Source organism: Nocardia higoensis NBRC 100133 (assembly GCF_000308595.1).
GTDB classification, from domain to species: domain Bacteria; phylum Actinomycetota; class Actinomycetes; order Mycobacteriales; family Mycobacteriaceae; genus Nocardia; species Nocardia higoensis.
The window spans coordinates 1-45,464 of record NZ_BAGA01000119.1 but is presented as its reverse complement, the minus strand read 5'-3'; the positions used below and the strand labels follow the sequence as shown (position 1 = coordinate 45,464).

The following is a 45,464-nucleotide window of genomic DNA, read 5'->3' as shown; positions in this document are numbered from 1 at the left end:
GGGGTGAGCCTCAACGTCGACGAAGCCGCCGTGCTGCTGCAGGCGCGCGGCGACGACCTGCTCGACCTGTGTCGCAGCGCCGCGCGGGTCCGCGACGCCGGGCTCGAATCGGCGGGCCGCTCCGGCGTCCTCACCTATTCCCGCAATGTCTTCATCCCGCTGACCCGGCTCTGCCGCGACCGGTGTCACTACTGCACCTTCGTCACCGTTCCCGGCAAACTGCGCGCCGAGGGCAAGGGCATGTTCCTCGAACCCGACGAGGTGCTCGACATCGCCCGGCGCGGTGCGGAACTCGGGTGCAAGGAGGCCCTGTTCACGCTGGGCGACCGCCCGGAGGACCGCTGGCCGGAGGCCGCGCAGTGGCTCGACGAACGCGGTTACGACTCCACGCTGGACTACCTGCGCGCGGTCTCGATCCTGGTGCTCGAGGAGACCGGCCTGCTGCCGCACCTGAATCCCGGGGTGATGAGCTGGGCCGAGATCGCGCGGCTCAAGCCGGTGGCGCAGTCGATGGGCATGATGCTCGAGACCACCTCCACCCGGCTGTTCACCGACAAGGGCGAATGCCATCACGGCAGCCCCGACAAGGACCCCGCGGTGCGGCTGCGCGCCATCACCGATGCGGGCAGGCTCTCGGTGCCCTACACCACCGGCATCCTGGTCGGCATCGGCGAGACCGTCACCGAGCGGGCCGAATCGATCATGGCGATCCGCAAGTTGCACAAGGAATTCCGCCATATCCAGGAAGTGATCGTGCAGAACTTCCTGGCCAAGGACGACACCGCCATGCGCGACCGGCCCGACGCCGGACTCGAGGAGTTCCGCGCGGCCATCGCGGTGACCCGCCTGCTGATGGGCCCGGATGTGACGGTGCAGGCGCCGCCGAACCTGGTTTCGGCGCGGGAATGCCGCGATCTGGTCGATGCGGGCATCGACGACTGGGGCGGGGTGTCCCCGGTGACGCCCGATCACGTCAATCCGGAGCGGCCGTGGCCGAATCTGGACACGCTGCGCGAGCTCACCGAGGCCGCCGGATTCACCCTGGCCGAGCGTACTTCCGCGCATCCGAAGTACGTCCGCGCCGGCAACCCGTGGATCGACCCGCGCATCGGCGCGCACGTCGCCGCGCTCACCGATCCCGCGACGGGTCTGGCGCGTCCCGACGCGATGCCGGTGGGCCTGCCGTGGCAGGAGCCCGACGAGTCGTGGGAGTCGGCGGGCCGGGTCGACCTGGAAACCGCCATCGACACCGAGGGCCGCAACACCGAGACCCGCAGCGATGCCGGGCTCGGCGGCTCCGACGAGGCGTTCGGCGCGTTCGGCGACTGGGACACCATCCGCGAGCACGCCCGCGGCCTTTCCGAGGGCGCGCCGCAGCGACTGGACTCCGATGTCGCCGCCGCGTTGCGGGCCGCCGAACGCGACCCGGCGGGGTTGTCGGACGGGCAGTACCTGGCGCTGGCCACCGCCGAGGGCGTCGACCTGGACGCGGTGACCGCACTGGCCGACCGGCTGCGCCGCGACACCGTCGGCGACGACGTGACCTACGTCGTCAACAGGAACATCAACTTCACCAACATCTGCTACACCGGCTGCCGGTTCTGCGCGTTCGCCCAGCGCAAGGGCGACGCCGACGCCTTCACCCTCAGCGCGCAGGAAGTCGCCGACCGCGCCTGGGAGGCCCATGTCGACGGCGCCACCGAGGTCTGCATGCAGGGCGGCATCGACCCGGAACTGCCGGTGACCGGCTACGCCGACCTGGTCCGGGCGGTCAAGGCCCGCGTCCCGTCCATGCACGTGCACGCCTTCAGCCCGATGGAGATCGTCAACGGCGCCTCGCGCGGCGGCCAGAGCATCGCCGACTGGCTCACCGCGCTCCGGGAAGCCGGCCTGGACACCATCCCCGGAACCGCCGCGGAGATCCTCGACGACGAGGTGCGCTGGGTGCTCACCAAGGGCAAGCTGCCCAGCTCGGCGTGGATCGAGGTGGTGACCACCGCGCACAAGGTGGGCCTGCGGTCGAGCTCGACCATGATGTACGGGCACGTGGACACCCCGAAGCACTGGGTCGGGCATCTGCGCGTGCTGCGCGGAATCCAGGACGAGACAGGCGGATTCACCGAATTCGTGCTGTTGCCGTTCGTACACCAGAGTTCGCCGTTGTACCTGGCGGGCGCGGCGCGTCCCGGCCCGACCATCCGGGACAACCGGGCGGCGCACGCGCTGGCGCGGATCATGCTGCACGGCCGCATCGACAACATCCAGACCAGCTGGGTCAAGCTCGGCGTCGCCGGTACCAGGGTGATGTTGCAGGGTGGCGCCAACGATCTGGGCGGCACGCTGATGGAGGAGACCATCTCCCGGATGGCGGGCTCGCAGCACGGATCGGCCAAGACCGTCGCCGAGCTGACCGAGATCGCCGAGGGCATCGGCAGGCCGGTGCGCCAGCGCACCACGAGTTACGGCTCGGTGGACCGGGCGCAGGTGCCGATCGCGACCATGGGATAGCGGTCGCGGCTGTCATCCGACGCGGTACGAGTTAGGGCAGGCTGACCCGGCGCGTCGAGTGCCGCCGGGATAGGGTTTCGCTGGGCGGACCACCCCACAGGTGTGAGGACAGACTAGGAGAACGGCAGTGCCGTACATCATCGCTGAACCGTGCGTTGACGTGAAGGACAAGGCATGCATCGAGGAATGCCCCGTGGACTGCATCTACGAGGGTGGCCGGATGCTGTACATCCATCCCGACGAGTGCGTGGACTGTGGTGCGTGTGAGCCCGTGTGCCCGGTGGAGGCGATCTTCTACGAAGACGACACCCCGGATCAGTGGAGCGGATATATCGCCGCGAACGTCGATTTCTTCGACGATCTCGGTTCCCCGGGCGGCGCGACGAAGGTCGGCAAGGTCGATTTCGACCCGCCGTTCGTCAAGGAACTCCCTCCGATGGGTGAGTGAGACCCGAGTGGCGCAACGTGGCCGGGTCAGCGCGCTGCTACCCGATTTCCCTTGGGACACCATCGCTTCGGTGAAGGCGAAGGCGGCGTCCCATCCCGACGGCATCGTCGATCTCTCGGTGGGCACCCCGGTCGATCCGGTGCCCGAGGTGATCCGCGCGGCGCTGAACTCCGTCGCCGATGTGCCGGGCTACCCGACCACGCACGGCACCCCCGAACTCCGGGCCGCCGCCGTGGACGCGCTGAAGCGCCGCTACGGCGTGACCGGCATCCCGGAGTCTGCGGTGCTGCCGGTGATCGGCACCAAGGAACTGATCGCCGGCCTGCCCCGCCTGCTCGGCATCGGTGCGGGCGACCTGGTGGTCATTCCCGAGATCGCCTACCCGACCTACGAGGTCGGCGCGCTGCTGGCCGGCGCGCAGGTGCTGCGCGCCGACGGGCTCACCCGGCTGGGTCCGCAGTCTCCGGCGCTGATCTACCTCAACTCGCCGTCGAATCCGACCGGCAAGGTGCTCGGCGTCGATCATCTGCGCAAGGTCGTCGACTTCGCCCGCGAGCGCGGCGTGGTCGTCGCCTCCGACGAGTGCTACCTGGGCCTGGCCTGGGACGAGCCCGCGGTGTCCATCCTCGATCCCCGGGTCTGCGACGGCGACCACACCGGCCTGCTCGCCGTGCACTCGCTGTCGAAGACCTCGAACCTGGCCAGCTACCGTGCCGGATTCGTGACCGGCGATCCGGAACTGGTGGCCGAACTGCTCGAGGTGCGCAAGCACTCGGGCATGATGGTGCCCTTCCCGATCCAGGCCGCCATGACCGCCGCCCTCGCCGACGATGCCCACGAGCAGCGCCAGCGCGAGATCTACCGGGCCAGGCGCGAGGTGCTGCGCGCGGCGCTGGTCGAGGCGGGGTTCACCGTCGACCATTCGGCGGCCGGGCTGTATCTGTGGTCGACGCGCGGCGAGCCCGCGCGCGCCACCCTGGACTGGCTGGCCGAGCGCGGCATCCTCGCCGCTCCCGGCGACTTCTACGGGCCGGGCTCCGGCGAGCACGTGCGCATCGCCCTCACCGCGACCGACGAGCGCATCGCCGCCGCCGTGGCGAGGCTGAAGACCGCGCGGTCCTGACAAACGTCGCCGGCCGGGGCCGAGCGCCCCGTCCGGCCGCGCGCTGTCGGCCGGCTGTCGCCGGGATCGACCGCCACCGGGAATCGTCGGGCCGGATGTCGGCCTCGGTGGCGGCGCTGAGCGGCAATCGGAAGGCCGCCGCGCCGGCCGGTGCGCGCGGCGGTGACCGTCACCCCGCGAGCGGCGGCAATCGACGCGCCGCGACTCGCGGGCCGCGGAATCGTCGCCAGGCGCCCAGCAGCCGGGCTAGCCTTGGTTATGGACGCTGCCACAGTGGTCCCGACGCCTGTCAACGAGCCGGTGCACGCCTACGCCCCCGGAAGCGGGGAGCGGGAGCTGCTGCTGGCGCGACTCGCGGAGATCTCCGCCGAAACCGTCGATGTGCCGCTGGTGGTGGGCGGCAAGCATCGGCCGGGGACCGGGGAGCGGCACGCGATTCTCGCGCCACACCGGCGTGAGCTGATACTGGGGACCTACACCGACACCACCCACGCCGAAGCCGAGACCGCGATCGCGACGGCGGTCGCCGCCGGTCCCGGCTGGCGCGCGCTGCCCTTCGACGAGCGCGCCGCCGTGTTCCTGCGCGCGGCCGAACTCCTCGCCGGCCCGTGGCGCGAGACGCTGGCCGCCGCGACCATGCTCGGGCAGTCGAAATCGGTGCACCAGGCCGAGATCGACGCGCCCTGCGAGCTGGTCGACTTCTGGCGGTTCAATGTCTGCTTCGCCCGCGAGATCCTGGCCATGCAGCCGCAGTCCTCGCCCGGGGTGTGGAACCGGATGGAGTACCGCCCGCTGGAGGGCTTCGTCTACGCGATCACCCCGTTCAACTTCACCGCCATCGCGGGCAATCTGCCCACCGCGCCCGCGCTGATGGGCAATACCGTCGTGTGGAAACCCGCTCCGACACAGACGCTTTCGGCCTACTACACGATTCGCCTGCTGGAGGCCGCCGGCCTGCCGCCCGGCGTGATCAACATGGTCACCGGCGACGGCGTGCACCTGTCCGAGGTGGCCCTGGCCGATCCGCGCCTGGCCGGCATCCACTTCACCGGCTCCACCGCCACCTTCCAGTACCTGTGGCGCGAGGTGGGCGCGAATATCGGCCGCTACCACAGCTATCCGCGGCTGGTGGGGGAGACCGGCGGCAAGGATTTCGTTCTCGCGCACCCCTCAGCCGACCCGAAGGCCTTGACCGCCGCGCTGATTCGCGGGGCGTTCGAATACCAGGGCCAGAAGTGCTCGGCCGCCTCGCGCGCCTACATTCCGCGCTCGGTCTGGCGGGAGATGGGCGACCGGTTCCTCGGTACCGTCGCGGACCTGCGCTACGGCGATATCGCCGATCTGCGGAATTTCGGCGGGGCGCTGATCGATCAGCGCGCCTACGACAAGAATGTGGCCGCACTGGCCAGGGCGCGCGAGGCCGGTCTGACCGTGGCGGCGGGCGGCGGCCACGACGATTCGCGGGGCTGGTTCGTCGATCCCACCGTGCTGCTCTGTGACGACCCGGCCGACGAGTCGCTGTGCACGGAGTACTTCGGCCCGATCCTGACCGTGCGGGTCTACGACGACGGTCAGCCCGGCGCCTTCGAAGCCGTGCTGGCCGAAGCCGAGAAGTCCGCGCCCTACGCGCTCACCGGGGCGGTCTTCGCGCGCGACCGGGCGGCCATCGAACGGGCCGCGCACGTGCTGCGCTACGCGGCCGGCAATTTCTACATCAACGACAAGCCGACCGGCGCGGTGGTCGGTCAACAGCCCTTCGGCGGCGCCCGCGCATCGGGCACCGACGACAAGGCGGGCTCACCGTTGAATCTGCTGCGCTGGGTGGCGCCACGCACCCTCAAGGAGACGTTCGCGCCACCCACCGGCCACCGCTATCCCCACATGGAGGGGTAACGGCCGGGGAGTGAGGCTCAGACCAGCGGCCTGCCGCTGCGCAGGCGCTTGCGGAAATCCCACAGGTAGTAGTTCATCGGGAACAACCGGGCCGCCTTGGGCAGCTTGGACTGCACCTTGCCGATCACCAGCAGCAGCAACCGCAGCGTGTGCTCCCTGATGGGCGACCAGGTCATGCCCATCTCGTTGCGCAGATGCTCGGGCAGCAGGCCGGTGACCACGAAGCGGTGGAACCGCGCGCCGAGGATCTGCACCGGCACCGGCATCATCTTCAGGTCGATCATGTCGTCGAAGTAGGCCTTGGTGCGCGCGTCGATCTTCTTCTGGGGCAGCTCGGTGTCCCAGTACTGCTGGAAGGCGGCGCGGTCGGCGGGCCACATCTCCGGGCGCATCTGCAGGCCGGTGCCGAGTTTGACCGAGTACGCGTAGAGCGCATCGGCGGTGGCCTCGTCCAGCTCGCCGTGCAGGCGCTCGTGCAGGTCGAGGATGCCGAAGTACAGGCACGCCGCCACCCACAGCTGCAGCTTGGGATCGAACGCGTTGTACTTGACCGGGCTCTGGGCATCGGAGCGCACGGTGCGGTGCGAGGTGTTCACCGCCTGCCGGTAGGCCTCGCGCTCCTCCTCGGTGCCCATCAGCGCGACCGCGAGGTAGGTCAGCGTGGTGCGCAGACGCTTGATCGGGTGCAGCATGACCTTGCCGGAGTCGACGGTGCTCTCCAGTACGCCGTAGGCCACCGGCGCGTGGCTGAGCTGCATGACGACGTTCGCCGAGCCGCCGAGGAAAGCGGTGATTCCGTACCAGAAGTCTTCCATCCGGAAGTCGTCGGCAGTGCCGTAGCTGCTGCTCGGCACCTGCTCGGGCGTCGTTGCACGAAGGGGCGCGCTCATCTTTCCTCGTCTTTCCGGCTCGCGGCGCCGACCGCTCTGGTCGCAGCGCCGCAGTGACACGATGAGAAGGTTATTGCCTCAGCCTCTCATTCTGGCCCTTGTGTGTCAATGGGACTTTGTGCCCTAATGAGAAGAAGTGTCATGAACCTTCTCATTGCCTGAGGTGGCTGTCAATCGGCGCCGACGGCGACTGGGAGTATGTGACACTGAAAGTGTCATCGTTTCGCAGGACGCGGGTGAGGTGAGGAAGAACATGGCAAGGCTGAACAAGCTTCTCCCGCTGGTCCGCAACAGTGGTCCCGAGGACCGCAACCAGTCGCGCGTGCTCGACGCGGCGCTGCTGGCCTTCCTGGACTTCGGGATCAAGCGCACCAGCATGGTCGAGGTAGCCCGGCGCTGCGGGCTCTCACTGGCCACGCTCTACCGCCGGTTCGCGAGCAAGTCCGATCTCATCGAGGCGGTGGCGCTGCGCCAGTCCAGGGAGTTCATCCAGGGCGTGGACGAGGTGCTGGCCCGCCAGGTCGATCGCGACGCCGGCGCCGAGGATCAGATCGTCGAGCTGTTCGTGGCCTTCATCAACGGGCTGCGCGAGAACCAGCTGATCCACCGGTTGCTGGCCACCGAGCCGGAACTGGTGCTGCCCTTCCTCACCACGCGCGGCGCGCCGATCATCGAGCTGGGCCGCGACTACCTCACCGAGTTCATTCGCAGGCTGCAGTCCGAGGGCAAGCTGCCCGAATACGATCCCGAGCCGCTGGCCGAGATGATCGCCCGCACGGCGGTGTCGATGGCGCTCACCCCGCAGACCGTCATCCCGGTCGGCGACGACCAGCTGGCGCGCGCGTTCGCCCGCGATCACGTGGTGGTGTCCTTCCGCGTGCCGGTGACGCCGAAAGCCGAGCCGGCGCCGGAGCCCGCGGCCGAGGCCGAGGTGGGCGAGTAGCCCGGCCGTCAGACCATCCGCAGACCGAGCCGCCTGCGCAGCCGCATATCCCACAGCAGGACTTCGATCGGCAGTGTCTTGACCACCCGGGGCAGCCGGTCTTCGACCGCGCCGACGGCGCTCAACAGCGCGGCGAGCCTGCGGTCGTCGCGTGGGGTCCAGGTCATCCCCATCTGCTCGCGCAGGCGCTCCGGCAACAGACCCGCGGTCACCCAGCGGTGCAGCGGGGCCAGGGTCAGCTGCACCGGCAGCGGGAACATCTTCAGATTCACCAGATCCCAGAAGAAGTCCCGGACAGGCGGATCGATGCGAGTGGTCGCCAGGTGCTCGCGCCAATAGGCGTCGAAGGCGTCCCGGTCGGCGGGCCACTGAGCGGGATGCATCTGCAGGGTGGTGCCGAGCCGCTCGGCGTTGCGGTAGAAGGCGTCCGCCGCGGCCTTGTTCATGGGGCCGTGCATGCGCTCGTGCAGATCGCGCGCGCCCCAGTACAGACAGGCCGCCACCCACAACTGCAGGCGCCGGTCGAAGGCGTTGTACTTCACCGGGCTGTCGGGGCCGGAGCGCACCTGGCGATGCGCGGTGTCGATGGCCGCCCGATAGGCCAGGCGGTCCTCGTCCGTGCCCACCATGGCCACCGCCAGGTAGGTGAGCGTGGTGCGGGCGCGCTTGATCGGGTGCAGCATGATGTTGCCGCTGTCGACCTTGCTCTCCACCACGCCGTAGCCGACCGGCGGCATGCTCAGTTGCAGGATGACGTTGGTGGCGGCCCCGAAGAACGCGGATGTCGCGTCGACGTGATCGCGGATGTCGAAGCCGATGTCGGCGTCGCCCGGAATGGGTGCGGTCGGGCGCAGGGCGCGCAGTGGGCCGGCCATGTCGATCCCCGTTCTCGTCGTTGAGAAGGATGTGCTTCGACGTTCTCATTCTCTCTGGAATGTGTCAACGGTCACAGACGATCGAGGCCGTGGCGTGATGTCGCGGGGCGGTAGCCGCGGCCGATCGCGCCGCACAGTAGGTTCGAGGTCATGCCGTCCCTGCTGCTCCGTTCCCTGGACCCGGCCGCGGTCGCGGCGGGTGCGGACATCCCCGATGCCGTCACGATCGACGGTGCGACGCTCTCCCGGTCGGATCTGCTCGGCGCGGCGACCTCGGTGGCCGAGCGCGTCGCGCGTGCCGAACGGGTCGCGGTGCTGGCCCGCCCGAATCTGCGCACGGTGCTGGCCGTGGTGGGCAGCCTGATCGCCGGCGTGACCGTGGTACCGGTGCCGCCGGATTCCGGCGCCGCCGAACTCGCGCACATCCTGGCCGATTCCGGCGCCCAGGCCTGGCTGGGCGAAGCGCCCGAAGGTGCCGGTGGTCCGGAAGCCGGTGAGCTGCCGGTGATCCCGGTCCGGCTGCACGCGCGCTCGTGGCACACCTATCCCGAACCGCCATCCCACGCACCGGCTTTCGTGCTCTACACCTCCGGCACCACCGGCCCGCCCAAGGGTGTCGTGCTCACCCGCGGGGCGATCGCCGCCGGCCTGGACGCGCTCGCCGAGGCCTGGGACTGGACCTCGAAAGATCGTCTGGTGCACGGCCTTCCGCTGTTCCACGTGCACGGCCTCGTGCTCGGCGTACTCGGGGCGCTGCGCGTCGGCAGCCCGCTCGTGCACACCGGCAAGCCGACGCCGCAGGCCTACGCGGAGGCCGACGGCAGCCTGTACTTCGGTGTGCCGACGGTGTGGTCGCGCATCGTCGAGGACGAAGCGGCCGCCAAGGCGCTGAGCGGAGCGCGGCTGTTGGTGTCCGGGAGCGCGCCGCTGCCCGTGCCGGTGTTCGAGAAGCTGCGTGAGCTGACCGGTCACGCGCCGGTGGAGCGTTACGGCATGAGCGAAACCATGATCACCCTGTCCACCCGGGCCGACGGGGAACGCAGGCCGGGCTGGGTCGGGTTGCCGGTGCGCGGCGTCGAGACCAGGTTGCGCGACGAGACCGGCGCCCCGGTTCCGCACGACGGGGAGAGCATCGGCGGCCTGCAGGTCCGCGGCCCGATGCTCTTCGCCGGTTATCTGAACCGGCCCGATGCCACCGCGGACAGCTGGACCGAGGACGGCTGGTTCAAGACCGGTGACGTCGCCGCCATCGATGCCGAGGGATTCCATCGCATCGTCGGCCGCGAATCGGTCGACCTCATCAAATCCGGCGGATTCCGCGTCGGCGCGGGCGAAGTCGAGACCGCGCTGCTCGGACATCCCGCCGTGGCCGAAGCCGCCGTGGTCGGACTGCCCGACACGGATCTGGGCCAGCGGATCGTCGCGTTCGTCGTTCCGCGCGCGGGGGCGGACGCCGCCGCGCTGCCGCGGGAACTGATCGATCTGGTGGCCGGACAGCTGTCGGTGCACAAGCGCCCGCGCGAGGTCAGGATCGTGCCGTCGTTGCCGCGCAACGCGATGGGCAAGGTGCAGAAGAAGACGCTCGCAGCCCAGGCCTGAGACAGCAGGATCGGGCCCTGGGCCCCATGGACTTCCGCCGTGCCCCGGCCGAGGCAGCTCGACCGGTGAGGGCCCGAGTCGCCGGAAGACGACGAGCGCACCCCGGGAAATCCGAGGTGCGCTCGAGGCCGGCCCCGCACGCGTCGGCGACGGGAGCCGGGGTGGCTCAGTTGTGGGCGTGCAGGTCTTCGTTGAGCTCGATACCGGTGCCCTTGCGGTGCACGACCTCGACCGCGCCGGTGGTGGAGTTGCGGCGGAAGAGCAGGTTGTCGCGGCCCGCGAGTTCGGCGGCCTTGACGACCTTGCCGTCGGACGTGGTGACCTTGGTGCCCGCGGTCAGGTACAGCCCCGCCTCGAGCACGCAGTCGTTGCCGAGCGGGATGCCGAGACCGGAATTGGCGCCGAGCAGGGAGCGCTCGCCGACAGAGATGACGGTGGTGCCGCCGCCGGAGAGCGTGCCCATGGTGGACGCGCCGCCGCCGATGTCGGAGCCGTCGCCGACGACGACGCCCGCCGAGATGCGGCCCTCGACCATCGAGGTGCCCAGGGTGCCCGCGTTGAAGTTGACGAAGCCCTCGTGCATGACGGTGGTGCCCGCCGCGAGGTGCGCGCCGAGGCGGACCCGGTCGGCGTCGCCGATGCGCACGCCGGACGGGACGACGTAATCGACCATGCGCGGGAACTTGTCGATGCTGTAGACGGTGACCGGGCCGCGGGCGCGCAGCTTCAGGCGGGTCCGCTCGAAGCCGTCGACGGCGGCGGGACCGTGGTTGGTCCACACCACATTGCTGAGCAGGCCGAACTGGCCGTCGAGGTTCACCGAGTGCGGGGTCACCAGGCGGTGCGAGAGCAGGTGCAGGCGCAGGTAGACGTCGTGCGCGTCGACCGGCGCCACGGACAGGTCGGCGATGGTGGTGCGCACGGCGATCACCTCGACGCCGCGGGCCTCGTCCACGCCGAGCAGGTCGGCGAAGCCCTCCGGGGCCTCGTCGAGGCGCTCGGTACCGGTGGTCTCGAAGGAACCGAGTTCCGGGCTCGGGTACCAGGTGTCCAGGACGGTGCCGTCCGCGGTCACATTGGCGATACCGACTGCTGTTGCTCCCTGAATGCTCACGTCGTCAGAGGTTACCCACTCCGGTGGCGCGGCCGGTGAGCTACCTCGTCGTAGGCTGGCCCGGTGAGCATCGACCTGTCCGCCGACCCGATCGCCCTGACCGCCGCCCTCGTCGACATCCCCAGCGTCTCCCTCGACGAGCGCGCGATCGCCGACGTCGTGGAACGCGCCCTGCGCGAGCAGACCACCGGTTTCGAGGTGCTGCGCCACGGCAATGTCGTGTTGGCGCGGACGAACCGCGGCCTGCCGACCCGGGTCATCCTCGCCGGGCATGTGGACACGGTGCCGATCGCCGACAACGTGCCCAGCCGTTTCGGCGAGGGCGCCGGCGGCGAGCAGCTGCTGCACGGCTGCGGCACCGTCGACATGAAGTCCGGCGACGCGGTGTTCCTGCACCTGGCCGCCACCGTCGCCGATCCGGTGCACGACCTGACCCTCATCTTCTACGACGGTGAGGAGATCGCCGCCGAGCACAACGGCCTCGGCCACATCGAACGCGACCTGCCCGACTGGCTCGACGGCGACCTCGCCGTGCTGGGCGAACCCTCCGGCGGCTGGATCGAGGCGGGCTGCCAGGGCACGCTGCGGGTCCGACTGAGCACGAAGGGGGTGCGCGCGCATTCGGCGCGAGCGTGGATGGGCGACAACGCGATCCACCGGCTGGCCCCGGTGCTGGCCCGGCTGGAGGGCTACACCGCGCGCGATGTCGACATCGACGGCTGCGTCTACCGGGAAGGGCTGTCCGCGGTCGCGATCGACGGCGGTGTCGCGGGCAATGTGATCCCCGACGCCGCAACCGTGACGGTCAACTTCCGGTTCGCGCCCGACCGCAGCGTCGAGCAGGCGACGGCGCACGTGCGCGAGGTCTTCGCCGGGCTGGACATCGGCTTCGAGGTCATCGACGCCGCGGCAGGCGCGCTGCCCGGACTCACCGCCCCCGCCGCCAGGGCGCTGATCGATTCGGTGCACGCCCACGGCGGCGGCGGTGTGCGGGCCAAGTACGGCTGGACCGATGTGTCCCGCTTCGCCGCGCGCGGCATTCCCGCGGTGAACTTCGGCCCCGGCGATCCGAACCTGGCGCACAAGCGCGACGAGCACGTGCCGACCGCGCAGATCACCGCGGTCGCCGCCATGTTGCGCGCGTATCTGACCGGCGGCGCGACACCGGTCTGACCGGCGCGCTCGGCGCGGCGCAGGCCGTTCACCACGGCGACGCTGCCCGGTGGCGCCCGCCCGGTAGCGTGTACGCATGTCCACCGACGCCGCCGACCCCACCGACAGCAGGACTTCGGACGCTGGCACCTCCCGGCACGGTGCCGCCGGCCGGGAGGAATCCTCGAAATCGCGGTCCGCCGCGAAGTTCCGCGGCCCGATCATGTTCCGGCGCGACCGCAATCCCGGCATCCGCACCGCCGATCGCAATCTGCTCGACACCCGCGGCGATGCGGACTGGGTGCACTCCGATCCGTGGCGGGTGCTGCGCATCCAGGCCGAATTCGTCGAGGGCTTCGGCGCGCTCGCCGAGGTGCCGCGCGCGGTCACGGTGTTCGGTTCGGCGCGCACGCCGGTCGACCATCCGGAGTACGAGGCCGGATACGCGATCGGCGCGGCCCTGGCGCGGTCCGGCTTCGCGGTCATCACCGGCGGCGGGCCCGGCGCGATGGAGGCCGCCAACCGGGGCGCGTGCGAGGCGGGCGGCTATTCGATCGGCCTGGGCATCGAGCTGCCGTTCGAGCAGAGTCTCAACGACTGGGTCGATCTGGGCATCAACTTCCGCTACTTCTTCGTGCGCAAGACGATGTTCGTCAAGTACTCCCAGGCATTCGTCTGCCTGCCGGGCGGATTCGGCACCCTCGACGAACTGTTCGAGGCGCTGACGCTGGTGCAGACCGGCAAGATCACCCGGTTCCCGATCATCCTGTTCGGCCGGTCCTACTGGTCCGGCCTGGTGGACTGGATCCGCAATTCGCTGGAGGGCTACGGCAAGATCTCGGCCGGCGACCTGGACCTGCTGTACGTCACCGACCATGTCGACGAGGTGGTCGACATCATCGCCCGCGCCGCCGATTCCCGCGCCGAGCTGGACACCTACGGCACCGAGGATCTCTGGTGAGCGCCGACCTCCCGGCGAGCGATCGGTTCGCTGTCTGCGTCTACTGCTCGTCGAGCACCACCGATCCGGAACTGCTGAATCTGGCCGCCCGGGTCGGCACCGAAATCGCCCGCCGCGGATGGCAATTGGTTTCCGGTGGCGGTCACGTCTCGATGATGGGCGCGGTGGCGACCGCGGCCAGGGCGGGCGGTGCCAGGACCATCGGCGTCATCCCGAAGCACCTGGTGCACAAAGAGGTCGCCGACACCGACTCCGACGAGCTGATCGTCACCGACACCATGCGCCAGCGCAAGAAGGTCATGGAGGACCGTGCCGACGCCTTCCTCACCCTGCCCGGCGGCATCGGCACGCTCGAGGAGTTCTTCGAGACCTGGACCGGCGGGTATCTCGGCGAGCACGCCAAACCGGTGGTGCTGCTCGACCACGGCGGCTTCTACCGCGGCCTGTTCGACTGGATCGACGCGCTGGGGGACAAGGGCGTGGTGACCGCGCGGGCCCGCTCCCGGCTCACCGTCGCCACCGACCTGAACACCGCCTTCGTCGCGCTGCGGCCCGAACCGGGCGGTCCGCTGCCCGGCTGATCCCCGACGGTCCCGGCGGTGGTCGGTACAGTCGAGGCATGTTCAGCCCGTCCGTAACGCCGCAGCCGACGCTGTGCGGCAAGCCGGTCGCGACGGACCGGGCGCTGGTGATGGCGATCGTGAACCGCACCCCGGACTCGTTCTACGACCGTGGCGCCACTTTCACCGACGAGGCCGCGATGGCCGCGGTCCATCGTGCTGTCGCCGAGGGCGCCGACCTGGTCGACATCGGCGGGGTCAAAGCCGGGCCGGGCGAGCTGGTCGACGCCGAGGAGGAGACCCGCCGGGTCGTGCCGTTCGTGGCCGCGATCCGCGCCGCCTACCCCGATCTGCTCATCAGCGTCGACACCTGGCGTTCCCAGGTGGCCCGCGACGCGGTGGCCGCGGGCGCCGACCTGATCAACGACACCTGGGCGGGCGCGGATCCCGATCTGGTGCGGGTGGCCGCCGATCTCGGCGTCGGCATCGTCTGCAGCCACACCGGCGGCGCGATCCCGCGCACCAGGCCGCACCGGGTGCGCTACGCCGATGTGGTGGCCGAGGTCACCGACACCGTGGTGCGCGCCGCCGAACAGGCGGCCGCCGCAGGGGTGCGCAAGGATTCGATTCTCATCGACCCGACCCACGATTTCGGCAAGAACACTTATCACGGCCTCGAATTGTTGCGGGGAATCGACGTTCTCGTAAAAAGCGGATGGCCTGTGCTGATGGCACTGAGTAACAAGGATTTCATCGGGGAGACTCTTGGTGTGGGGCTCTCCGAACGACTGGAGGGCACCTTGGCAGCAACGGCGTGGTCGGCCGCCGCGGGCGCCCGCGTCTTCCGTGTCCACGAGGTGGCCCACACCCGTCGCGTGGTGGACATGATCGCCGCAATCCAGGGCTTCCGGCCCCCCGCACGAACCTTGCGAGGTCTGGTATGAAAAACCGACACCATCAGTCCAGCTGGGCGCGGACCAATACCTGGGATTCCCCGGCGTGGACGATCGACGAACTCGTCGAGGCCAAGCAGGGGCGCACCGTCTCCGTGGTGCTGCCCGCGTTGAACGAGGAGAACACCGTCGCCGACGTGGTGGCCAGCATCCGGCCGCTGCTCGGCACCCTGGTCGACGAATTGGTGGTGCTCGATTCCGGCTCGACCGACGCCACCGCCGAACGGGCCCGCGCGGCCGGGGCGGTGGTGGTCAGCAGGGAGGAAGCGGTTCCGGAACTGGAACCGGTGCCGGGCAAGGGGGAAGTGCTGTGGCGCTCGCTGGCCGCCACCGAGGGTGACCTGATCGCGTTCGTCGACTCCGACCTCATCGACCCCGACCCCGCTTTCGTGCCGAAGCTGCTCGGCCCGCTGCTGTGCGTGGAGAGCATGCACCTGGTGAAGGCCTACTATCGCCGTCCGCTCCGGCAGGGCGGCGCGGTGGACGCGCACGGCGGCGGCCGGGTCACCGAACTGGTGGCGCGGCCGCTGCTGGCCGCGCTGCGCCCGGAACTGACGGCGGTACTGCAACCGCTCGGCGGCGAATACGCGGGTACGAGGGAACTGCTGACCTCCGTGCCCTTCGCGCCCGGCTACGGCGTGGAGATCGGCCTGCTGCTCGATACCTACGACCAGTTCGGCCTGCCTGCCATCGGCCAGGTCAACCTGGGCGTGCGCACCCATCGCAACCGGCCGCTGTCCGATCTCGGCGTGATGAGCCGTCAGATCCTCGGCACGGTGCTCGGGCGCAGCGGGATCGCCGATTCCGGCGCGGCGCTGACTCAGTTCCCGGTGATCGACGACGAGTTCACCGCCCAGCACACCGAGGTCTCGCTGGCCGACCGGCCGCCGATGAACACGCTGCGCCCCTCACGCGTCGCCGCCTGAGCGGAATCGCCGGCGCGGAGCAGGGAAACATCCGATGGTCGCGGCGGCGGGGGTGCGAGGTCTGTGCGACGGACTGTCCGGCGGAAGGACTCGCCCGACCGAGCCGACCGGCGAGCAGTTGGTCAGCGGCGGACGCGCCCGTTGGTTCGCGGGTCACCCTGGTGCAGGTACACCGGGGTGAGCAGATCCGCGTCCACCGGTTCACCGCTGGACCGGTCGTAGCGCACCGCGATGAGCACCGAGAACAAGTGGTGCTCGGCGCGTTCGTGCAGTCCGGCGAGCCGGGTGGCCAGCAGCCGCACGGCACCGAGTGAGCCCGGCGGGTGCAGGCCGTCGATGAGCAGGCAGCTGCCGCGTCCGTCGGGGCGCGGCAGCCTGGCCAGATAGGCGATGTCGTGCGGTTCGGGACCGGAGGGCCGGTAGACCCGGCGGGCGGCGCGGTCCTCGATGCCGCGGCGCGAGTCGCCGGGGCGGACCACGGTGCGGCGCAACCGGGGATCTGCTGCGGCGAGCTGGCGCAGGCTCGGTGAGAGTTCCGGACCGCCGAGCACGATAAGCCCGTCGCGGTTCAGATCCACCGGCCTGCCGGGTGCGAAGTATTCCACCGTGGCCGGAAAACCCAAGTCCCGCAACAGGTCGACGAGCTTGGCTGCCGCGCTGGGATCGGGTGCGCCGAGCAGTCTGCCCGCGCGTACCTCCGGCGTGAGGACGGTGATCGCGCTGTGCCCGAAGAACAATCCTTCCGGGGCGGGGCCCTGGGTGCTCACCTGATGGATGCGGGCGCGGGAAAGACCCGCGGCCGCACCTATTCTGGCGAACGTCCACCCCTCCTCGTGCAATTCCCTGATCACTGCGCGACGAATTCTGGTGAGTTCGTTGATCGTCTGCTGCGCAGCCGCCACCCCTTCGGTCGCGGCCTTGAGTCTTTCGACTTTGTCCTCTATCGCGAAGACCCGCGCCACGTCATCGGCCGACATGTCCGAAGTTTAGACAGCTCGACAGCCGTCCGCGTATACCCGACTTGACGGCCGTACTTTCCTACAGCCCAGTCGGTTTGGAAATTCCCCGGCGTTTCGCGCGGGACACGCCGCTTTGTGTTACTCAGGTGGCGTCAGGGTCGATCGGAGGGTGTTCATTGCGCGCCAAAGGTTTTTCCATCGACGGCTTGCTCAGGTTCGGTTTCGACCCGGAATTCCCGTAGGAACCACCGCCGTACAAATCGTCCTTGGTAGGCACGGCCTTCTCCAGATCACGCAGCACCGAGTCGTCGCCGTTGAGCAGGTGCTTGGTGACCAGCGAGCGCGGGGTCATCCCACGCAGCTCGTTGAGGTCGGCCAGCGGCTTGCGCAGGTCGTCGAACTCCGGACCGAGTTCCTCCTTCAGCTGCGCTGTCGCGCCGCTGGCGTAGTCGCGGATCTGACGCAAGGAGCGCGTGGTCCAGCGCACGGCGCCGGGCAGCCGCTCCGGCCCGAGGATCACGAGGGCGGCGACGAGCAGGATCATCATCTCGCCCCAGCCGATGTTGCTGAACACGCATCCAGGCTACCTGGGCTTACCTCGGATGGGTCAGTCGGATTCCAACGTCACAGGCACGTCCACCTGCCTGCCATCGCGAATCAACCGGACCGTCACCGTTTCGCCGATATCGCGCGACTGCACCGCCACCGTCAGCTCGTCGGGCTCGGTGACCTCCCGGTCGCCGACCTTGACGATCACGTCGCCCTCGACGATGCCCGCCTTGGCCGCGGGGCTGCCCTCGGTCACATCGGCCACCGCCGCACCGGTCATGGCATCGTTGGCCACGGTCACGGTGCGAGCGGAGACGCCGATCTGCGGGTGGTGCATGGCACCATCGCGGATCAGGGTCTGCGCGACCTCGGTCATGGTGTCGACCGGGATGGCGAAGCCGAGGCCCACGGAGCCGCCGGTCCCGCTGCGGATGGCGGAGTTGATGCCGATGACCTGCCCGGACATGTTCACCAGCGCACCACCGGAGTTGCCCGGATTGATCGAGGCGTCGGTCTGCACCGCGTCGATCACCGCGTTGGTGTCGGTGCCCTCGCCGCCGAGCTTCACCGGACGGTGCAGCGCGCTGACGATGCCGGAGGTGACCGTCTTGCTCAGGCCGAGCGGGGAGCCGATGGCCAGCACGTCCTCGCCGACCTGCACGTCGGCGGACTTGCCGAGTTCGGCGACGGTGAGGTTCTTCACGTCCACCCGGAGCACGGCCAGGTCGGTCTTGGGGTCGCGCCCGACGATCTCGGCGGGCACCCGGCTGCCGTCGGCGAAGGTCACCCGGATGCTCGCCCGGTTGCTGGTGTCCTGGGCGGCCATCGAGATCACGTGGTTGTTGGTGACGATGTAGCCCTGGCCGTCGATCACGACGCCGGAACCGGTCGAGCCGTTCTCGCCGACGGTGGTGCGGATGGAGACCACCGACGGCAGCACCGCGTTGGCGACCTGGGCGATCTGACCGCGCGGGCTCTCGATGTCCTGGCTCTGCTCCAGGGTCACCTTGCGGGAGGTGAGGTTGGTGCTGGTCTCGGCGGTCAGGCGGCCGACCAGACCGCCGATCACGCCGATCGCGAGGGCCAGCGCGGCCAGCAGGGCGAGCGCCTTGGGCGCCACCCGGGAACCGAAGAGGACCTCACGGGCGCTGAGCTTGCGCCCGAGCGGCAGCGGTTCCGGGCGCGGGGTGGCCACGGCAGGCGCGCCGAGCCGGGCGCCCGCCTCGGGATCACGCCAGGGATCGGCGGGGCCGGCGGGCGCCTCGGTCACGGCGGCGGCGTCCGGATCGCGCTGCAGCAGTTCGTCGGAGCCCTCGGGGCGGCCGAAGGCCTCGGCGAGCACGGCGTCCGGCGGGCGATTCGGGGTCACCTGCGGCGCGACCGCGGCGGCGCCGGCCTGCCCGGGCGGGCGTTCGGCGAACGAGCCGCGCTGACCACTCGGCCTGCGGAAGGCATGCGAGGTATGGGAGTCCACGTGGGGGCGATAGACCGGGCGCGGCCCGAGTGCGGGCGCGTCCGACGGTCGCAAATTCCCCCGGTCGGACGCCGAATCGGATGTGTCGTTCGCGGCGGGTCGCGGCTCCGGCGCCGTGGAGTTGTTCTGCGATTCGGTGGTCACGCGCTGAACTCTACTTGCGCCACCACGCTGCCCACCGGGTCGCGGTGAACGAATCCGGCAGAAAACCGAAAACCGCCTCGTTGCGGGCGTTTCCGCGCCCGGAGGCACCCGCCTCGGACTTCGCGTCGGGGCCGGGAAGCTCGGCCAGCGGAATACGCGAGAGGCTGTCGTGCAGGCCGCGCGGGATCGCGATCGGCCCGGACTGGCGCAGGGCGATACGCGCCTGCTGCTGGGCCTCGACCTCGGCCACGCATTCCGGGCACTGGGACAGATGCTGAGCCGCGCGCAGGTAGGCGTTCATCCGCAGCTCGCCGTCGACGTAGGCGACGACGGCCTCACTGGCCAGATGCTCGGTGGGCGCGAACCGCTGTGGCCTGCCGTGGGTACGGCCGTGCGGCGGACCGCCCTGGGGAGGCCGGCCCGTACCGCGCGCGTTTCCCGGCGTGCTGGACTCGCCACTCATCACAGAGCTCACCTTCCGACCGTCATGCCACTCGACCGGGTCGCCGACCCGGGTGTGGTCGATCACCCGACGTTCACGTCAGCGCTGTACCGCTGCTGCTGCGATCCATTATGCGCAAGGTGTTCGCGCAGTGCCTGACGGCCGCGATGGATCCGGCTGCGGACGGTACCGAGCTTGACGCCGAGGGTGGCGCCGATCTCCTCGTAGGACAGGCCCTCGATGTCGCAGAGCACCACGGCGGCGCGGAACTCCGGGGCCAGCGCGTCCAGGGCGGACTGCAGGTCGGGGTCGAGCCGGGCGTCGTGGTAGACCTGCTCGGGTCCGGGCCCCTCGGCGGGCACCCGGTCGTAGTCCTCGGGCAGCGCCTCCATGCGGATGCGGTTGCGCCTGCGGACCATGTCGAGGAACAGGTTGGTGGTGATGCGGTGCAGCCAGCCCTCGAACGTGCCGGGCTGGTAGTTCGACAGCGAACGGAAGACCCTGATGAAGGTCTCCTGAGTGAGGTCCTCGGCGTCCTGGGCGTCACCGGAGAGGCGGTAGGCCAGGCGGTAGACGCGGTCGGCGTGCTCGCGGACGAGTTCGTCCCAGGAGGGCATGGCCGCCCGGTCGCCGGTGGCGTCGAAGGCCGCGGTGCCGGAGAGTTCCGCGGTGCCGGGAAGTTCTGCGCCGTCCGACAGCTCGGCCTCGGTGAATCCGCCGTCGAACGGCTCTTCACCTGCGCGTTCGGCGGCTGCCGGTTCCGGCGGTACGGTGTAGTCGACGGGAATGGCAGGTACGTCGGCGTCGGCTCGCCGAGCCGCCGTCTGCCCCGGAAGTGTCGCGAACGAACCCTTGACCATGTGGATGGGGCTACCTCCTACTCGGGACCGTAAACGCGCGGTACCCGCTGCGGTCCGGGTCTCGGACCGTTGCGTATCCGGTACAACGAAGCCGAGGTGTCTCGTTGTTCCCGCCGCCGGGGTTTTGTTCCGCGGCTGCCACGCGCTACTGGTCTTGCCTGGACCTACTCTTTCCTGTCCCGATATGCCCTGGATATGGAGATACTGAGGGACACCTGAGAAAAACGACGCCCCTCGTTTGCTGTTGTCGCGGCGCCCATAGCGGGCCCACCCCATTAGCCTCATACCCGTGGCATCGAACCTGGAGCGCAATCTCGCCTACGTGGAGGAATCCGTCGTGGAGGACGAGATCCTCCTCAGCGCGCGCGAACGGGCCGTGGAACTGGGGGCCGCTCCGGTGCCTGCGTCGGTCGGGGCGCTGCTCAGTGTGATGGCCCAGGTGCTCGGCGCGAAGGCCGTCGTCGAGGTGGGCACGGGCGCGGGAATCAGCGGGCTGTGGCTGCTCGACGGCATGCGCGAGGACGGCACGCTCACCACCATCGATTCCGAGCCGGAGCACCAGCGGGCGGCCAAGGAAGCCTTCCGCGCCGCCGACATCCCGCCCGCGCGCACCCGGCTGATCAACGGCCGCGCGCTCGACGTGCTGCCCCGGCTGGCCGACCGCGCCTACGACATGGTCTTCATCGATGCCGCGCCGCTGGAACATCCCGAGTACATCGCGCAGGGCGTGCGGCTGCTGCGGCCGGGCGGGCTGATCATCCTGCACAACGCGCTGCTCTCCGGGCGGGTGCCCGACCCCGACCAGCGCGACGCGGTGACGCACGCGGTGCGCGCGGCCACCCGCGCGGTCGCCGAGGACCCCGAACTCACCAGCGTGCTCATCCCGGTGGGCGACGGGTTGCTCTGCGCCTCCCGCTGCTGAAAGGCCCCACTGTGTTCCTGTTCGACAACGACCGCAACAAGATCGAGTGGGGCGGCGCAACGGTGGTGTTCGGCCTGCTGCTGCTGGCCGCGGTCGGGCTGGCGGTTCTGGTCAACACCGCCGATTTCGGCACCGGCGTCACCGAGAAGGGCTCCACCACCCGCACGCCGGGCCCGTGCGCGCCGTTCTGCCCGGCGCCGACTTCGCCGCCCGGCCCGCCCGACCGGTGACGGGTCAGACCCACACACCCTTGCCGACGGTCACCACGCCGCCATTGCTCACCGCGAAGCGTTCCCGGTCGCGCTCTAGGTCGACGCCGAGGATCTCGCCCTCGCCGACCACCACGTTCTTGTCCAGGATCGCCCGGCGCACCACCGCGCCGCGTCCGATCCGCACGCCGGGCATCAGCACACTGCCCTCGACGGTCGCGCCGTCGTCGATCATGACATTGGAGCTGAGCACCGAGTTGCGCACCGTCGCCGCCGAGAGAATGCTGCCCGCGCCGACGATCGATTCCTGGGCCAGCCCGCCCTTGGCGAACTTGGCGGGAGGCAGGTTCTCGGCGGCGCCGCGGATCGGCCAGTGCTTGTTGTAGAGGTTGAACACCGGGTGCACCGAGACCAGGTCCATGTGCGCCTCGTAGAACGCGTCGATGGTGCCGACGTCGCGCCAGTAGCCGTGGTCGCGTTCGGTCGCGCCGGGCACCTCATTGTCGGCGAAGTCGTAGACGCCCGCCTCGCCCGCGGCGACCAGGGTGGGGATGATGTCGCCGCCCATGTCGTGATCGGAGTCGGAGTTCTCCGCGTCGGCGCGGATCGAATCCACCAGCACCTTCGTGGTGAAGACGTAATTGCCCATCGAGGCGAATGTCACATTCGGATCGTCGGGCGTGCCGGGCGGATGCGCGGGCTTCTCCAGGAATTGGGTGATGCGCCCGGACTCGTCGGAATCGATGCAGCCGAACGCGCTCGCCTCGCTGCGCGGCACCCGGATGCCGGCGACGGTCACCCCGAGGCCGGAGTCGATGTGATGGCGGACCATCTGCTCGGGGTCCATCCGGTACACATGGTCGGCGCCGAAAACCACGATGTAATCGGGATCTTCGTCGTAGATGAGATTCAGCGACTGCATGATCGCGTCGGCGCTGCCGGTGTACCAGCGCGGCCCCAGCCGCTGCTGAGCGGGCACCGGCGTGATGTATTCACCGGCGAATCCGGACAACCGCCAGGTCTGGGAGATATGGCGGTCCAGCGAATGTGATTTGTACTGGGTGAGTACACACAGTCGCAGATATCCCGCGTTGACGAGATTGCTGAGTACGAAATCGATCAGTCGGTACGCACCGCCGAAGGGGACTGCCGGCTTCGCCCTGTCAGCGGTGAGTGGAAAAAGGCGTTTGCCCTCGCCACCGGCGAGCACGATCCCGAGTACGTGCGGCTGGCTCCTCACTCTGCCCAAACTACAGTGTCGGCGGGCCGCGAGTGGCCCCCCGTGGGGTGAGCGTCTAGTTTGGACCGGTGAGTTCAGGCACGGACGACGGGCGCTCGCCGGAGGTCACCGGCGGTTCGGGCGAGATGGGACATCGTTTGCGCGTCGCCATGCTGACCCGTGAATATCCGCCGGAGGTGTACGGCGGCGCGGGTGTCCACGTCACCGAATTGACCGCACGCCTGCGCAATCTGGCCGATGTCGACGTGCACTGCATGGGCGCGCCGCGCTCGGACGCGATCGTGCACGATCCCGATCCGGCGCTGGCCGGGGCGAACCCCGCGATGCGGATGCTCTCGGCGCAGCTGCGCATGGCCGACGCCGTGGGCGGGGTCGACGTGGTGCACTCGCATACCTGGTACACGGGCATGGCCGGGCACCTGGCCGCCACCCTCTACGGCATCCCGCACGTGCTCACCGCGCACTCGCTGGAGCCGCGCAGGCCGTGGAAGGCCGAGCAGCTCGGCGGCGGCTACCGCATCTCGTCGTGGTCGGAGCGCAATGCGATGGAGCACGCCGACGCCGTGATCGCGGTGAGCGAAGGCATGCGCCACGACGTGCTCGACGCCTATCCCGCCATCGACGCCGACCGGGTCCACGTGGTGCACAACGGCATCGACCCCACGCTGTGGCATCCCGGCGCCCCGCCCGCGGGCGAGCGGCCGATCCTCGAGGAACTGGGCGTGCGGTCCGATCTACCGATCGTGGCCTTCGTCGGTCGCATCACCCGGCAGAAGGGCGTCGGCCATCTGCTGGCGGCGGCCAGGGACTTCGACCCCGACATCCAGCTGGTGCTGTGCGCGGGCGCGCCGGACACCCCGGAGCTGGCCGCCGAGACCGCGGCGGCCGTCGACCGGCTGCGGGCCGGGCGCGATCACGTCTTCTGGGTGCGCGAGATGCTGCCGACCGAGAAGATCCGCCAGATCCTCGCCGCCGCCGCGGTGTTCGTCTGTCCCTCGGTCTACGAGCCGCTCGGCATCGTGAATCTGGAGGCGATGGCCTGCGCGACCGCGGTGGTCGCCTCCGACGTGGGCGGTATTCCCGAGGTCGTCGACGGCGGCGTCACCGGCCGCCTGGTGCACTACGACGCGCTCACCGCGGTCGAGTACGAGCGGCAGCTCGCCGAAGCGGTCAACGAGGTGGCGACCGACCCGGCGCTGGCCGCGCGGTACGGCGAGGCCGGGCGGGCCCGTGCCATCGCCGATTTCGACTGGACGCGGATCGCGGCACGCACCGTCGAGGTCTACGACCACGTCCGCAAGCTCTGAGCCGGAGGCGGGATCGCCGTGGGCGCCGGCGAGGCCGCCGGAGGCGCCGCGCTCAGGCGGGCTGGTAGACCGAGACGGCGACCGAGGCGGTGACCTCGATGCGTTCGGGTAGCACGGCCAACCGGGTCTCGGCGGGCACCGTCATGTGATGGGCGGAGGGGCCCATGCCGACCAGGTGCGCGGCCTGATCGCGGGTCAGCTCCATCGGGTATTGCACGATCGTGCGTTCGACCTGTTCCAAGTGCCCGGCCATCGCCTCGGCGACCCGGCGGTCCTTGTCGGGGTCGACGCCGACCATGCCGAGCGGGCCCACCAATTCGGTGAGATGGGTGGCCGTCGGGGTCACCACGATGTAGCGCCCACCCGGCGCGAGCACCCGGGCCGCCTCGGCCGGATTGCGCGGCGCGAACACCGTGAGCACGTGACCGAGCACGCTGTCGCGCACCGGGAATCCACGCCAGGCGTCGGCGAGCACGGCCGCGGCCCGCGGATGCGCCCGGGCGCACCGGCGTGCGGCGGGTTTGGCCACATCCAGTGCGATGCCCCAGGCGTCGGGGCGGGCGTCGAGGGCGCGCGAGAGGTAGTAACCGGTGCCTGCGCCGACTTCGAGGAGCGCTGGTGGCACCGGCGCACCCGCGACGACGGCCTCGGCCACCGCATCCGCGATGGGCGCGAAGCCGCCGCCGCGTTGAAAAGCGGCGCGGGCGTCGAGCATGTCCGCGCTGTCACCGGTCATCTTGGTGGACGCGCCGGTCAGCAGACCGACATAGCCTTGACGGGCGATGTCGAAAGTGTGCCCACGGACGCAGTGCAGTGCCCGTGGCGTATCGATACCGGTCGGCTCCGTCCGCATCGCCTGCCCGCATTCCGGGCAGGCCAGCAGGCCGGCAACCTCGGCCAGCGCCGACCTAGCTGGTGACACTCTTCAGTTCGTCACCGAGCGCAGCGGCTTCATCCGGCGTGAGCTCTACGACCAGCCGCCCGCCACCCTCGAGTGGAACCCGCATCACGATTCCACGCCCTTCTTTGGTTGCCTCGAGGGGACCGTCCCCGGTGCGGGGCTTCATGGCCGCCATCCTCTGCTCCCTCCAGATCTGCGCGGTATTCTGCGCACTTTCTTGGAACTACAGTTGTCACCAACCAGGTAGCTCGCCGGTATTCGGCGAGCTACACCGGACCTATTCTTCCCTATCGCCGATCATGGCGGATACCTGAGTTCGAAATGTGATCGCGGCGGCGGCTCGGTGCGCCTCGCCGCCGACCCAGCAATCGACCAGATGATCGTCGACCATTCCGGTGGCCTGCATCAGCGCGTACGCGGTGGTCGGCCCGACGAAACGGAATCCGCGCCGCTTCAATTCTTTTGCCAGAGCGATGGATTCGGTGCTGGTCGCGGGTATTTCCGCGCTGTTACGCGGGCGTGGCCGGGCCGGCGGCGCGAAGGACCACACCAGTTCGTCGAGGGCCGTGTCGAGCTCGGCGGCGACCCGGGCATTGCCGATGGCCGCCTCGATTTTCGCGCGATTGCGCACGATGCCGGAATCTGCCAGCAACCGCTCCACATCCGCCGACCCGAAGGCGGCGACCCGCTCGATGCGGAACCCGTCGAAGGCGCGGCGGAAGCTCTCCCGCTTGCGCAGGATGGTGATCCAGGACAGCCCCGACTGGAATGCCTCCAGGCACACCCGCTCGAACATGGCATCCGCGCCGCGCAACGGCACGCCCCACTCGTAATCGTGGTAATCGCGGTAGAGCAGAGCCGACGGTGAATCCTGGGCGAACCGCGCCCAGGAACAACGCATGTGGCCGTCGCCCTCGACGGAATCGGTCACGGCTTCGTCCTGCCGTTGGCCACGGGCGGATCGGACCGCACCCCGTCGGCGGGCCGCGCGGCGCTGCCGGTCGGCCCGGAGCCGGTGGCCTCGACGGTGCGGGGCCGCGGGATTTCGCCGGGCGCGGCGGCGGGTGACCTGCCGGGTGTGCCCACGGGCGGTGCGGCGGCTGCCGAGGCCGGGGTGTCGCCCATGGCCGGGACGGCTGCCCGCTGCGTCGGATCCGGTGCGGGGGCGGCCGCGGCGCGGGCGTGCGCGAGTTCGGCCTGCAGCTCGTCGATGCGCGCGGCCAGACGGGCCAGCGCCCAGTCCACCTCGCCCGCCTTGTAGCCGCGCACGACCTGCTGGAAACGCAGGGCCCGCACGTCGGCGCCGGTGATGGATTCGGCGGGCAGCACCGTCGCGGTGGTGCCCTCGGGCAGCGGGCCCAGTTCCTCGCCACGCCCGAATACCATGCTCGCCAGCAGGAACAGCACGCCGGCGACCACGCCGACGATGAGCAGGTACCCCAGCAGTGTCAGCACGGCGGCCTCAGAGGTGCCTGGTGGTGTCGATGCCCAGCGACATGCCCGCCAGCCCGCGCCTGCGTACGGCCAGCTTGTCGGCGACCTCGCGCAGCGCCTTGGCGGCCGGGCTGTCCGGATCGCGCAGCACGATCGGGGTGCCCTCGTCGCCTGCTTCGCGCAGCGCCTGTTCGAGCGGGATCTGGCCCAGCAGCGGGACGCTCGCGCCGACCGCGCGGGTCAGGCTGTCGGCCACGGTCTGTCCGCCGCCGGAGCCGTAGAGTTCCATCCGGCTGCCGTCGGGCAGATCCAGCCAGGACATGTTCTCCACGACGCCCGCGATGCGCTGGCGGGTCTGCAGGGCGATCGATCCGGCGCGCTCGGCCACCTCGGCCGCCGCGGCCTGCGGGGTGGTGACCACCAGGATCTCCGCGTTCGGGATCAGCTGCGCGATGGAGATCGCGACATCGCCGGTGCCGGGCGGCAGGTCGAGCAGCAGCACATCCAGATCGCCCCAGAACACATCGGCCAGGAACTGCTGCAGCGCCCGGTGCAGCATCGGGCCGCGCCACACCACGGGCGTATTGCCCTTCGTGAACATGGCGATCGAGATGACCTTCACGTCGTGCGCGATCGGCGGCATGATCATCCGCTCCACCTGGGTGGGGCGGGCGTCGGTGCCGAGCATCCGGGGCACCGAGTGGCCGTAGATGTCGGCGTCGAGCACGCCGACCGAGAGCCCGCGCTCGGCCATCGCCGCGGCCAGGTTCACGGTGACGCTGGACTTGCCGACACCGCCCTTGCCGGAGGCGACGGCGTACACGCGGGTGAGCGAGTTGGGCTGGGCGAACGGGATCACCGGTTCGGCGGAGTCGCCGCGCAGTTGCTTGCGCAGTTCGGTGCGCTGCTCGTCGTTCATCACATCGAGCTCGACGGTGACCGCGCCCGCGCCGGGCACGTCGGCCACCGCCTTGGTCACGCGCTGGGTGATCTCGGTGCGCAGGGGGCAGCCCGCGGTGGTCAGGTAGACCTCGACGTGGACATTGCCCGCGTCGTCGATGGCGATGTTCTTCACCATGCCGAGCTCGGTGATCGGCTTGCGGATCTCCGGGTCGTCGACCTTGGCGAGCGCGCCCCGTACGTCCGATTCCGTCAGCTGTGGCATGCCCGGAATTTTAGGCGTTCTAGATTCGCGGCAGCTGCGCGGGCTGTGGTGCGACCTCGTTGGCGTAGGCGTTCTCCCATGCCATGACGTTCGCGACGTAGGCCATCGAGTTGTTGTAGCGCAGGATGGCGCGGCTCTGCTGGGCCAGATCGCGCATGTCCAGGCCGCCGTCGCAGAGGTACTTTCCGGTGGTCAGCGCGGCGTCGTAGAGGTTCTGCGGGTCGGCGATGCCGTCGTCGTTGCCGTCGGCGGCATAGCGCTTCCAGGTCTCGGGCAGGAACTGCATCGGCCCGACCGCGCGGTCGTAGCCGGAGAGCCCGTCGAGGGCGCCGTTGTCGCTGTCGTGGATCACCGCGTTGCCGGCCAGTGAGCCGTCGAGCACCGGGCCGTAGACCGGCTTCAGCGGATTGCCGTCTGCGTCGGCCCGGCCGCCGAAGGCGTGGGTCGACTCGACCCGGCCGATGCCCGCCAGCATCGTCCACGGCATGTGGCACTGCGGGTCCTCGGCGGCGAGGGTCCGTTCGGCGGCCCGGTAGGCCGCCTCGGAGATGCCCGGCATGCCGAGCGTGCCCTTCGGCAGATCGGCGGCGACCCGGTCGTCGGCCAGCGCAACGGTTTTCACCTGCGGCTTGGGCTTGTTGTGCTGCACGGCCAGCGCGTGGGTGAGTTGTTCGTCCACGTCGACGGCCGCGGCGCCGAGCACGTCATTGCCCTCGGCCACCGGCAGGATGCCGGACTCGCTGTCGAGACTCGATGTGGCCGCGCAGGTGACCAAGCCGGCCGGAACCAATCCGGTGAGTGCGAGAACGGAACCGCGCCGGACCGGCGCGGGGGACTGCTTGCGATGACGCCCCACGGTGTGGTGACCCTCCTCGAACGAACAGCCGAGGAATCCGGTGCGGCACAACGCGATAACGATGTTCTGCCCGCTCATGGCACCGGGTTCCCGATCAGACGAGAAAGAGATTACAGCATCCGAGACCTTTTCGTTACACCTTCGTGACGTGTAACAAGCATCAAAGCGGTTAACGGCCGGAATCCGTCGACCCGCGAGATTTCCGGCAGGCCGGATTCCGGCGGGACACGACGCGATGGAATCGAAGAGACCGCGCGGCGCCGCCGTGGAATACCGGAAGACGCGGACCGGCCGTGCCGCGTGGGTGGCGGCACGGCCGGTCCGGGCCCGATCAGCCCTGCGGCGGAATCGGGGCGGGTGCGGGCGGCAGCGGAATGGTGATACCGAACGGCAGCGTGATGGCGGGTGCGGGCGGCGGGGTCGGCTCGGCGGGCGCGGGCTGCGGCTCGGGAGTCTTCGTGACCTCCGGAGCGGGTGCGGGCTGCGCCGGTGCGGCGGGTGCGGGCTCGGCCTGCCGGGGTGCGGCGGGCGCCGGTGCGGCGGGCTGCTCCTTCGGCTCCTGGCAGGCCGGGTTCGGCCGACCCGCCTGCTCGGCGGGCGCGGGCTCCTGCTTGCCGAATTCGAGGCCGGGCGTGAGCGGTCGCGCGGGCACCACGGGATCGGGCATCGGAGCCGGAACCGCCACTTCCACGCAAGGATCCACCGGCGCGGGCGGCGGGCAGAAGATGCCGCAGGGGATGGGCGGCAGGCCGGGGATGTGGATCATCGCCTGCTCGGGCGTGGTGCCCGGGGTCACCGTGGTGCCCGGCGGCAGCTGGGTCGGGTCCTTCGGGGCCTGCGTGGTGGTGGGGACCTCGGTGTCGACGGCGGTCATGTCCTGGGTCGGCGCGGCCAGGATCGGGGCCGAACCCGGCGGGATGAGTTCGGGGGCGATGGTGACCTGCCGCGGCGCGCCGCCGGTCCGGTATGCGGCCGACCAGCTCAGCACGTCGGCGGCATAGGCCATCGAATTGTTGTAGCGCAGCACCGCGCGCAATTCCTGTTGCGGATCGGCGAGATTCAGCCCGCCGGAGCACAGGTACTTGCCCGCGGCCAGTGCCGCGTCGAAGACATTGTGCGGATCGGCCACCCCGTCGCCGTTGCCGTCCGCGGAATACCGGCTCCATGTGGAGGGCAGGAACTGCATCGGGCCGATCGCGCGCACGTACCCGCCGTCGGAGGCCTTGATGATCTCGTTGCCGGGCAGCGTCCCGTCCAGAGCGGGACCGAAGATCGGCGAGACCGTGGTCCCCGCGGCGTCGGTGCGGCCGCTGCTCGCGTGCGCGGACTCGATGCGCCCGATGCCCGCGAGCAGGTTCCAGCGCAGCCCGCAGCCGGGCATCGAGGATTCCAGCGCCAGTTCGGCATTGCGGTACGCGGCCAGCACGATCTCCGGGATGCCGAGCACGCCGCCGGTGTTGGGCAGCGAGATCTCGCGCAGCGGAATCGTTCCCGCGAACGGCGCCAGGCCCGCGTCCACGGTGGGATCCATTGCTCGAAGTTTGCGGGAGGTGTCCGGAGCAACCGGCAGGAGTCCGACGGTGGAGGAAGATGTCGAGTCGGGATCCGCCGCCGCCACATTCCGCACGGCCGGGTCCGCCGCCGCGGCGGCCAGCAGCGCCTCACGCGCCGTGGGTGGTTGACCGGATGCCGGCTCGTCGGCCACCGAACCTGTGGCGACCAAACCGGCGACTACTAGGGCCGACATCGTTATCGGAGCAGAAACGCGCATTCGGCCACACCATTCCTCTACGTCGTGGGAGCAGGCCCGGCACCACCACTTGCCCTGGGCGCGCTTCGGACAACGGACACCAGGCTACCCAGGAGTCACTAAGTTGTTGAGCATTTCCGATCAATCATCGCCCACGGGCGCGGTGTGCTGGCTCTTCGCTGGAGTCCCCGAAGTCGTTGACGAACCGCCGCTCTTCTTCCTCGACTTGCCCGATTTGGGCGGCCGCTCCTCGCTGTCTCCGTTCCCGGTCGCCGTCTCGATCCGCTCGAGGAGTTCGCGCACCTCGTCCAATTCCCGGCGCAGGTAATCGCGTGTCGCGACATCGCCGACAGCCAGTCGCAGCGCAGCCAATTCCCTGGCGAGGAACTCGGTGTCGGCCTTGGTCTGTGCCGCGCGCATCCGGTCCTCTTCCAGCGACACCCGGTCGCGATTGTCCTGCCGGTTCTGCGCGAGCAGGATCAGCGGCGCCGCGTAGGCGGCCTGGGTGGAGAAGGCCAGGTTCAGCAGGATGAACGGGTAAGGGTCCCAGCGCAACGACACCGCGAACACGTTGAGCAGGATCCAGACCACCACGAGCACGGTCTGAATGGCCAGGTACCGGCCGGTGCCGAGAAAGCGGGCCACCTGTTCGCTGCTGCGTGCGAGTGCCTCGGCATCCCAGCCGATCCGGTAGCGGGTGAGCATGGGGGTGTCCAGGCGCTGACGCGGTCCGTTCTTGTCGGTCACTGCGCGGCCACCCCTTCGCGCTGTTCGGTTTCCCGCCAGTCCTCCGGCAGCAGGTGGTCGAGCACGTCGTCCACGCTGACCGCTCCCAGCAGATGGTTCTCGCCGTCGACCACCGGCCCGCAGACCAGGTTGTAGGTGGCGAGATAGCGGGTGACCGCGGACAGCCCGGCGTCCGGGCGCAGCGGCGCGAGGTCGGTGTCGACGATGCCGCCGACCAGGTGCGCCGGCGGCTCGCGGAGGAGTTGCTGGGTGTACACACAGCCGAGATACCGGCCGGTCGGTGTCGCGGTGGGTGGACGGACCACGAACACGATGGAGGCCAGCGCGGGCGTCAGATCGGGATTGCGTACCCGCGCCAGCGCTTCGGCGACGGTCGTGGACGCGGTGACCACGATGGGCCGCGGGGTCATCATGCCGCCCGCGGTGTCGGGGGAGTGCTGAAGCAGCCGCCGGACCGGTTCGGACTCCTCGGGATCCATCAGCGCGAGCAGCGATTCGCGCTCCCCGGTGGGCAGTTCGCCGAGCAGGTCGGCGGCGTCGTCGGGGTCCATCGCCTCGAGCACGTCGGCGGCACGGCGGACCTCGAGATGGCCGAGCAGATCGATCTGGTCGTCGTCGGGCAGTTCCTGCACGACGTCGGCGAGGCGTTCGTCGTCGAGCGCCTCGGCGACCTCGACGCGGCGTTTCTCCGGAAGTTCGCGCAGCATGTGCGCCACGTCGGCGGGCCGCAAACCCTCGAACTGGCCGAGCAACTGTGTCACGTCCTGGCCCGGCCTGCCGAGTTCGTAGGGCGTCAGGCCGGTGACCTGCTTCCAGTCGACCACGTGCACCTCCCGGCGGCGCCCGATGCGCCGGTGGCCGCGCACCGCCACCCGGGTGACATGCCAGTCCCGGGTGCGGATCTGCTCGATGCCCAGGTCGATGACGAACACGTCGACACCGGACACATCGGGCAGTTCCGGATCGTCCACGCGGACCTTGGAGTCGACGATCTGCGCCAGCGCCAGCATCTCGCCCGGTCGTTGCTGGAATCGGCGCAGGCTCACGGTGCCGGTGTTGAGCGTGACCATGCCCGGCTCGATCGTGGTCACCCGCAGCATGGGCACGAAAATCCGCCGCCGGGTGGGCAACTCGATGACCAGGCCGTGCACCCGCGGGTGTTGCCGGTCGTAGCGGACGGCCACGACGACGTCGCGGATGCGGCCGATAGACTCACCGTCCGGTCCGAGCACCACCAGGCCGGCCAGCCTGGCGACGTACACCCTGGTTGCTGCCATGCTTGCCAGGCTAGAGGTTCGCGGGCCACCGGTCGTTGTTACACAGGAGGTGCAATGAAGCCACGTCGCTCGGTTCTGGCTGTCCCCGGCAGCAATCCGAAGATGATCGAGAAGGCCAAGGGGCTGCCGGTCGACGAGGTGTTCCTCGATCTCGAGGACGCCGTCGCACCCGTCGCCAAGGCCGCGGCCAGGGCGAACATCGTGGCGGCGCTCAACGAGCCGGGCTGGGGAACGCAGCTGCGGGTGGTGCGGGTCAACGACTGGACCACGCAGTGGACCTACAGCGATGTGATCTCCGTCGTGGAGGGCGCGGGCGCCCATATCGACGCCATCCTGCTGCCGAAGGTCACCGACGCGGGCCAGGTACGGGCGCTGGACCTGCTGCTGACCCAGCTCGAACGCACCTGTGGGCTCGAGGTCGGCCGGATCGGCATCGAGCCGCAGCTGGAGAACGCGCTCGGCCTGCGCAATATCGACGAGATCGCGACCGCGAGCCCGCGCGTCCAGGCGCTGGTGTTCGGCCCGGCCGATTTCATGGCCAGCATCAATATGCGCACCCTGGTGGTCGGCGAGCAGCCGCAGGGTTACGAGCCGGGCGATGCCTATCACCACATCCTGATGACCATCCTGCTCGCCGCCCGCGCGCACGGTCTGCAGGCGATCGACGGCCCCTACCTGCAGATCCGTGATCTGGACGGCTTCCGCCGCGCCGCCGCGCGCACCGCGGCGCTCGGCTTCGACGGCAAGTGGGTGCTGCACCCGACCCAGATCGAGGCGGCCAACGAGATCTTCAGCCCGCGCCAGGCCGATTACGATCGCGCCGAGGAGATCCTCGACGCCTACGCGCATTACACCTCCGGCGAGGGCGGCGCGCGCGGCGCGGTGATGCTCGGTGACGAGATGATCGACGAAGCCAGCGCGAAGATGGCGGTGGTCATCGCCGAGAAGGGACGCGCGGCGGGCATGTCCCGTACCACGTCGTTCACCCCGCCCGAGTGAACCGCCTGCCGACCCGCGCCCGGTGCGGGAGCGCTCCGGATTTCCGCGAGAATTCGGACACATTGGACACTACGGACACGGTGTGTGCAGCGGACCGGCGGGCCGGGCATCCATAATGGTCCCATGACGAACCCACTCGGTAGCGCGAACAACGCCCGCTCGGGTCTGCCGACGCCGCCCTCGGGCTGGCCGGTTGGGTCCTACCCCACCTATGCCGAGGCGCAGCGAGCTGTCGACTACCTGGCCGACAACCAGTTCCCGGTCCAGAACGTCACCATCGTCGGCGTCGATCTGATGCAGGTCGAGCGGGTGCTCTACCGGCTCACCTGGGGCAAGGTCATCGGCGGGGGCATCGTCTCCGGCGCCTGGCTCGGTCTGTTCCTCGGTCTGCTGCTGAGCCTGTTCACCACCGGCAGCGCCTTCGGCCCGCTGGCCGTCGGCCTGATCGGCGGCATCATCTTCGGCGTCATCTCCACATCGATCCCGTACGCGGCGACCAGGGGTCAGCGCGATTTCGCCTCCAGCATGCAGCTGGTGGCGGGCCGCTACGACGTGCTGTGCGATCCGAAGACCGCCGAGCAGGCTCGCGACATGCTCGCCCGCCTGGCGATCTGACGATGGACGTTCTGGACCGGGTCCGCGCCGGAGTGCTCGATCACTTCGGCGCGGACGCTTCCGGCGTCGATTCGGCCTCGGTCACCTTCCTCGGGCTCGAGCCCATCGAGATCCTGCGCATCGTCGACGGCGATGTCGTGCATTACGCGACCCTGGGCGGCTCCCGCCATCCCATGGGCGATCCCGGCGATCTGCTGGCCGACCCGGTGCGCGGCCCCCGAGCGGAACTGGTGCTCAGCGTGCGTGCGGGCACGGCCCTGCCCGGACTGGCCAAGGCGCTCGGCGTGCTGATCGCCAGCCCCGCCGTCGAGGGCGTGGTGTTGCAGGCCGACGCGCTGCTGGATCTGGGCGAACAGCTGTGGCAGGGCTCGCCGTTCACCGCTGTCCTGCTGGGCGAGAGCGAGATCGAGCCGGTCACGCTGCCCGAGCCGGCCGAGCCGGTGCGCTACCTGGCGGTCACTCCGGTGACCGCGACCGAGGCGGCCTGGGTGCGGGTGCGCGGCGCGCAGGCCCTGCGCGAGGCGTGGGCCGAGGCGGGCATCGACGTACGCGATCCGGGCCGCGGCGCGGCCTCGCTCTAGCCGCCCTCCCGCCGCACCGGAGGTGCGGAGCGGGTAAGGCGCGCGGTAAGACTGGATGGGTGCGCATCGACCTGCATACCCATTCCACCGCCTCCGACGGCACCGACTCCCCGGCCGAGCTGGTGGCGAACGCGGCCGCCGCCGGACTCGACGTGGTGGCGATCACCGATCACGACACCACCGCGGGCTGGGCGGAGGCGGTCGACGCGCTTCCGCCCGGCCTGACTCTGGTTCGCGGGATGGAGATGTCGTGTGTGGGCCAGGGCGAGGACGGCTACCCGGTGTCGGTGCATCTGCTGGCCTACCTGTTCGACCCGTCCGATCGTGCCTTCGCCGAGGAACGCGAGCGCCTGCGCGCCGAGCGGACCGACCGGCTGCGGGCGATGGCGGAGCTGATGGCCTACGACGGCCTGCCCATCGATCCCGACGAGGTGCTGGCCTCGGCGGGACCGTCGGCGGGCCGCCCGCATCTGGCCAGGGCGCTGGTCGCGGCAGGCGTGGTGCCCACCGTGGACGCCGCCTTCCTCGAACTGCTCGCCCCGCACGGGCGCTACTACGCCGAGAAGGCCGACACGCCGCTGCGACGCGCGGTGCGGATGATCGCGGAGGCGGGCGGGGTCAGCGTGCTGGCGCACACCAGGGCGCGCAAGCGCGGGCGGTTGCTCGCGCTCGCGGACATCCGCGAGCTGGCCGCGCTCGGGCTGGACGGGCTGGAGGTCGACCATCCCGACCATTCGGCGGCCGACCGGGCACTGCTGACCGGGCTCGCCGCCGAACTCGACCTGGCGACCACCGGCTCCTCCGACTACCACGGCACCAACAAGACCATCGCACTCGGCGAATTCACCACCGGCCCCGAACAATTCGAGCGTCTGGTGGCCGGCGCGACCGGGGTTCCGGTGATCGCCCGGTGAGACCGGTGCGTGCGCTCAGCGGCACGGTCGCGGCCGGAACGGTGTTGCTCGCGCTGGTGGTGATCGGCGCGGCGTTCATCGGCGGGCGACGTGGTTTTCCCGGTCCCGGTGGGGAGTCGATGATCTGGCATATCGCGGTAGCGGTGGTCGCGGTCGGCGCGCAGCTGTTGTCGGACCGCCGCAGGGGAATGGCGGCCATTTCGGGCTCGGCCGTCGTTTTCCTCGCCTCCGGCATATTGATTTGGACACAATGGTGGGGTTGAAGCCGCAATAATGGTTGCGGCCCGGTGAAATGTGGCCGAATATTCCGTTGTATGACCGAGCTCGAGACGGATGTGCTGGTTCTCGGCGGCGGCCCCGCCGGAATCTGGGCAGCCCTCTCGGCCGCCGCCGACGGCGCCAGGGTCGTGCTGGTCGACAAGATGCGTTGCGCGGGCGCGGGGCCGGCCGTCGACGGAATCCACGCGCTGTGGAACATTCCGCCCGGCCCGGCTCGCGAACAGGCGGTGCACCAGGCGCTGCGGCACAGCGCCGGGCTCGGTGATCCGGCCTCGATGTACCGCGTGCTCGATGAGACGCGTTCGTGCGCAACGCAATTGGCTCGATGGGGATATCGCTTCCCGGTCTCGCGCCGGGCGGCCGTGCCCACGGCGACCAGACTCGACGGCGCCCGTTATCTGCGCCTGCTGCGGCGTCGGTTGCGGCTGGCCGGCGTGCTCGTGCTCGATCACCATCCGGCGCTGCGACTGCTGGTCGACGGATCCGGCGCTGTCGCGGGCGCCGTCGGCGTGAGCGCGGGGGAGCGGTACCGGAGCTGGACGATCCGGTCGGGCGCGGTGGTCCTCGCGACCGGCGGCTGCGCGTTCCGGTCGGGCGCCGTCGGCACCGAGACCGCCACCGGCGACGGCCTGTTGCTGGCCGCCGAGGCGGGCGCGCGGCTGTCCGGCATGGAGTTCGCCGGCGCCTACGGAATCGCCGTCGCGCACAGCGCCGCCGGGCCGATCGACCGCTCGGCGCTCGCCCTGCATCCGGTCCTGCGCGCCGCGCCGCTCTACGACGAATCCGGCACCGCGCTGCCGGGGCACCGGTCCACCGCGCTGGCGGCCCTGGCCGAGGGCAAGCGCATCTACGCCGTGCCCGCCGGTCTGCTGAGCGCCACCAGGGAGCGGCTCACCCGCATCGGCCTGCTCGACGCCACCGGTCGGATACCGATCCGCGCCGTGCTGGAAGGCACTGTGCGCGGCAGCGGCGGCATCACGCACACCGGTCCGGACTGCGCGACCGCGGTGCCCGGCCTGTACGTCGCCGGAGATGCCGCCGACCGCCAGGCGATCTCCGGGGCTGCCGGAGGCGCGAGCGGCAGGCACGCTGCCTGGGCCATCGCCTCGGGGGTGTGGGCCGGTCGTGGCGCGGCCGAACGGTCGCGGGAGTGCGGCGTCCCCGTGCGGGTTCGCCCGGTGCCCGGCGCCGGCCTGGCCGACCACTCCCGGGTCGATCCGCGCGCGGTCATCGGCCTGGTGCAGGAACACACCTTGCCGCTGCGGCGCAGCTATCTGCGCAGCGCCGACAGCCTGCGTGACAGCATCGCCGAACTCGACCTCATCTGGCCCGGCGCCCGCCTCGACCTGGGCGGGCACGGCCAGGACGGGGTGCGGGCCAGGGAGGCCGCCGCCATGCTCGCGGTGGCGCGCTGGATGGCCCACAGCGCGCTGACCCGCACCGAGAGCCGGGGCCTGCACCACCGGACCGATCACCCGGCGCTGTCCCCGCACTGGCGCAACCGCCTGCTCGTCGAGGGGGTGGACGAGATCGCGGTGGAACGCGAGCGCCCGCAGACCCCGCGACTGTCGCTCGCGGTCCGGCAGCCGGGCCGGTCCGGCGCGGTGAAGGCCGACCTCACCTCGGCCGACCCGGTCCCGATGTGACAGCTCACCGCGGGCCGCCCGCCCGCGGCGAGTTTGTCCTTACCCGGAGGTAATTCCGGACCCCTACCCTCGAAATATGGCGAGTGACCGGTCGACCGGACGTCGGTTTGGCAAGTCGTCGGATCGGCTGGCAGAATGTGGCGGATTCCGTATCCTTGCCACCGCCGGGTCCGGAAACACGGTGACCCTCGCCGCCCGACGTACCGTCGCCCCGTGGGCCGCCCCGACCTCTCCGTCCGGACACACCCGTCCGGCTCCGCCCCGCGATCCGCGCGGTGTCACATCCCGAATTTCCCCGGCCCTTTCCGGTACGGTCGCGACGACGAAATTCCGGCAGGCGCTGTCGATCTGCGGTCCCGAGCACCAGAAATCAACTACCCGGCGGTAACCGTCCACCGGTTGAGCCAGAACCGAGCAGGAGTGAAATCGTGTCATCTGTGACTGACGCACCGAATGCCACCGCGAGTTTGTCCGAAATCACCCATGACGAAATCTTCGCCGGACATCTCGGAGGCAAGCTCTCGGTCGAGCTCTCCTCACCGCTGGAGACCCAGCGGGATCTGTCCATCGCCTACACCCCGGGCGTCGCGCAGGTCAGCCGCGCGATCGCGCAGGACGAATCGCTGGCCAAGCGCTACACCTGGACCGACCGCCTGGTGGTCGTCGTGAGCGATGGCACCGCCGTGCTCGGCCTGGGCGACATCGGCCCGCGCGCCTCGCTGCCGGTGATGGAAGGCAAGGCGGCGCTGTTCAAGAAGTTCGCCGGCCTGGACTCGATCCCGATCGTGCTCGACACCAAGGACGTCGACGAGATCGTCGAGACCCTGATCCGGCTGCGCCCGAGCTTCGGCGCGGTCAACCTGGAGGACATCTCCGCCCCGCGCTGCTTCGAGATCGAGAAGCGCCTCATCGAGGCGTTGGACTGCCCGGTCATGCACGACGACCAGCACGGCACCGCCATCGTGGTGCTGGCCGCCCTCAACGGCGCGGCGCGGGTGCAGGGTCGCGGTATCGAGGGCCTGAAGGTCGTGGTCTCCGGTGCGGGCGCGGCGGGTGTCGCGTGCACCAACATCCTGCTGGCGGCGGGCGTGGCCGATGTGACCGTGCTCGACTCCAAGGGCATCATCAGCCAGGATCGCGGCGACCTCAACTCGGTCAAGGCCGAACTGGCCGGGCGCACCAACCCGCGCGGCCTGACCGGCGGCTCCGCCGAAGCGCTGCAGGGCGCCGACGTGTTCCTCGGTCTGTCGGCCGGACTGATCCCCGAGGAGCTCATCGCCACGATGGCGCCCGAGGCGATCGTGTTCGCCATGTCGAACCCGGACCCGGAGATCCACCCCGAGGTGGCGCGCAAGTACGCCTCGATCGTGGCGACCGGCCGCAGCGACTTCCCGAACCAGATCAACAATGTGCTGGCCTTCCCCGGCGTGTTCAAGGGTGCGCTGGACGCCGGCGCCCGCCGCATCACCGAGGGCATGAAGATCGCCGCCGCCAACGCCATCCTCGGCGTGGTCGCCGACGAACTGGGCCCGGAGAAGATCGTGCCCAGCCCGCTGGATCCGCGGGTGGCCCCGGCCGTGGCCGAGGCCGTCGCGGCCGCCGCGCGCGCCGAAGGCGTTGCGTAACCCCGATTCCGTACGGAACCGAGGCGCCCCGCTCGATGTCGAGCGGGGCGCCTCGGCGTTTCGCGGGGGCGGCGACGACCGGTGCGGCCGAGTGCCCGGCCGCCGACCGGCCGACGGTACATTTCAGCGGTGCCCGAACCGCCAGCCCGGAGTCCGTTCTCGTCCCCGCTCGTGCCGTCGCCGTTTGCCGTGATCCCGGATCCGGCCGGGGCCGCCGTCGTGTCCTCGGCACGCACCCCGGCGGTGACCTCGGCGCCGTCCCGGGATGCGGCTGCGGCTTCGACTCGGGTCGCGGCTCCGGTTCGGCCGCGGTGGCGTACCGCGATCACCGGATCGTCGAAGCGGCGGGTCCGCGCGCGGGTCGGCGGGCTCCTGGTCGCCGCGCTGGCGGCGGGCGCGGTGGCCTGCGGTAGCGACGATCCGGGACGGACTTTCGTGGTCGGCGCGGGCGACAGCGCCGAATCCCTGGTGCTCGCCGAGATCTACGCGGGCGCCCTGGCGCGCACCGGCCTCCCGGTCCGCGTGCACGCCGACCTCGGGCAGCGCCCCGACTATCTCGGCGCGCTGGACACCGGAGCCGTCGACCTCGTCGGCGAACGGACCGGAGGCCTGCTCGCCGCGCTGGACTCCTCCGCCGAGGCACGCACCCCGGACGAGGTCGTCACCGCTCTCCATCGCGCGCTGCCCGCGGACCTGACGCTGGCCGACCCCGCCGACGGAGTGGACATGCGCCCCCGGCTGATCGTCGCCGAAGAACGGGCCGCGCGCGACGATCTGAGCACGATCGCCGACCTCCTCCCGCGCTGCGCCGAGACCGGCGCGGGCCTCGCGGTCATGCCGGGCCTGCCGCGCGAGTCCGCCGAGGTCACCGTCCACGACTGCGCTTTCGCCACGGTCGTGCCCGAGCCCGATCCGGCGGCCCTGGCCGAGTCACTGCGGTCCGGCACGCTCCAGGCCGGCCTGCTCACCGGCCCGCCCGAACTCGCGCCCGGCGCCACCGACGGCCTGCGCGTGCTGGCCGACGAGGACTACGCCCTGCGCGCCGAGAACATCGTCCCGCTGCTGCGCACCGGCCTGCTCGACGAGGTGCGCATGCGCAAACTCAACTACGTGGCCGGAGAACTGACCACCGCCGAGCTGGCCGAGATGATCCGCGCCGTCGAGGCGGGCGACCCGGCCACCGAGACGGCACGGCGCTGGCTCGACGCACACGGTCTGTGAATCACGTGGCACCAGCGCCGGATCATGCGGTCAGATCGGGCCGCCGGGGACGTGCCCCCCGCCGCTCATGCAGGCGTTCAGGTCGCCGCTGATTCCTCTGGCGTAGCAGGAGACCATGAACGCGATCAGCGCGCCGGCATCGAGCGGATGGTCGATCGTGAAGGCCAGTGCCGCCGAGCCGAGGAAGGCGTCGCCTTCGTAGCTGCCACTGGTGTCGATGGAGCCGGAGTTGCCCGATCCGCTCGGTGTGGAGGTGTGGCCGATGTCCGCGGGCTGTTCGGTGGTGAGCGGTTCCAGGCGCAGCGGTTCGCCGGCGGCGGTCGCGCTACCGCCGAGAGCCGCCAGGGTGATCGCGACGACGGCGCCCGCGCTGCGGACTCGGGAGATTCGGGTCATGGTTGTCTACTTTCGAAATGGTCCGGCTGGTAGCCGGAAAGGTGTTCCCGCGCGGTTCGAGGTGTCGAAGCCGGCGGGTGGGGGTGCCCGGCACCGGTCAGCGGGCACCGGAAGGACTCGCCAAGTCCAAGAAATATGAAATATCAGTATTCCAACTTTTGCTGCCCCTACTTTCGGGGGCGTGCGGGCGGGGCGGCCGGCATGTCCTTCCGGTCAGGCATCGCTTATAGTCCATGTGGACTATTCCAAATCGAGTATTGGGGCGTGCGCAGTCGCGACCCGGTCTCCGGTCGTGACCAGAAAGGACAGCGATGGGAAAGACGCCCGGCACGCCGACCGCGCTGGCGGTCACGGTGCTCGCACTGCTCGATGAGCGCCCCATGCACCCCTACGAGATGTTCCAGACACTGGTCGGCCGTGGCGAGGACCGGCTGGTCAAGGTCAGGCCCGGATCGCTGTATCACACCGTCGCGCGGCTGGCCGACCAAGGACTGGTGTGCTCGGGAGGGATCGATCGTGACGGCAACCGGCCGGAGCGCACCACCTACCGGATCACCGGGGAAGGGCGCGCGACATTGCGCGCCCGGATCACGGAGATCCTGCGCACGCCCGCCCCGGAGTATCCGGAATTCCTGATCGGGCTGGCCGAATCGCACACCCTGCCCGCCGACGAGGTGGTCGGGCTGCTGCGCGAGCGGATCGCCCACCTCGATGCCGCACTGACCGAACTCGATTCGATGATCGCCACCGCCGAAACCGTGGTCACTGCCAGGCGGTACTGGCTGGTCCTGCCCTACCAGCGCGAAACCGTTCGCGCGCAGCGTGATTGGCTCGCGCGGATGGTCGACGAACTCGCCGGGGGCGAGCTGGAGTGGGAGGAGTTCGAACCGGAGTCGGGCGAACGCACCGCTTGATCCTTCTGTCCCGCAGCCTCTTCCGTAATCGCAGTAAGGAAACAACCCGTGTCCGAAAGCCGTAATCCGTGGCTCGCGCTGACCGCGCTGGTCGTCGGCTTCTTCATGATCCTGCTCGACATGACCATCGTCGCGGTCGCCAATCCGGCGATCATGACCGACCTCGGCGCCGACATCAACAAGGTCATCTGGGTGACCAGCGCCTACCTGCTCACCTACGCGGTGCCGCTGCTGGTCACCGGCCGCCTCGGTGACCGCTACGGCCCCAAGAAGATCTATTTGATCGGCTTGGCGATCTTCACCGCCGCGTCGCTGTGGTGCGGCCTCTCGGGCACCATCGAGATGCTGATCGCCGCCCGCGCCGTGCAGGGTCTCGGCGCAGCGCTGATGACCCCGCAGACCATGGCCGTGATCACCAGGACCTTCCCGCCGGACAAGCGCGGCGCCGCGATGGGTCTGTGGGGCGGCGTGGCAGGCCTGGCGACGCTGGTGGGACCGTTGCTGGGCGGCGTCCTGGTCGACACGCTGAGCTGGGAATGGGTCTTCATCGTCAACCTGCCGGTGGGCATCATCGCCTTCGCGCTGGCGGTGTGGCTGGTGCCCGCGTTGCCCACCAACGAGCACAAGTTCGACATCCCCGGTGTGCTGCTCAGCGGTCTGGGCATGTTCCTGCTCGTCTTCGGCATCCAGGAGGGCAGCGCCGACGACTGGTCGCTGCGGATCTGGTTGCTCATCGGCGCCGGTGTGGTGGTCCTCGGCCTGTTCGTGGTCAACCAGTCGCGCAACACCGGTGAACCGCTGGTGCCGCTGGAATTGTTCAAGGACCGCAATTTCGCGCTGGGCAATGTGGCGATCGCCTCGATGGGCGCCGCTGTCACGTCGGTGATGGTGCCGGTCTACTTCTACCTGCAGTCGGTGCGGGACATGTCGCCCACCGCGTCGGCCCTGGTACTGGCGCCGATGGCCATCGTGACCGGCTTCACCGCCCCGTTCATCGGCCGCTTCTCCGACCGGCTCCCGCCGCGCGTGACACCGACCATCGGCTTCCTGGGATTCGCCCTGATGATCTTCTGGTGGTCGGCGGTGATGACCCCGGAATCGAACCTGGTGTGGTTCCTGATCGCCGCGGGCATCGCGGGCCTGGCCAACGCCTGCATCTGGGGCCCGCTGGCTTCCACCGCCACGCACAATCTGCCGCTGCGGCAGGCCGGTGCGGGTTCGGGCATCTACAACACCACTCGCCAGGTCGGCTCGGTGCTCGGCTCGGCCGCCATCAGCGCCCTCATCGCCTCGCGACTGGCCGCCCACGGACTCGGCGAAGGCGGTCCGGTGGGCGAGGGCATGGGTCATCAGGCCGCGCTCCCGCCGCATCTGCTCGACGGGTTCAGCTCCTCGCTGGCCCAGTCGATCGTCCTGCCCGGCGCGATCCTGCTGATCGGTGTCGCCGCCTCGGCCTTCCTGGTGGGGCACGGGCCGCGTACGACCGAGGTCCAGCCCGCCGACGCCGATTCGGTGTCGGCCTGACCGACCCGTCGTGCCGGTCGGCGGCGTCCGCGCGGGTGTCGCCGGCATGACCGGAGCGGCCTCACGGCGTCCGGGGCGAGTGGTGCCCCGGACGCCGTCGTCGTTCCCGTCTGCCGTCTTCCCACCGTCGTTGCGGTGCGCTAGGTCGCGCCGCTGTGGAGGGGGCGCGTTATCGCGAGTCCGCCGCGTGGTCGTGCAGCGTGCCGCGTCGGCCTCGACCGATCGCATTTGTCCTCGGCGTCCCGCGTCGACAACGGCGGGACGCGTCGCCCGGCGGGCCGTGGTGTCGCGCAGTCGAGCGAATGGCCGCTCAGTCGACCCGGAGCATGACGCTCGGATATCCCGTCGCCCCGTCGGGCACCGATGCCGCGAACTCGCCGGTCTGTGTCTCGCCGGCCCCGTCGGTGGCACGGGCGCGCAGAATATGCGGGCCGGACGTGGCCTGCCAGTCGTAGACCCATTGCCGCCAGGTGTCGATGGACTGCTCGGTCGACAGCCGCGCCCGCTCCCACGGCCCGTCGTCGACCTGGACCTCCACCGCGCTGATGCCGCGATGCTGCGCCCAGGCCACCCCGGCGACCGGGACCCGCCCTGCCGACAGTTTCGTTTTCCAGCCCGGCGTGTCGATCCTGGTTCCGGTCTTGATGGGGCCGCGCTCGGACCAGCCGCGCCGCGTCCAATAGGCGGTGGCCAGATCGAACCGGGTGACCTCGAGTTCGATCACCCATTTCGTCGCCGAGACATAGCCGTAGAGGCCGGGCACCACGAGTCTGGCCGGGTACCCGTGGTCGATCGGCAGCGGTTCGCCGTTCATCCCCACCGCGAGCATGGCGTCGCGCCCGTCCGTGAGCACCGCCAAGGGACTGCCCGCCGTCCATCCGTCCCTGCTGCGCGAGAGCACCATGTCGGCGCCGGGCAACGGTCCGGCCTCGGCGAGCAATTCGTCGAGCCGGTAACCCCGCCACAGCGCATTGCCGATCAGATCGCCACCGATCGGATTCGACACGCACGTCAGCGTGATCAGCCGCTCGATCGCCGTGCGCTGGGCCAGTTCCGCCCACCCGACGCGGATCTCCCGTTCCACCATCCCGTGAATGCGCAGCGACCAGTCCGCCACGGACACCTGCGGCACGATCAACGCGGTGTCGATCCGGTAGAAATCGGCATTGGACGTCACGAACGACGACAGCCCCGGCACCTTCAGATCCGCCCCCGGCGCGAGGGAGACCGGCGGCCCGCTCGTCTCCGGCAACCGGATGGCCGCCCGCTCGGGCCCCACCCCGGCCCGCCACCCGGCGATCCAGCGGCCCGCCACCCCGGCCGCGACCGCCGCGCCACCGGCGATCGCCATGCCGCGCAACAACTCCCGTCGCGGGGATCCGTCGCCGAGTCCGGACGATGTGCCGCCACCCGCGCTGCCCGTGTCGCCCCCGATGCCCAGGTCGGTCGGGTTATCCGTGCCGATGTGTACGTCTCCGTCGGCGGGAGTGTCCGCGCCGCTCGTGGGCACGGCGGCGGAGCCCGCCGTGAGCGCGCCCGCCGCGGCGTCGATGCGCCGGGTGAGGCCGCGCAGCGCCCAGATCCCGGCCCCCACGCCGAGCAGCGTCGCGAGGGCGCCGAGCACGCCGTGCCGGTCGACCGCGAAAACCGTTGCGATCACGCCGAATACGGCGAACAGCGCGGTCCCGACGGGGCGTGATGTCCGCTCCAGTGCCCCCGCGAGGCCGGCCACGGCGAGGACGACCAGCGCCATACAGACGAACAGCACCACCTTGTCGGCCGTGCCGAAGGTGTGGATCGCCCACTCGCGCACCCCCTCCGGCGTATGGTCGACCACCGCCGCGCCGAGCACATAGGGCGGAGAACTGCCGGGCCGGAGCAGGGCCGCGACCAGTTCGGCGACGCCGAGGGCGAGGATCGCGCTCACCAGCCCGGCCGCGACCCGCCAACGCAGTAGCGCCATGCCGCGAGCCTACTGCCGGACAGGCGAACGGCGCTGCCGCATGCGCGCCTTTCGGTCACTTGCGGTTACTCGGTCACCATAGGAGAGTGATGGCCGACCTGAAGACCGCATTCTCGTGACCGAGGGACCTCACAGTGACCCAGCAGCTCAGCGACCCGGCCGGCCGAGCGGACGAGGCGGCTCGGCCCGACGGCGCCGACCTCTCGCGCGCGGACTCACCGGCGCGCGAGATCTTCGCCGACATCGCCAACAAGTGGACGCTGCTCATCGTGGAGACGATCGGGGAGCAAACCCTGCGCTTCACCGAACTGCGCGACCGCGTGGAGGGCATCAGCCCCAAGATGCTCACCCAGAATCTGCGCATGATGGAACGCAACGGCCTGGTCGAGCGGACCGTCCACTCCGTCGTGCCGCCGCGGGTCGACTATCGCCTCACCGAGTCCGGCCTGGCCCTGCGCGGCATCGCCGAGAGCATGTGCGCCTGGACGCGGCGTTTCCTCACCGATATCGAGGCCGCCCGCCGCCGCTTCGACGAATGACCCCTGGACACACGAAAGCGCCGTCGGCGGAACGCATTCCGCCGACGGCGCCGAGCCGGTCGAAAGA

At 70.2% G+C, this 45,464-nt stretch carries 44 protein-coding genes and 1 pseudogene; 25 read left to right on the top strand and 20 right to left on the bottom strand.

Features of this window, described 5'->3' with window-relative positions; genetic code table 11:
• The 4 genes from ON26_RS21905 to pruA all read left to right on the top strand — a co-directional run.
• The coding region (locus ON26_RS21905) for a bifunctional FO biosynthesis protein CofGH (protein WP_051027346.1) at window positions 1-2,508 on the top strand (2,508 nt) is incomplete at its 5' end.
• A 127-nt stretch (window positions 2,509-2,635) separates the two neighbouring features.
• The gene (gene fdxA, locus ON26_RS21900) at window positions 2,636-2,956 is read left to right on the top strand and encodes a ferredoxin (protein WP_040798106.1); all 321 of its coding nucleotides are present in this window, start codon (window positions 2,636-2,638) and stop codon (window positions 2,954-2,956) included.
• A 7-nt stretch (window positions 2,957-2,963) separates the two neighbouring features.
• On the top strand, window positions 2,964-4,079 hold the full coding sequence (dapC, locus tag ON26_RS21895; RefSeq protein WP_040798105.1) for a succinyldiaminopimelate transaminase: 1,116 nt from the start codon (window positions 2,964-2,966) through the stop codon (window positions 4,077-4,079).
• A 258-nt stretch (window positions 4,080-4,337) separates the two neighbouring features.
• Window positions 4,338-5,972 carry an L-glutamate gamma-semialdehyde dehydrogenase gene (pruA, locus tag ON26_RS21890; RefSeq protein ID WP_040798104.1) on the top strand — a complete coding sequence of 545 codons (1,635 nt, stop codon included), beginning with the start codon at window positions 4,338-4,340 and terminating at the stop codon, window positions 5,970-5,972.
• 17 nt (window positions 5,973-5,989) lie between these two features.
• Here pruA and ON26_RS21885 read toward each other — a convergent pair whose 3' ends face one another.
• Window positions 5,990-6,862, bottom strand: a complete 873-nt coding sequence (locus ON26_RS21885) for an oxygenase MpaB family protein (RefSeq protein ID WP_040798103.1) — start codon at window positions 6,860-6,862, stop codon at window positions 5,990-5,992.
• Between the two features lie 253 nt (window positions 6,863-7,115).
• On the opposite strand from ON26_RS21885, the gene ON26_RS21880 reads away from it, so the two are divergent.
• A complete protein-coding gene (locus ON26_RS21880; protein ID WP_051027339.1) occupies window positions 7,116-7,805 on the top strand; it encodes a TetR/AcrR family transcriptional regulator in 690 nt (229 codons plus the stop codon).
• An 8-nt stretch (window positions 7,806-7,813) separates the two neighbouring features.
• Here the strand turns inward: ON26_RS21880 and ON26_RS21875 are convergent, their stop codons facing one another.
• Entirely contained in the window at window positions 7,814-8,680 is an 867-nt protein-coding gene (locus ON26_RS21875) for an oxygenase MpaB family protein (RefSeq protein ID WP_040798102.1), read from the bottom strand.
• 150 nt (window positions 8,681-8,830) lie between these two features.
• On the opposite strand from ON26_RS21875, the gene ON26_RS21870 reads away from it, so the two are divergent.
• Window positions 8,831-10,279, top strand: coding sequence for an acyl-CoA synthetase (locus tag ON26_RS21870; protein WP_040798101.1), 1,449 nt, complete (start codon window positions 8,831-8,833; stop codon window positions 10,277-10,279).
• A gap of 166 nt (window positions 10,280-10,445) precedes the next feature.
• On the opposite strand, the gene dapD is transcribed toward ON26_RS21870, so the two are convergent.
• Window positions 10,446-11,393: a 2,3,4,5-tetrahydropyridine-2,6-dicarboxylate N-succinyltransferase gene (gene dapD, locus ON26_RS21865; RefSeq protein ID WP_083884279.1), complete on the bottom strand. Its 948-nt coding sequence runs from the start codon at window positions 11,391-11,393 to the stop codon at window positions 10,446-10,448.
• Between the two features lie 63 nt (window positions 11,394-11,456).
• Here dapD and dapE point away from each other — a divergent pair, with 63 nt between their 5' ends.
• The 5 genes from dapE to ON26_RS21840 all read left to right on the top strand — a co-directional run bounded on the left by dapE (window position 11,457) and on the right by ON26_RS21840 (window position 15,945).
• Window positions 11,457-12,566 carry a succinyl-diaminopimelate desuccinylase gene (dapE, locus tag ON26_RS21860; RefSeq protein ID WP_040798099.1) on the top strand — a complete coding sequence of 370 codons (1,110 nt, stop codon included), beginning with the start codon at window positions 11,457-11,459 and terminating at the stop codon, window positions 12,564-12,566.
• Window positions 12,567-12,768: 202 nt separating this feature from the next.
• A complete protein-coding gene (locus tag ON26_RS21855; RefSeq protein ID WP_040798116.1) occupies window positions 12,769-13,506 on the top strand; it encodes an LOG family protein in 738 nt (245 codons plus the stop codon).
• Window positions 13,500-14,087: an LOG family protein gene (locus ON26_RS21850; RefSeq protein WP_051027344.1), complete on the top strand. Its 588-nt coding sequence runs from the start codon at window positions 13,500-13,502 to the stop codon at window positions 14,085-14,087. Before ON26_RS21855 ends, ON26_RS21850 begins: the two co-directional genes overlap by 7 nt.
• A 38-nt stretch (window positions 14,088-14,125) precedes the next feature.
• Window positions 14,126-15,010 (top strand): dihydropteroate synthase, encoded by an 885-nt coding sequence (folP, locus tag ON26_RS21845; RefSeq protein WP_040798097.1) that lies wholly within the window; start codon window positions 14,126-14,128, stop codon window positions 15,008-15,010.
• Window positions 15,007-15,945: a glucosyl-3-phosphoglycerate synthase gene (locus ON26_RS21840; protein WP_040798096.1), complete on the top strand. Its 939-nt coding sequence runs from the start codon at window positions 15,007-15,009 to the stop codon at window positions 15,943-15,945. The genes folP and ON26_RS21840 overlap by 4 nt, the downstream gene beginning before the upstream one ends.
• A 122-nt stretch (window positions 15,946-16,067) precedes the next feature.
• On the opposite strand, the gene ON26_RS21835 is transcribed toward ON26_RS21840, so the two are convergent.
• The 5 genes from ON26_RS21835 to sigE all read right to left on the bottom strand — a co-directional run bounded on the left by ON26_RS21835 (window position 16,068) and on the right by sigE (window position 20,373).
• On the bottom strand, window positions 16,068-16,922 hold the full coding sequence (locus ON26_RS21835; protein WP_040798095.1) for a hypothetical protein: 855 nt from the start codon (window positions 16,920-16,922) through the stop codon (window positions 16,068-16,070).
• 124 nt (window positions 16,923-17,046) lie between these two features.
• Window positions 17,047-17,478, bottom strand: a complete 432-nt coding sequence (gene tatB, locus ON26_RS21830) for a Sec-independent protein translocase protein TatB (RefSeq protein WP_040798094.1) — start codon at window positions 17,476-17,478, stop codon at window positions 17,047-17,049.
• A 33-nt stretch (window positions 17,479-17,511) separates the two neighbouring features.
• Complete coding sequence (locus ON26_RS21825) at window positions 17,512-19,071, bottom strand: S1C family serine protease (protein WP_040798093.1); 1,560 nt, start codon at window positions 19,069-19,071, stop codon at window positions 17,512-17,514.
• A gap of 10 nt (window positions 19,072-19,081) precedes the next feature.
• Window positions 19,082-19,534 (bottom strand): hypothetical protein, encoded by a 453-nt coding sequence (locus ON26_RS21820; RefSeq protein ID WP_245545955.1) that lies wholly within the window; start codon window positions 19,532-19,534, stop codon window positions 19,082-19,084.
• Between the two features lie 62 nt (window positions 19,535-19,596).
• Window positions 19,597-20,373: an RNA polymerase sigma factor SigE gene (sigE, locus tag ON26_RS21815; protein WP_040798092.1), complete on the bottom strand. Its 777-nt coding sequence runs from the start codon at window positions 20,371-20,373 to the stop codon at window positions 19,597-19,599.
• Window positions 20,374-20,662: 289 nt separating this feature from the next.
• Here sigE and ON26_RS21810 point away from each other — a divergent pair, with 289 nt between their 5' ends.
• Window positions 20,663-21,295, top strand: a complete 633-nt coding sequence (locus ON26_RS21810) for an O-methyltransferase (protein ID WP_040798091.1) — start codon at window positions 20,663-20,665, stop codon at window positions 21,293-21,295.
• Between the two features lie 11 nt (window positions 21,296-21,306).
• Window positions 21,307-21,525: a hypothetical protein gene (locus ON26_RS21805; protein WP_040798090.1), complete on the top strand. Its 219-nt coding sequence runs from the start codon at window positions 21,307-21,309 to the stop codon at window positions 21,523-21,525.
• Between the two features lie 4 nt (window positions 21,526-21,529).
• Here the strand turns inward: ON26_RS21805 and glgC are convergent, their stop codons facing one another.
• Window positions 21,530-22,744, bottom strand: a complete 1,215-nt coding sequence (gene glgC / locus ON26_RS21800) for a glucose-1-phosphate adenylyltransferase (RefSeq protein ID WP_040798089.1) — start codon at window positions 22,742-22,744, stop codon at window positions 21,530-21,532.
• Between the two features lie 137 nt (window positions 22,745-22,881).
• On the opposite strand from glgC, the gene glgA reads away from it, so the two are divergent.
• Entirely contained in the window at window positions 22,882-24,051 is a 1,170-nt protein-coding gene (gene glgA, locus ON26_RS21795; RefSeq protein ID WP_040798114.1) for a glycogen synthase, read from the top strand.
• Window positions 24,052-24,103: 52 nt separating this feature from the next.
• On the opposite strand, the gene ON26_RS21790 is transcribed toward glgA, so the two are convergent.
• The 9 genes and pseudogenes from ON26_RS21790 to ON26_RS21755 all read right to left on the bottom strand — a co-directional run bounded on the left by ON26_RS21790 (window position 24,104) and on the right by ON26_RS21755 (window position 32,181).
• Window positions 24,104-24,973, bottom strand: coding sequence for a putative RNA methyltransferase (locus tag ON26_RS21790; protein WP_085999069.1), 870 nt, complete (start codon window positions 24,971-24,973; stop codon window positions 24,104-24,106).
• A complete protein-coding gene (locus ON26_RS32520) occupies window positions 24,960-25,127 on the bottom strand; it encodes a DUF3117 domain-containing protein (protein WP_011211259.1) in 168 nt (55 codons plus the stop codon). The genes ON26_RS21790 and ON26_RS32520 overlap by 14 nt, the downstream gene beginning before the upstream one ends.
• A gap of 102 nt (window positions 25,128-25,229) precedes the next feature.
• The gene (locus ON26_RS21785; RefSeq protein WP_040798112.1) at window positions 25,230-25,853 is read right to left on the bottom strand and encodes a DNA-3-methyladenine glycosylase I; all 624 of its coding nucleotides are present in this window, start codon (window positions 25,851-25,853) and stop codon (window positions 25,230-25,232) included.
• A gap of 272 nt (window positions 25,854-26,125) precedes the next feature.
• Window positions 26,126-26,407 (bottom strand): annotated as a pseudogene (locus tag ON26_RS21780) (DivIVA domain-containing protein); the annotation flags it as partial.
• A gap of 7 nt (window positions 26,408-26,414) precedes the next feature.
• Window positions 26,415-27,551 (bottom strand): Mrp/NBP35 family ATP-binding protein, encoded by a 1,137-nt coding sequence (locus ON26_RS21775; protein ID WP_040798088.1) that lies wholly within the window; start codon window positions 27,549-27,551, stop codon window positions 26,415-26,417.
• A gap of 19 nt (window positions 27,552-27,570) precedes the next feature.
• Entirely contained in the window at window positions 27,571-28,407 is an 837-nt protein-coding gene (locus tag ON26_RS21770) for a lytic transglycosylase domain-containing protein (RefSeq protein WP_040798110.1), read from the bottom strand.
• Between the two features lie 331 nt (window positions 28,408-28,738).
• Window positions 28,739-30,154 carry a lytic transglycosylase domain-containing protein gene (locus tag ON26_RS21765; RefSeq protein ID WP_245545954.1) on the bottom strand — a complete coding sequence of 472 codons (1,416 nt, stop codon included), beginning with the start codon at window positions 30,152-30,154 and terminating at the stop codon, window positions 28,739-28,741.
• A gap of 144 nt (window positions 30,155-30,298) precedes the next feature.
• On the bottom strand, window positions 30,299-30,904 hold the full coding sequence (locus tag ON26_RS21760) for a DUF1003 domain-containing protein (RefSeq protein ID WP_040798086.1): 606 nt from the start codon (window positions 30,902-30,904) through the stop codon (window positions 30,299-30,301).
• Window positions 30,901-32,181, bottom strand: a complete 1,281-nt coding sequence (locus ON26_RS21755; RefSeq protein WP_040798085.1) for a magnesium transporter MgtE N-terminal domain-containing protein — start codon at window positions 32,179-32,181, stop codon at window positions 30,901-30,903. Before ON26_RS21755 ends, ON26_RS21760 begins: the two co-directional genes overlap by 4 nt.
• 54 nt (window positions 32,182-32,235) lie before the next feature.
• Here ON26_RS21755 and ON26_RS21750 point away from each other — a divergent pair, with 54 nt between their 5' ends.
• From ON26_RS21750 to ON26_RS21715, 8 genes are all read left to right on the top strand, one after another.
• On the top strand, window positions 32,236-33,180 hold the full coding sequence (locus ON26_RS21750) for an HpcH/HpaI aldolase/citrate lyase family protein (RefSeq protein WP_040798084.1): 945 nt from the start codon (window positions 32,236-32,238) through the stop codon (window positions 33,178-33,180).
• Window positions 33,181-33,303: 123 nt separating this feature from the next.
• Window positions 33,304-33,795: a YflT domain-containing protein gene (locus ON26_RS21745; protein WP_040798083.1), complete on the top strand. Its 492-nt coding sequence runs from the start codon at window positions 33,304-33,306 to the stop codon at window positions 33,793-33,795.
• Window positions 33,796-33,797: 2 nt separating this feature from the next.
• Window positions 33,798-34,376 carry a suppressor of fused domain protein gene (locus tag ON26_RS21740; protein ID WP_040798082.1) on the top strand — a complete coding sequence of 193 codons (579 nt, stop codon included), beginning with the start codon at window positions 33,798-33,800 and terminating at the stop codon, window positions 34,374-34,376.
• A gap of 59 nt (window positions 34,377-34,435) precedes the next feature.
• Window positions 34,436-35,290, top strand: a complete 855-nt coding sequence (locus ON26_RS21735) for a PHP domain-containing protein (RefSeq protein WP_040798081.1) — start codon at window positions 34,436-34,438, stop codon at window positions 35,288-35,290.
• 41 nt (window positions 35,291-35,331) lie between these two features.
• On the top strand, window positions 35,332-35,553 hold the full coding sequence (locus ON26_RS21730) for a hypothetical protein (RefSeq protein ID WP_306307251.1): 222 nt from the start codon (window positions 35,332-35,334) through the stop codon (window positions 35,551-35,553).
• Between the two features lie 51 nt (window positions 35,554-35,604).
• On the top strand, window positions 35,605-37,215 hold the full coding sequence (locus ON26_RS21725; RefSeq protein ID WP_083884276.1) for an FAD-dependent oxidoreductase: 1,611 nt from the start codon (window positions 35,605-35,607) through the stop codon (window positions 37,213-37,215).
• Window positions 37,216-37,643: 428 nt separating this feature from the next.
• Window positions 37,644-38,840, top strand: coding sequence for an NAD(P)-dependent malic enzyme (locus ON26_RS21720; protein ID WP_040798079.1), 1,197 nt, complete (start codon window positions 37,644-37,646; stop codon window positions 38,838-38,840).
• Between the two features lie 171 nt (window positions 38,841-39,011).
• Window positions 39,012-40,061, top strand: a complete 1,050-nt coding sequence (locus ON26_RS21715; protein ID WP_245545952.1) for a glycine betaine ABC transporter substrate-binding protein — start codon at window positions 39,012-39,014, stop codon at window positions 40,059-40,061.
• Between the two features lie 30 nt (window positions 40,062-40,091).
• On the opposite strand, the gene ON26_RS21710 is transcribed toward ON26_RS21715, so the two are convergent.
• On the bottom strand, window positions 40,092-40,457 hold the full coding sequence (locus ON26_RS21710; RefSeq protein WP_040798078.1) for a hypothetical protein: 366 nt from the start codon (window positions 40,455-40,457) through the stop codon (window positions 40,092-40,094).
• Between the two features lie 311 nt (window positions 40,458-40,768).
• Here ON26_RS21710 and ON26_RS21705 point away from each other — a divergent pair, with 311 nt between their 5' ends.
• Window positions 40,769-41,371 carry a PadR family transcriptional regulator gene (locus ON26_RS21705; protein ID WP_040798077.1) on the top strand — a complete coding sequence of 201 codons (603 nt, stop codon included), beginning with the start codon at window positions 40,769-40,771 and terminating at the stop codon, window positions 41,369-41,371.
• Between the two features lie 48 nt (window positions 41,372-41,419).
• Complete coding sequence (locus ON26_RS21700; RefSeq protein WP_040798076.1) at window positions 41,420-42,895, top strand: DHA2 family efflux MFS transporter permease subunit; 1,476 nt, start codon at window positions 41,420-41,422, stop codon at window positions 42,893-42,895.
• Between the two features lie 310 nt (window positions 42,896-43,205).
• Here ON26_RS21700 and ON26_RS21695 read toward each other — a convergent pair whose 3' ends face one another.
• Window positions 43,206-44,858 carry a molybdopterin-dependent oxidoreductase gene (locus ON26_RS21695; protein ID WP_040798075.1) on the bottom strand — a complete coding sequence of 551 codons (1,653 nt, stop codon included), beginning with the start codon at window positions 44,856-44,858 and terminating at the stop codon, window positions 43,206-43,208.
• A gap of 134 nt (window positions 44,859-44,992) precedes the next feature.
• Here ON26_RS21695 and ON26_RS21690 point away from each other — a divergent pair, with 134 nt between their 5' ends.
• Window positions 44,993-45,397, top strand: coding sequence for a winged helix-turn-helix transcriptional regulator (locus tag ON26_RS21690; RefSeq protein WP_040798074.1), 405 nt, complete (start codon window positions 44,993-44,995; stop codon window positions 45,395-45,397).
• Window positions 45,398-45,464 lie beyond the last annotated feature (67 nt).

Bases quoted from the DNA above. Each gene is read 5' to 3' on its own strand.
- pruA (WP_040798104.1), top strand. From the start codon at position 4,338: ATGGACGCTGCCACAGTGGTCCCGACGCCTGTCAACGAGCCGGTGCAC.
- ON26_RS21885 (WP_040798103.1), bottom strand. From the start codon at position 6,862: ATGAGCGCGCCCCTTCGTGCAACGACGCCCGAGCAGGTGCCGAGCAGC.
- ON26_RS21880 (WP_051027339.1), top strand. From the start codon at position 7,116: ATGGCAAGGCTGAACAAGCTTCTCCCGCTGGTCCGCAACAGTGGTCCC.
- ON26_RS21875 (WP_040798102.1), bottom strand. From the start codon at position 8,680: ATGGCCGGCCCACTGCGCGCCCTGCGCCCGACCGCACCCATTCCGGGC.
- ON26_RS21870 (WP_040798101.1), top strand. From the start codon at position 8,831: ATGCCGTCCCTGCTGCTCCGTTCCCTGGACCCGGCCGCGGTCGCGGCG.
- ON26_RS21855 (WP_040798116.1), top strand. From the start codon at position 12,769: ATGTTCCGGCGCGACCGCAATCCCGGCATCCGCACCGCCGATCGCAAT.
- folP (WP_040798097.1), top strand. From the start codon at position 14,126: ATGTTCAGCCCGTCCGTAACGCCGCAGCCGACGCTGTGCGGCAAGCCG.
- ON26_RS21840 (WP_040798096.1), top strand. From the start codon at position 15,007: ATGAAAAACCGACACCATCAGTCCAGCTGGGCGCGGACCAATACCTGG.
- ON26_RS21835 (WP_040798095.1), bottom strand. From the start codon at position 16,922: ATGTCGGCCGATGACGTGGCGCGGGTCTTCGCGATAGAGGACAAAGTC.
- ON26_RS21820 (WP_245545955.1), bottom strand. From the start codon at position 19,534: ATGAGTGGCGAGTCCAGCACGCCGGGAAACGCGCGCGGTACGGGCCGG.
- sigE (WP_040798092.1), bottom strand. From the start codon at position 20,373: ATGGTCAAGGGTTCGTTCGCGACACTTCCGGGGCAGACGGCGGCTCGG.
- ON26_RS32520 (WP_011211259.1), bottom strand. From the start codon at position 25,127: ATGGCGGCCATGAAGCCCCGCACCGGGGACGGTCCCCTCGAGGCAACC.
- ON26_RS21785 (WP_040798112.1), bottom strand. From the start codon at position 25,853: ATGCGTTGTTCCTGGGCGCGGTTCGCCCAGGATTCACCGTCGGCTCTG.
- ON26_RS21775 (WP_040798088.1), bottom strand. From the start codon at position 27,551: ATGCCACAGCTGACGGAATCGGACGTACGGGGCGCGCTCGCCAAGGTC.
- ON26_RS21765 (WP_245545954.1), bottom strand. From the start codon at position 30,154: ATGTCGGCCCTAGTAGTCGCCGGTTTGGTCGCCACAGGTTCGGTGGCC.
- ON26_RS21755 (WP_040798085.1), bottom strand. From the start codon at position 32,181: ATGGCAGCAACCAGGGTGTACGTCGCCAGGCTGGCCGGCCTGGTGGTG.
- ON26_RS21750 (WP_040798084.1), top strand. From the start codon at position 32,236: ATGAAGCCACGTCGCTCGGTTCTGGCTGTCCCCGGCAGCAATCCGAAG.
- ON26_RS21745 (WP_040798083.1), top strand. From the start codon at position 33,304: ATGACGAACCCACTCGGTAGCGCGAACAACGCCCGCTCGGGTCTGCCG.
- ON26_RS21740 (WP_040798082.1), top strand. From the start codon at position 33,798: ATGGACGTTCTGGACCGGGTCCGCGCCGGAGTGCTCGATCACTTCGGC.
- ON26_RS21725 (WP_083884276.1), top strand. From the start codon at position 35,605: ATGACCGAGCTCGAGACGGATGTGCTGGTTCTCGGCGGCGGCCCCGCC.
- ON26_RS21710 (WP_040798078.1), bottom strand. From the start codon at position 40,457: ATGACCCGAATCTCCCGAGTCCGCAGCGCGGGCGCCGTCGTCGCGATC.
- ON26_RS21705 (WP_040798077.1), top strand. From the start codon at position 40,769: ATGGGAAAGACGCCCGGCACGCCGACCGCGCTGGCGGTCACGGTGCTC.
- ON26_RS21695 (WP_040798075.1), bottom strand. From the start codon at position 44,858: ATGGCGCTACTGCGTTGGCGGGTCGCGGCCGGGCTGGTGAGCGCGATC.